Source organism: Gilliamella sp. App2-1 (assembly GCF_001690255.1).
Lineage (GTDB): Bacteria > Pseudomonadota > Gammaproteobacteria > Enterobacterales > Orbaceae > Gilliamella > Gilliamella apicola_G.
In genome coordinates this window covers 1-57,671 of the sequence record NZ_LZGR01000073.1, presented here as the reverse complement: position 1 = coordinate 57,671, position 57,671 = coordinate 1, and the positions used below count along the sequence as shown (strand labels likewise).

At 35.2% G+C, this 57,671-nt stretch carries 48 protein-coding genes, 5 tRNA genes, 1 other RNA gene and 1 riboswitch (1 of these 55 running past the window's edge); of the genes, 34 read left to right on the top strand and 20 right to left on the bottom strand.

Annotated features, from left to right (window positions below):
- Positions 1 to 1,806: the 5' portion of an ABC transporter ATP-binding protein gene (locus A9G22_RS10215; RefSeq protein WP_065586887.1), read on the bottom strand. 30 nt of this gene lie to the left of the window's left edge; the window shows 1,806 of its 1,836 coding nt (coding positions 1-1,806); the start codon lies at positions 1,804 to 1,806; its stop codon lies off the left edge, out of view.
- 254 nt (positions 1,807 to 2,060) lie between these two features.
- Positions 2,061 to 2,750: a LexA family transcriptional regulator gene (locus tag A9G22_RS10210; RefSeq protein WP_065586886.1), complete on the bottom strand. Its 690-nt coding sequence runs from the start codon at positions 2,748 to 2,750 to the stop codon at positions 2,061 to 2,063.
- A gap of 620 nt (positions 2,751 to 3,370) precedes the next feature.
- On the opposite strand from A9G22_RS10210, the gene tatA reads away from it, so the two are divergent.
- Both tatA and A9G22_RS10205 read left to right on the top strand, forming a co-directional pair.
- Positions 3,371 to 3,550, top strand: a complete 180-nt coding sequence (gene tatA, locus A9G22_RS11170) for a Sec-independent protein translocase subunit TatA (protein WP_218058810.1) — start codon at positions 3,371 to 3,373, stop codon at positions 3,548 to 3,550.
- A gap of 14 nt (positions 3,551 to 3,564) precedes the next feature.
- On the top strand, positions 3,565 to 4,749 hold the full coding sequence (locus A9G22_RS10205) for an FAD-dependent monooxygenase (protein ID WP_075508828.1): 1,185 nt from the start codon (positions 3,565 to 3,567) through the stop codon (positions 4,747 to 4,749).
- 1 nt (position 4,750) lies between these two features.
- Here the strand turns inward: A9G22_RS10205 and A9G22_RS10200 are convergent, their stop codons facing one another.
- The 4 genes from A9G22_RS10200 to raiA form a co-directional block, all read right to left on the bottom strand.
- Positions 4,751 to 5,974: an MFS transporter gene (locus A9G22_RS10200; RefSeq protein WP_075508827.1), complete on the bottom strand. Its 1,224-nt coding sequence runs from the start codon at positions 5,972 to 5,974 to the stop codon at positions 4,751 to 4,753.
- A 68-nt stretch (positions 5,975 to 6,042) separates the two neighbouring features.
- Positions 6,043 to 7,092 (bottom strand): A/G-specific adenine glycosylase, encoded by a 1,050-nt coding sequence (gene mutY / locus A9G22_RS10195; RefSeq protein WP_065586883.1) that lies wholly within the window; start codon positions 7,090 to 7,092, stop codon positions 6,043 to 6,045.
- Positions 7,092 to 8,243, bottom strand: coding sequence for a bifunctional chorismate mutase/prephenate dehydratase (gene pheA / locus A9G22_RS10190; RefSeq protein WP_065586882.1), 1,152 nt, complete (start codon positions 8,241 to 8,243; stop codon positions 7,092 to 7,094). Before pheA ends, mutY begins: the two co-directional genes overlap by 1 nt.
- Positions 8,244 to 8,343: 100 nt before the next feature.
- The gene (gene raiA, locus A9G22_RS10185; protein ID WP_065586881.1) at positions 8,344 to 8,676 is read right to left on the bottom strand and encodes a ribosome-associated translation inhibitor RaiA; all 333 of its coding nucleotides are present in this window, start codon (positions 8,674 to 8,676) and stop codon (positions 8,344 to 8,346) included.
- 241 nt (positions 8,677 to 8,917) lie between these two features.
- Between raiA and trmJ the strand changes: the two genes are divergently transcribed.
- Entirely contained in the window at positions 8,918 to 9,679 is a 762-nt protein-coding gene (gene trmJ / locus A9G22_RS10180) for a tRNA (cytosine(32)/uridine(32)-2'-O)-methyltransferase TrmJ (RefSeq protein WP_065586880.1), read from the top strand.
- A 102-nt stretch (positions 9,680 to 9,781) separates the two neighbouring features.
- Here trmJ and cysS read toward each other — a convergent pair whose 3' ends face one another.
- From cysS to mog, 5 genes are all read right to left on the bottom strand, one after another.
- Positions 9,782 to 11,176 carry a cysteine--tRNA ligase gene (gene cysS / locus A9G22_RS10175; protein WP_065586879.1) on the bottom strand — a complete coding sequence of 465 codons (1,395 nt, stop codon included), beginning with the start codon at positions 11,174 to 11,176 and terminating at the stop codon, positions 9,782 to 9,784.
- Positions 11,177 to 11,351: 175 nt separating this feature from the next.
- Complete coding sequence (locus tag A9G22_RS10170) at positions 11,352 to 11,597, bottom strand: GlsB/YeaQ/YmgE family stress response membrane protein (RefSeq protein WP_065586878.1); 246 nt, start codon at positions 11,595 to 11,597, stop codon at positions 11,352 to 11,354.
- A 285-nt stretch (positions 11,598 to 11,882) separates the two neighbouring features.
- Positions 11,883 to 13,247: a lysine-sensitive aspartokinase 3 gene (lysC, locus tag A9G22_RS10165; RefSeq protein ID WP_065586877.1), complete on the bottom strand. Its 1,365-nt coding sequence runs from the start codon at positions 13,245 to 13,247 to the stop codon at positions 11,883 to 11,885.
- A 75-nt stretch (positions 13,248 to 13,322) separates the two neighbouring features.
- A riboswitch (Lysine riboswitch) is annotated at positions 13,323 to 13,496 on the bottom strand.
- Positions 13,497 to 13,604: 108 nt separating this feature from the next.
- The gene (gene argR / locus A9G22_RS10160) at positions 13,605 to 14,063 is read right to left on the bottom strand and encodes a transcriptional regulator ArgR (protein ID WP_065586876.1); all 459 of its coding nucleotides are present in this window, start codon (positions 14,061 to 14,063) and stop codon (positions 13,605 to 13,607) included.
- 182 nt (positions 14,064 to 14,245) lie between these two features.
- On the bottom strand, positions 14,246 to 14,824 hold the full coding sequence (gene mog / locus A9G22_RS10155) for a molybdopterin adenylyltransferase (protein WP_075508826.1): 579 nt from the start codon (positions 14,822 to 14,824) through the stop codon (positions 14,246 to 14,248).
- Between the two features lie 222 nt (positions 14,825 to 15,046).
- Here mog and A9G22_RS10150 point away from each other — a divergent pair, with 222 nt between their 5' ends.
- Both A9G22_RS10150 and A9G22_RS10145 read left to right on the top strand, forming a co-directional pair.
- Entirely contained in the window at positions 15,047 to 15,985 is a 939-nt protein-coding gene (locus tag A9G22_RS10150; protein ID WP_065586874.1) for an ABC transporter ATP-binding protein, read from the top strand.
- Positions 15,985 to 16,755 (top strand): ABC transporter permease, encoded by a 771-nt coding sequence (locus A9G22_RS10145; RefSeq protein ID WP_065586873.1) that lies wholly within the window; start codon positions 15,985 to 15,987, stop codon positions 16,753 to 16,755. Before A9G22_RS10150 ends, A9G22_RS10145 begins: the two co-directional genes overlap by 1 nt.
- Positions 16,756 to 16,811: 56 nt before the next feature.
- On the opposite strand, the gene A9G22_RS10140 is transcribed toward A9G22_RS10145, so the two are convergent.
- The 3 genes from A9G22_RS10140 to accB form a co-directional block, all read right to left on the bottom strand.
- Positions 16,812 to 17,450, bottom strand: coding sequence for a bifunctional 4-hydroxy-2-oxoglutarate aldolase/2-dehydro-3-deoxy-phosphogluconate aldolase (locus tag A9G22_RS10140; RefSeq protein WP_065586872.1), 639 nt, complete (start codon positions 17,448 to 17,450; stop codon positions 16,812 to 16,814).
- A gap of 68 nt (positions 17,451 to 17,518) precedes the next feature.
- Positions 17,519 to 18,865 (bottom strand): acetyl-CoA carboxylase biotin carboxylase subunit, encoded by a 1,347-nt coding sequence (accC, locus tag A9G22_RS10135; RefSeq protein WP_065586871.1) that lies wholly within the window; start codon positions 18,863 to 18,865, stop codon positions 17,519 to 17,521.
- 43 nt (positions 18,866 to 18,908) lie between these two features.
- Entirely contained in the window at positions 18,909 to 19,364 is a 456-nt protein-coding gene (gene accB / locus A9G22_RS10130; RefSeq protein ID WP_065586870.1) for an acetyl-CoA carboxylase biotin carboxyl carrier protein, read from the bottom strand.
- Between the two features lie 374 nt (positions 19,365 to 19,738).
- Between accB and A9G22_RS10125 the strand changes: the two genes are divergently transcribed.
- The 6 genes from A9G22_RS10125 to A9G22_RS10100 all read left to right on the top strand — a co-directional run bounded on the left by A9G22_RS10125 (position 19,739) and on the right by A9G22_RS10100 (position 26,073).
- On the top strand, positions 19,739 to 20,785 hold the full coding sequence (locus A9G22_RS10125) for a rod shape-determining protein (RefSeq protein WP_065586869.1): 1,047 nt from the start codon (positions 19,739 to 19,741) through the stop codon (positions 20,783 to 20,785).
- 146 nt (positions 20,786 to 20,931) lie between these two features.
- Positions 20,932 to 21,774 (top strand): rod shape-determining protein MreC, encoded by an 843-nt coding sequence (gene mreC / locus A9G22_RS10120; RefSeq protein WP_065586868.1) that lies wholly within the window; start codon positions 20,932 to 20,934, stop codon positions 21,772 to 21,774.
- Positions 21,761 to 22,246 (top strand): rod shape-determining protein MreD, encoded by a 486-nt coding sequence (mreD, locus tag A9G22_RS10115; protein ID WP_065586867.1) that lies wholly within the window; start codon positions 21,761 to 21,763, stop codon positions 22,244 to 22,246. Before mreC ends, mreD begins: the two co-directional genes overlap by 14 nt.
- Positions 22,247 to 22,257: 11 nt before the next feature.
- The gene (gene rng, locus A9G22_RS10110; protein WP_065586866.1) at positions 22,258 to 23,733 is read left to right on the top strand and encodes a ribonuclease G; all 1,476 of its coding nucleotides are present in this window, start codon (positions 22,258 to 22,260) and stop codon (positions 23,731 to 23,733) included.
- 138 nt (positions 23,734 to 23,871) lie between these two features.
- Positions 23,872 to 25,329 carry a metalloprotease TldD gene (gene tldD, locus A9G22_RS10105; RefSeq protein ID WP_065586865.1) on the top strand — a complete coding sequence of 486 codons (1,458 nt, stop codon included), beginning with the start codon at positions 23,872 to 23,874 and terminating at the stop codon, positions 25,327 to 25,329.
- Positions 25,330 to 25,359: 30 nt separating this feature from the next.
- Positions 25,360 to 26,073 carry a DedA family protein gene (locus A9G22_RS10100; RefSeq protein WP_065586864.1) on the top strand — a complete coding sequence of 238 codons (714 nt, stop codon included), beginning with the start codon at positions 25,360 to 25,362 and terminating at the stop codon, positions 26,071 to 26,073.
- On the opposite strand, the gene rnpB is transcribed toward A9G22_RS10100, so the two are convergent.
- The 3 genes from rnpB to A9G22_RS10085 all read right to left on the bottom strand — a co-directional run bounded on the left by rnpB (position 26,068) and on the right by A9G22_RS10085 (position 27,472).
- Positions 26,068 to 26,457: RNase P RNA component class A (rnpB, locus tag A9G22_RS10095), an RNA gene on the bottom strand. The genes A9G22_RS10100 and rnpB overlap by 6 nt on opposite strands.
- A 176-nt stretch (positions 26,458 to 26,633) precedes the next feature.
- A complete protein-coding gene (locus A9G22_RS10090; RefSeq protein WP_065586863.1) occupies positions 26,634 to 26,996 on the bottom strand; it encodes a hypothetical protein in 363 nt (120 codons plus the stop codon).
- A 212-nt stretch (positions 26,997 to 27,208) separates the two neighbouring features.
- Entirely contained in the window at positions 27,209 to 27,472 is a 264-nt protein-coding gene (locus A9G22_RS10085) for a helix-turn-helix domain-containing protein (RefSeq protein WP_065586862.1), read from the bottom strand.
- A gap of 179 nt (positions 27,473 to 27,651) precedes the next feature.
- On the opposite strand from A9G22_RS10085, the gene A9G22_RS10080 reads away from it, so the two are divergent.
- The 16 genes from A9G22_RS10080 (at position 27,652) to recB (ending at position 45,744) form a co-directional block, all read left to right on the top strand.
- Entirely contained in the window at positions 27,652 to 28,008 is a 357-nt protein-coding gene (locus A9G22_RS10080; RefSeq protein ID WP_065586861.1) for a DNA-binding protein, read from the top strand.
- A gap of 63 nt (positions 28,009 to 28,071) precedes the next feature.
- Positions 28,072 to 28,620, top strand: a complete 549-nt coding sequence (gene proQ / locus A9G22_RS10075) for an RNA chaperone ProQ (RefSeq protein WP_075508825.1) — start codon at positions 28,072 to 28,074, stop codon at positions 28,618 to 28,620.
- A 9-nt stretch (positions 28,621 to 28,629) separates the two neighbouring features.
- On the top strand, positions 28,630 to 30,711 hold the full coding sequence (gene prc / locus A9G22_RS10070; RefSeq protein ID WP_075508824.1) for a carboxy terminal-processing peptidase: 2,082 nt from the start codon (positions 28,630 to 28,632) through the stop codon (positions 30,709 to 30,711).
- Positions 30,712 to 30,739: 28 nt separating this feature from the next.
- Positions 30,740 to 30,829: a cytochrome bd-I oxidase subunit CydH gene (gene cydH / locus A9G22_RS11875; protein WP_141670047.1), complete on the top strand. Its 90-nt coding sequence runs from the start codon at positions 30,740 to 30,742 to the stop codon at positions 30,827 to 30,829.
- A 72-nt stretch (positions 30,830 to 30,901) separates the two neighbouring features.
- A tRNA-Ser gene (locus A9G22_RS10065) sits at positions 30,902 to 30,989 on the top strand.
- Positions 30,990 to 31,137: 148 nt separating this feature from the next.
- Positions 31,138 to 32,031, top strand: coding sequence for a 50S ribosomal protein L3 N(5)-glutamine methyltransferase (gene prmB, locus A9G22_RS10060; protein ID WP_065586858.1), 894 nt, complete (start codon positions 31,138 to 31,140; stop codon positions 32,029 to 32,031).
- 30 nt (positions 32,032 to 32,061) lie between these two features.
- Positions 32,062 to 33,135, top strand: coding sequence for a chorismate synthase (aroC, locus tag A9G22_RS10055; protein WP_075508823.1), 1,074 nt, complete (start codon positions 32,062 to 32,064; stop codon positions 33,133 to 33,135).
- Positions 33,132 to 33,884, top strand: coding sequence for a TSUP family transporter (locus tag A9G22_RS10050; RefSeq protein ID WP_075508822.1), 753 nt, complete (start codon positions 33,132 to 33,134; stop codon positions 33,882 to 33,884). Before aroC ends, A9G22_RS10050 begins: the two co-directional genes overlap by 4 nt.
- 195 nt (positions 33,885 to 34,079) lie before the next feature.
- Positions 34,080 to 35,003: a LysR family transcriptional regulator gene (locus A9G22_RS10045; protein WP_075508821.1), complete on the top strand. Its 924-nt coding sequence runs from the start codon at positions 34,080 to 34,082 to the stop codon at positions 35,001 to 35,003.
- Between the two features lie 149 nt (positions 35,004 to 35,152).
- Positions 35,153 to 35,422 carry a 30S ribosomal protein S15 gene (rpsO, locus tag A9G22_RS10040; protein ID WP_034909676.1) on the top strand — a complete coding sequence of 90 codons (270 nt, stop codon included), beginning with the start codon at positions 35,153 to 35,155 and terminating at the stop codon, positions 35,420 to 35,422.
- A 307-nt stretch (positions 35,423 to 35,729) separates the two neighbouring features.
- Positions 35,730 to 37,844, top strand: coding sequence for a polyribonucleotide nucleotidyltransferase (gene pnp, locus A9G22_RS10035; protein WP_075508820.1), 2,115 nt, complete (start codon positions 35,730 to 35,732; stop codon positions 37,842 to 37,844).
- Between the two features lie 25 nt (positions 37,845 to 37,869).
- Positions 37,870 to 38,724: a lipoprotein NlpI gene (nlpI, locus tag A9G22_RS10030; protein WP_075508819.1), complete on the top strand. Its 855-nt coding sequence runs from the start codon at positions 37,870 to 37,872 to the stop codon at positions 38,722 to 38,724.
- Positions 38,725 to 39,075: 351 nt separating this feature from the next.
- A complete protein-coding gene (locus A9G22_RS10025) occupies positions 39,076 to 40,842 on the top strand; it encodes a DEAD/DEAH family ATP-dependent RNA helicase (RefSeq protein ID WP_065586852.1) in 1,767 nt (588 codons plus the stop codon).
- A gap of 681 nt (positions 40,843 to 41,523) precedes the next feature.
- Positions 41,524 to 41,820, top strand: a complete 297-nt coding sequence (locus A9G22_RS10020; RefSeq protein WP_065586851.1) for a YfcZ/YiiS family protein — start codon at positions 41,524 to 41,526, stop codon at positions 41,818 to 41,820.
- A 25-nt stretch (positions 41,821 to 41,845) separates the two neighbouring features.
- Complete coding sequence (sixA, locus tag A9G22_RS10015; protein ID WP_218056170.1) at positions 41,846 to 42,289, top strand: phosphohistidine phosphatase SixA; 444 nt, start codon at positions 41,846 to 41,848, stop codon at positions 42,287 to 42,289.
- Positions 42,268 to 45,744, top strand: a complete 3,477-nt coding sequence (gene recB / locus A9G22_RS10010; protein WP_075508818.1) for an exodeoxyribonuclease V subunit beta — start codon at positions 42,268 to 42,270, stop codon at positions 45,742 to 45,744. The genes sixA and recB overlap by 22 nt, the downstream gene beginning before the upstream one ends.
- A gap of 98 nt (positions 45,745 to 45,842) precedes the next feature.
- Here the strand turns inward: recB and A9G22_RS10005 are convergent, their stop codons facing one another.
- The gene (locus tag A9G22_RS10005) at positions 45,843 to 48,929 is read right to left on the bottom strand and encodes a beta-galactosidase (RefSeq protein ID WP_065586848.1); all 3,087 of its coding nucleotides are present in this window, start codon (positions 48,927 to 48,929) and stop codon (positions 45,843 to 45,845) included.
- 435 nt (positions 48,930 to 49,364) lie between these two features.
- Between A9G22_RS10005 and A9G22_RS10000 the strand changes: the two genes are divergently transcribed.
- Positions 49,365 to 51,083, top strand: a complete 1,719-nt coding sequence (locus A9G22_RS10000) for a carbohydrate porin (RefSeq protein ID WP_075508817.1) — start codon at positions 49,365 to 49,367, stop codon at positions 51,081 to 51,083.
- Between the two features lie 146 nt (positions 51,084 to 51,229).
- On the opposite strand, the gene A9G22_RS09995 is transcribed toward A9G22_RS10000, so the two are convergent.
- Positions 51,230 to 52,237: a substrate-binding domain-containing protein gene (locus A9G22_RS09995; RefSeq protein WP_075508816.1), complete on the bottom strand. Its 1,008-nt coding sequence runs from the start codon at positions 52,235 to 52,237 to the stop codon at positions 51,230 to 51,232.
- Positions 52,238 to 52,581: 344 nt separating this feature from the next.
- Positions 52,582 to 54,699, bottom strand: coding sequence for an alpha-galactosidase (locus tag A9G22_RS09990; protein ID WP_075508815.1), 2,118 nt, complete (start codon positions 54,697 to 54,699; stop codon positions 52,582 to 52,584).
- 232 nt (positions 54,700 to 54,931) lie between these two features.
- On the opposite strand from A9G22_RS09990, the gene A9G22_RS09985 reads away from it, so the two are divergent.
- The 6 genes from A9G22_RS09985 to A9G22_RS09960 all read left to right on the top strand — a co-directional run bounded on the left by A9G22_RS09985 (position 54,932) and on the right by A9G22_RS09960 (position 57,308).
- On the top strand, positions 54,932 to 55,543 hold the full coding sequence (locus A9G22_RS09985; RefSeq protein ID WP_065586844.1) for a TIGR04211 family SH3 domain-containing protein: 612 nt from the start codon (positions 54,932 to 54,934) through the stop codon (positions 55,541 to 55,543).
- Between the two features lie 3 nt (positions 55,544 to 55,546).
- The gene (locus tag A9G22_RS09980; RefSeq protein WP_065586843.1) at positions 55,547 to 56,644 is read left to right on the top strand and encodes a CCA tRNA nucleotidyltransferase; all 1,098 of its coding nucleotides are present in this window, start codon (positions 55,547 to 55,549) and stop codon (positions 56,642 to 56,644) included.
- A gap of 116 nt (positions 56,645 to 56,760) precedes the next feature.
- A tRNA-Met gene (locus A9G22_RS09975) sits at positions 56,761 to 56,837 on the top strand.
- Positions 56,838 to 56,874: 37 nt separating this feature from the next.
- Positions 56,875 to 56,959: transfer RNA gene (locus A9G22_RS09970), tRNA-Leu, on the top strand.
- Between the two features lie 24 nt (positions 56,960 to 56,983).
- A tRNA-Gln gene (locus A9G22_RS09965) sits at positions 56,984 to 57,058 on the top strand.
- 175 nt (positions 57,059 to 57,233) lie between these two features.
- Positions 57,234 to 57,308, top strand: a tRNA-Gln gene (locus A9G22_RS09960).
- Positions 57,309 to 57,671: the final 363 nt, after the last annotated feature.

Here is a 57,671-nt window from a genome sequence, read left to right as displayed (position 1 = left end):
TTGATGTTTCCAAAGTTGTGCGTATAATCCATTTTTCTTAAGTAATTCTTGGTGTGTTCCTTGCTCTATGATTTTACCATGATCAAGTACAACCAACCTATCCATTGCTGCAATAGTTGATAACCGGTGAGCAATAGCTATAACGGTTTTTCCTTCCATTAAAGAGTATAGGCTTTCTTGAATAGCTTGCTCTATTTCAGAATCCAGAGCACTTGTTGCTTCGTCTAATAATAAAATAGGGGCATTTTTAAGAATGACGCGAGCAATTGCAATACGCTGTCTTTGTCCGCCAGATAATTTTATACCTCGCTCACCAACAAATGCGTCATATCCAGTTCGACCTCTTGTATCAACAAGCGTTTGAATAAAGTTATCAGCATGTGCCTTTTGGGCTGCTTCAATCATTTGTTCTTCGGTCGCTTGATTGTTACCATAGAGCAAGTTTTCTCGTACTGTTCGATGCAATAATGAAGTATCTTGTGTCACCATACCTATTTGAGCTCGCAGGCTTTCTTGACTAACAGTGGTAATATCTTGACCATCAATAACAATTTTGCCACTTTGTAAATCGTAAAAGCGAAGTAATAAATTGATAAGTGTTGATTTACCTGCCCCAGAACGACCAACTAATCCGATTTTTTCACCTGACTTAATTGTTAAATCTAAATTTTCAATGACTGAATGATGCTGCTTTTTGTCATATGTGAAATGAATATGTTTAAATTCGATTTTTCCTTGAGTAACATTAAGCGATGTCGCATTGGGTTGATCAACAACCGTTTTAGTTGCAGAAAATGTATTAATACCATCTTTAACAACCCCAATATTTTCAAATAGTGCGGTCATTTCCCACATGATCCAATGTGAAAAACCATTTAAACGAAGTGCAACAGCCGTTGTTGTTGCAATTGCGCCTACACCAATTAGTTGATCCGTCCATAACCATAGTGCAACGCCTGTGGTGCTTAGTACTAATGAAATAGATAATAAGTGATTAACAATTTCAAAACTGCTCACTAAGCGCATTTGTTTATTAACCGTAACTAAAAACTCATCCATTGATTCTTGAGCATATTTTGCCTCATTGCCTGCATGAGAAAATAGTTTTACTGTCATAATATTAGTATAGGCATCGGTTACTCGTCCTGTCATTGTAGAACGAGCATCAGCCTGCATACTAGCGACTTTACTTAAGCGAGGAATAAAATAATACATGGCAATACCATAAATTAGACACCAGCTCATAAATGGAATTAATAACCAAAGATCTAATTTTCCGATGATTGTTGCCATAGTAATAAATGAAATTAGGACATAGATGAAAATATCCGCCACTAAAAAGCAAGTATCACGAACTGCTAGTGCCGTTTGCATGACTTTTGTTGATATTCTTCCTGCAAATTCATCTTGAAAAAAGCGCATGCTTTGATTGAGTACTAATCGATGTAGGTTCCAACGCATTCGCATTGGAAAATTCCCTGCTAGGCATTGGTGTTTAATAATCGTTTGTAGTCCAATAATAATTGTACTTGATAAGATGATTAAGGCTAACATTACTAATGTTGTTTTTTCTTGTTGCCAAAATTTGTTAGGTTCAACAATCGCAAGCCAATCAATAACTTTACCAAGGGCAGCATATAAAAAGGCTTCAAAAGCCCCACCTAATGCGCTAAGAATAATTAATAATAGTAGAAATAAACGAGTCCCTTTTGTTGATTGCCATATAAAACTAAAAAAGTTTTTAGCCATAGGTTGAGGTTCATCTTTGGGATAGGATGACACCAATTTTTCGAAGAATTGATACATATTTAGACCTAATTAATAATAAGGTTTTTTTTTGATTATATTGTCAATGATATAGAAAAATAGGATGAGTGCAAATAGCTATAAATTATTTTTACACTCAAATTTTATATGAAATTTAAATAAGCATTAATTGGTTATATACTTGTTATTGCTAAATTTATAAATATCAAAGAAGTTAGTGAGGAAATAAAATTTTTCATATTTCCCCATTCTTTGATTATATCTTGAAAGTCAATATATAGCTATTAAGGACATTAAAAAATATCTTTAATAATAAGTACAACTCGACCAACAATATGATATTTATGAAAGTCTATCTTGGATACTTCAATAGTAGAATGCTGGCTATTATTACAAATTAACAACCATCCATTGAGTGTTAAACGTATTTTTCTTAAAAAAGTAATATCATCATATTCAATTAGATAGATTGCGCCATCAACAATATCATTTATTTCAGTGTTAAGAATTAGTCCGTTATTGTTTTCAATTTCTGGCGACATTAAATCACCTTTGGCCCAATAAATGATTAATTTTTTAGCATCTAAACCTCGATGCTTGACCCAACCTTCAATAATAGGATAATTCATCACAGGAGGGGTTTCTCTAACAAAACGTTCTTTTTGTGCTTCTTCTTTTGTAGGTAACTGTTTTTTATAAACAGGAATACGATATATATTTTCATTATAGACATCTTCATCGTTTTTAGGATCTAAAACTTCTAATTTATGTCCAGTGGCAAGCCAATTAAAAGAAACATTACATTTTTCTGCAATGACTTCTAAACGTGTGAGTGATGGGTATGTTTTACCCGATAAATAATCCCTGATTACTGTTTCTGACATATCACATTTTTTAGCGAAGGCAGAAACAGATAAACCTTGCATTGAGCTGTATAATCTATCTTTGAAAGTCTTAACATTATTATTTTTGATTGAATTCATCTTTGACTCTTTATTTCTTGCATAAGTTTATTAATTATAGTGAATTTTTTTTAAATTTTGTATATCTATAAGTCGTGGAAAATCAAATAAATTTCTTTTAATTTTTGTTTTAGTGTCCTTTTTGATTTTATATTTGCGCATCTTTCCCTTCTGTTTCATTTTTTTTCGCGCTTTCTGCTGAGTTTTAAAAAATGATTGCTTTGTGTTTTTTCTGTTTGATTGCTTGTTTTTCTGTCAACTGTGTTTGTTTATTCTATTTATTAAGTTTTTTTTAAATTAAATTTGACATTAATCAATTATGTTTCAGGTATCGAATATTTGATTATCATTATGTTTTTATTGTATTTATTGTTTTTGTTTATATAATAACCCAATAAATAACCACAAACAAAAGCGTTGACTAAAGCGAAAAAAAATGGATAATAAGCGTTGTAAGGATTTTTCATTGTTTTCTTTCCTTATATTCCTTATATTTCATGTTGGCCCGTGTAGTTTTATACGGGTCTTTTTTTTATTGAACTATTCATGAAATCCCTCCAAAAGAGTATAATGAACATTTTAAAAGGAATTGTTTTAAAGCCTATCCTAAAATAGGGCGTTATATTTATTGAGAGGATTTGATTATGTCTTTTAGTATTCCACATCTTTTAGTGTTTCTTGTAGTGGTTATTTTATTATTTGGCACTAAAAAATTGCGTAATTTAGGTTCGGATCTCGGTACTGCATTAAAAGGTTTTAAAAAAGCGATGAGTGATGACGAAGTTGAATCAAAAAATGATAATAAATTAGATAATAAATAGTTGTACTTATTGATATGAATATTCAATTTGATGTGGCAATTGTGGGAGGGGGGTTAGTTGGTTTAGCAACTGCTTGCGCACTTAGCCAATATGCTCTAAACATTGCGATTATAGATTCTAAAATTCATCAGTCTGAATCCTTTCCTCATGCTGAAATTGGCATTAGAGCCTCTGCTATTAATGGTGCTAGCCAGCGATACTTTTCGCAAATTGGCATATGGGATGATTTATTCAATAGCAATAGAGTGCAGGAATTTACCGAAATAGGTGTATGGGAAAAAAATGGTCAAGCTCATTTATCAGCCCACGCTAAAGATTATAGCTATCCAAATCTAGGTTATATTATTGAAAATAATGTCATTTCTCATTATCTTTACCAATATGCTTTAAACTGTTCCAATATTAATATTTTTAGTTGCGAAGCCATTGATTGTACATTTAATGATGACTTTGCCTTTTTGACGCTTGCTGATAAAACTGTTTTACAATCTAAATTAATGATAGGTGCTGATGGTGCTCATTCTTGGGTGCGTAGATGCAAAAATATTTCTGTTTTTGAGCGCGATTATATTCATCATGCTGTTATTACCACTGTTGAAACCGAGTATCCACATCGATTTTGTGCTAGACAAGTGTTTTATCCTGATGGGATTATCGCTTTTCTTCCTCTTTGGGATGAATATAAAAGTTGCTTAGTTTGGTCGACTAAACCAGATAATGCAGAAACTTTAACTGCGCTTTGTGAATCTGAATTTTCAAATGAATTATTAGCATTAACGGGTGATAAGGTGGGCAAATGCAAATTAATTAATCCGCGCATGGTCTTTCCATTAAAAGCGCGTTTTGCAAAACAATTTGTTAAACATCGCTTAGTACTTATCGGTGATGCTGCACACACTATTCATCCTTTAGCTGGGCAAGGTGTGAATTTAGGTTTTCAAGACTCCGCTTTATTAGTTTCGACCATTAAACAATTAATTGATACACAAAAAGATATTGGACTTGTAAATAATTTAAAGTCATTTGAATTTAACCGTCGTAAAGATACGTTAGTTATGTTAACTGCCATGCGGACTATTCAAGATATGTTTAATGGTGATAATGTGCTGAAAAAGACATTAAGAACCATTGGTATGAATGCAATTAATCACAGTTCACTATTAAAAAAACAATTGATCAAATACGCTATGCATATTTGATCTAAGTTGACATTTTATTACTGTGATTTTTGTCAAAAAGTTTCTGATAGGAATGCGTTTTAGTATAAAAAAACCAGCAAATGATACCTAATATTGCCAAAGACGTGCTTGCAATGATTATTGCTATCCATCCGTAATGACTAAATAAATAGGTCGAACCCGCAGATCCTAGCATTCCGCCAATAAAATAACATACCATATAACCTGTATTCATTCGGCTGCGTGCTTCGGGCCTAATTTGATAAATGGCATTCATATTTGAGACGTGGGTCACTTGTACGGCAAAATCTAATAAAATCACGCCGATAATTAAGGTGTAAATTGAATATTGAGCTAACGAGAGCGGCAACCAAGATAACAGTAATAAGCATAACCCTATGGTGGTTGCAATAAAACCTTTTCCTTTGTCTGACAATTTTCCCACTATTGGAGATCCCATTGCACCAGCCGCACCAGCAAGTCCAAATAAACCAATAATAAAATCAGAATAGTGGTATGGAGCATTAGTTAACAAAAAGGCAAGCGGTGTCCATAATAGTGAAAATAGTGCAAATGATATAATAGCTAATAGTGAACGAATCCTAAGCGTTGGTTCTTGTTTATATAATGAAGCAATCGACCATAACAACTTAAAATAATTAATGTTAATATCGCTATGGTAACTAGGTAGAGAAATCCAGAGTAATAGCGTCACAATGGTCATGATACCTGTTGCAATCCAATACACGTCATGCCAATCAGCAATTGTTGAAATGGCGCCAGCAAAGGTTCTACCTAATAAAATACCCAGTAACATACCACTCATTAACGTGCCTACAATTTTACCACGATGCTCTGGTTTTGATAGCGTGGCAGCAAAAGGAATTAAAACTTGAGCCACCGTTGAAAATAGCCCTGTCATAGCCGTGCCTATTATAAGCATCCCTATATTTTGAGATAATGCGCTTACCATAAGTCCACAAGTGGATAATATCATTAAAATAATAATCAGCCTTTTACGCTCCAATTTATCGCCAAGTGGAGCGATAAAAAGTAAGCCAACAGCATAACTAAATTGGGCTGCCATAATGATTGATCCTGCATTTTCTACTTTTATATGTAGATCATGTGTAATCGAGTGTAATAGCGGCTGAGCATAATAATTGCTGGCAATAGTAATACCAATAGCAAATGCCATTAAAAAGACTAAGTAGCTAGATAAATTTTGATGTGGTTTGCTTTGCATAACTGAATATCGTTAAAAATAATCGGTAATTATATACGAAAAATAACCTAGATACTGATAAAGAAGCGTTAGTAAGTCGTTTGTTTTAATAAGTTATAAATAGGCGTTGCTAGTCCTATTTTGGCATTGTCGGATTTAAGGTTATACCAATAGCCACAAGATCCATCCAAATAGTTTTTATATTTAGTGATAACACAATGAATAGGAATAATATCTAAGTGAAAATGGCTAAATGTATGGCGAAAGGCAATGAGTTGCTTTGGTTTGGTTGTTTCAATTCCGTATTTTTTTAACCAGTCAGTTAACGCTTGTTTACTTGAAAACTGAGGTAAACAATATAGCCCTCCCCAAATGCCAGACGCAGGTCTTTTTTCAAGCCAAATAGTTTGGTTATATTCAAGCATTAAAAAATAGGCTATTTTTTCAGGAATAGTATTTTTAGGTTTTTTGGTTGGATATTGTTGCCAACTTTCAGTTTTATAGGCAAGGCAATGATTATTTAAAGGGCATAAAGCGCACTTAGGTTTAGAGCGAGTACAAACCATTGCTCCAATATCCATCATGGCTTGATTAAATTTTGCAACATCATTTTTTGGTGTAACTTGCTCACTCAATTGCCAGAGCCTATTTTCAACAGTTTTAATACCAGGCCAGCCTTCAACTGCAAAATATCGGGTTAAAACACGTTTTACATTGCCATCTAAAATGGGATAATGCTGATTTTGTGAAAGTGATAAAATTGCCCCAGCAGTTGAACGTCCTACGCCAGGTAGTGCCATGACATCGTCAAATTGTGTTGGGAATTTACCATTAAACTTTTCAGCAATCATTTGGGCTGCTTTATGTAAGTTACGTGCTCTTGCATAATAGCCAAGACCAGTCCAAAGATGCAATACATCATTTATTGAAGCTTTTGCTAGGTCAGTTACCTTGGGAAATTGTTCAATAAAACGGTTAAAGTAAGGGATAACAGTTGCAACTTGAGTTTGTTGCAACATGACTTCTGATAACCAAACATGATAAGGGCTTTTTTCGATTTGCCAAGGTAGCGATTTTCTACCGTACTGTTCATACCAGTTAAGTACCGCTTGTGAAAAATGTTGTATTGTTATAGTCATTACATTACCGCAACAATTGAATCACTTGGATAGCATCCGAGCACCTTAGTATATAGCGTCATTGATGCTAGTTCTTTGAGTGCTGTTTGCATTTCATAAGAATGGATGTTGCCTTGCAAATCAATATAAAACATTTCTTCCCATGGTGTACCATGAATTGGACGCGACTCAAGTTTAGTCATGACGATATTCTGATTGCGTAATACTAATAGGGCATCCACTAAAGCACCTGCTTGTTGACCTGTCTTCATTAAAATTGTGGTTTTAGCTGGAATTTGATCCGAAACATCGATCGGCTGGCGTGCCAGTACAATAAAACGCGTAATATTTTCTTTTTGATTAGCAAAGTTATGTTCAAGGACTTGCAGTCCATATAATTCTCCCCCATCTTTATTGCCCATTGCTGCAACATTAGGTTGATTCAATTTAACAACAGCTTCCATTGCTGATGAAGTACTGTCGCAATATACAATTTTCCAATGAGAGTAATTTTCTAGGAAGTTGCTACATTGTTGGAATGGCTGTGGATGGCTATAAATAGTATTAATTTGCTCAAGTTGCGAATTTGGTATAGCAAGAACGCAATGATCGATAGGTAAAGAAAGTTCTCCGATAATGTGCAAATTGGTTTTTTGCAATAAATCGTAAACCTCGTTAATAGAACCAGAGCTAGAATTTTCTATTGGTAAAATGCCATAATCTACAGCTCCATTTTCTACTTGTGTAAAAATATCTTTAAAGGTTGAACAGCCCAATTCAATCATTTCATCTAAGTGAGTGCTAGCATAGCGGCGAGCAGCAGAATGTGAATAAGACCCTTTGGGACCTAAAAAGGCAACTTTGGCAGTGACAATGGTGCCGTGATTAAGTTTTTCTTGTAAGATTTTTTGTTGTAATAGTACAGAATCTTCGATAACTAATTGATATAAGCGTTTAATGAATACTTCATCAAGATGATAGTTTTTGCCTTGATTGATTAAAGTTTTTATCAGTGAACGCTCACGCTCCATATCGCGCACCGGAATGTTTGCATCAATTTTAGTATGAATGACTTGTGTTGAGAGTCTGCGACGTTCAGCAATAAGTTCTAACAACTTTTTATCTAGCTCATTAATCTTATCTCGTAAAGGTAATAAAGGGTTTGCAGTCATTTTTATTAGATATTTAAAAAAAGATGGCTTGTATTATAACAAGCCAAAAAATAAAGGCACCATCAAAGTATCTTTTTATTAAATCTAGATAATAGATTAATTAGATTTCTTCTTTTAATACTGCGTCTTTTATGCTGTTAGTCGCACGACGAGCTTCGTCTTTATGTTGCAGTTTATTGAGTTGTTTTTCAAGTTTATCAATAAGATCATTAATAGCCGCATACATATCAATATGTTTAGCAGAGGCAACTAATGGCGTTCCTTTGGTGGCAATTGTTGCATCAACAATAAATCCATCTGGTTCTTTGGATAAAATAAAATGAGGGTTGATTAGCTGTGCCCTCCATTTATCTAACTTTGAAAACTTATCCTCTAGATAGCTACGAATTGCAGGAGTAATATCCATTTGTTTACTGGTAATACTTAAAGCCATAGTTGACCTCCGCTTTTTTATCGATAAATCTAACATTTTTAAATGTTGTTATTACTACATTGGCAAATTATTTTATTCTCGTCAATAAGATATTTATTTTATTATTGATCACATTTTCGTGAATTTAATTTAAAAATAGATTCTATTAATTAGCTATTGCATAACAGTGGGGATGAAACTGATTTTACTATATACTGTATCAATAAATATTTAGTTTATTCTACGTTATAAGATATTTTCAATGAATGAGGATAATGTGAGTTATTTAGATAATGTAAAAATTGTTTTGGTTGAAACATCTCATACAGGTAATATGGGATCTGCTGCAAGAGCAATGAAAACTATGGGATTAACGAATCTTTGTTTAGTTAATCCAGTCATCAAGCCTGATTCTCAATCGATTTCATTAGCGGCAGGTGCGAGTGATATTATTAAAAATGCGCAAATTTTTTCGTCACTTGAACACGCCATTGCTGATTGTACTTTAGTAATTGGCACTAGTGCCCGCTCTCGTAGTTTGCAATGGCCACACTTAACCCCAAAAACATGTGGTGATAAGATTATTCAAGAAGCAACTAATACCTATGCCAAAGTTGCTTTGGTGTTTGGGCGTGAACGTGTTGGTTTAACGAATGAAGAATTGCAAAAGTGCCATTATCATGTTGGCATTCCTGCTAATCCTGATTATAGTTCTTTAAACCTTGCCATGTCGGTGCAAGTTTTGTGTTATGAAATTCGTATGTCAATGTTAAATATTGAAAATAACATATCAGAGCAAAAAAATGCGAATCTGTCCGAAACTGAATTTCCTATTGATGCAGATATAGAGCGTTTTTACCAACATTTAGAACAGACTTTGTTAAAAACAGGCTTTATTAATGCCAATCACCCTGGGCAAATTATGGGGCGTTTGCGACGATTGTTTACTCGCGCACGTATTGAACAACAGGAACTGAATATTTTACGTGGTATTTTAACTTCGATTGATAAAACGTTACGATGATCACAAATAGAAACACCCACAGAATTGTGGGTGTTATTTTTCTAATTGACACTGCTTAGTGTGTTATTTTATTTATTCATCAAAATTTTTATTTTGAGAATATTAATTTTTTTTGCGCCATGTTGTTCCATTCGCACCATCTTCAAGCACAATATTCATTGCATTTAATTTGTCGCGAGCTTCGTCGGCCTGTGCCCAATTTTTACTTACTCTAGCTTCGTTGCGTTGTTTTATTAATGCCTCAACTAATGCAACATCAACATCATCTCGCTGATCACCTTGTAAAAATTTAATGGGATCTTGTTCTAATAATCCTAGTACAGCGGATAAATAACGCAATTCAGCAGCTAATTCATTAGCAAGGGACATATTATTATCAGCTTTGGCTTTATTAATTTCACGAGCTAAATCAAAAAGAGTTGAATAAGCTTCTGGCGTATTAAAGTCATCATCCATTGCATCACAAAATTGGCGATAATAATTGCTGTCAGGCGTTACTACGTGTGGATAAGTTGGATCAGTGTCTCGTAGGGCTGTATAGAGTCTCTCTAGTGCTATTCTCGCTTGTTTTAAATTTTCTTCGCTATAATTGAGTTGGCTACGATAATGACCTGATAGTAAAAAGTAACGCACTGTTTCGGCATCATAATGTTTTAATACATCGCGAATTGTGAAAAAATTATTGAGTGATTTTGACATTTTTTCTTGGTCTATCATAACCATGCCGGAATGCATCCAATAATTGACATATTGACCATCATGCGCACAGGTTGATTGGGCAATTTCATTTTCATGATGTGGAAACATTAAATCAGAACCACCACCATGAATATCGAAGTGATTACCTAACTGATAACTATTCATCGCCGAACATTCAATGTGCCAACCTGGGCGACCTTTACCCCATGGCGAATCCCAACTTGGTTCATTCGGTTTTGACATTTTCCATAACACAAAATCCATTGGATTACGTTTAACATCAACTACATCAACACGCGCACCAGCGTGTAGCTGTTCTAAATTTTGTCTCGATAAAATACCATAATTTGGATCACTGTCTACTGAAAACATCACATCGCCATTATCGGCAATATAGGCATGATTTTTGGCAATTAATTCTTCCACTAATTGGATGATTTGTGGCATGTGATGAGTAGCACGTGGTTCTATATCAGGTCGTTTTATATTAAGTGCATCAAAATCTGCATACATTTCTTGGAGCATTCGATCGGTAAGTTGAACACAACTTTCACCATTTTCGAGTGAACGTTTGATGATCTTGTCATCAACATCAGTAATATTACGCACATAAGTTAAATCATAACCTAAAAAACGTAAATAACGTGTGATAACATCAAATGCAACAAAAGTACGCCCGTGACCAATATGGCAAAGGTCGTAAATGGTAACTCCACATACGTATAACCCAACTTTATTAGGGGTAATAGGATGAAATGTTTCTTTCTCGCGGGTTAATGTGTTGAATATTTTTAACATTATAATCTACAGGTTAAAATTGATGGATTTTGTTAAATAATATAACAAAAATCTGGATATGACGAAATTACTTATTACTAACTTTGAACTAAAAAAGGTGATATATCTAAGAGTATAATAATCAAAAAATAGTTAAATTGGCGGGAGAAACCCGCCAATTTAATAAAAAAATAATTTATTTTTTTATATGGCGATAGATATAAATGAGTATAATCGAACCAAGAACTGAAATTAACAAACTAGGGAAGTTAAATCCTGTCACACTACCCCAACCAAAGAAGGTGCTAATATAGCCACCCACTAAAGCTCCTGCAATGCCTAATAAAATAGTTTTAATGACACCTACACTTCCTAGTGGCATAAAAAACTTGGCAATCCAGCCGGCAATCAATCCTAGAATTATCCAACTTATAATACCCATGATAATTTCCCCTTGTTATTGAAATTAATTTTAGTTTACTTAAATTAATTAAAAAATCTAACAGAAGTTGATGTTCAATGTAATAGTTTTAATCGATTAATTAAGATTAATAAAAGATATTCAAAATATATTAATAATTATTATAATAGTAGATAAATGATTTAGTCTAAAGATTAATTTTATGAATACAATCGGTAAAAGGTAAATGATAGTTTATTTTACAGTTTTTTCTTATATTAACATATGTTCAAGTGAATAAGGGAGTTCTGATCTCCCTTTTTAATATTATTGTTCAAAAATGGTTTTATGTAGAATTTTAATAATTGATTCTGCATCATTGCTTTTTGCTAATAGGCAAAGATTATGAGTACTTGCCCCATAACAGCAAAGTCTAATAATAAAATCATCTAATACACCAAACACTTCATTGGCGATACCTTTAGTTGAAGTTAGGTTATTACCAATAATAGCAATTAGCGCTAAATCTTCCTCAATATCAACATGGCAAACAGTTGATAGTTCATCAAATAATTCTCTTGTCAATAAACTGTTACCGTTGGTGTTAGTACCTGTTGTATCGATGGTTAATGCGATACTGACTTCTGATGTTGTGACTAAATCAACCGAAATATTATGTTTGGCTAATATCGTAAACACATTTGCAAGAAAGCCTTGCGCATGCAGCATATTTAAACTGGTCAGCGTTAGCAATGTTTGTTTGCGGCGTAATGCTAAAGCTCTGAATACTGGTAATTTAGATGTAATGCTGTTAGTGCTGTAAACGATTGTTCCCCCATCTTGGGGCGCTTTACTTGAACCAACAAAAACAGGAATATTACTTCGTACAGCTGGGACTAGTGTTGCTGGGTGTAGTACCTTCGCGCCAAACGTTGCCATTTCGGTTGCCTCAGCAAAAGATATTTCATCAATGCGTTTAGCCGCAGGGGTAATGCGCGGATCGTTAGTATAAATCCCTGCAACATCAGTCCAAATGTCAATTTGAGTGGCATTCAATGCTTCACCTAATAAAGCGGCTGTATAGTCGCTTCCCCCACGCCCCAAAGTAGTGGTTTTGCCCGAACTTTCACAACCAATAAATCCTTGCGTGACAATGATGCAACTATTATTTAGTGATTTTAAATGGGCACAACACAGCTGTTTAATATCTTCAATTTTAGGTGTTGCTTTACCAAAGTTATTATCGGTGCGCATAACTTTCCGTATATCAAACCACATGGCATTTTTTTGTTTTTCTTTTAATAACTCGACAAACAGTTTTGAAGACATAATTTCGCCGTAACTAACAAGCTCATCAGTTAATGCTGGTGATGTTGCTAAACTTGCGGCTTCAGACAAAGAGGCTATATTAGCAATGATTTTGTCAATTTCAGTTCGTAGTTCGGGATTTTCAGGTAATTGTTCTAAGATGTTGTATTGGATTGATTGGATTTTGGCAATATGTTGAGTTCGAACATCGGCATCACGTCCTTCTGCTAATGCGACTAGTAAATTTGTTACGCCAGCAGATGCCGATAGTACCACAACTTTTACGTTAGGATTAGCTATTACAATATTGGCACTATTTACCATTGAAGGATAATCGGCAACACTAGTACCACCAAATTTAGCAATTACAAATGATGTTTCCATAAATTCCTCATATTAAAAATTTTTTATTTTTAACAGAGTTAGAGCGGGTGTGTCCTATTTACAATTAAAAAATACAGACCATGAAGCGCTCCACCTGTTAAGGTGACAACCCAAGGGATTCAGCCCTTGCAGTCGATTTGATCGCTTCTGGATTGGCAATCAAACCTCGGCATTACATCCCCTCGATCATTTATTCGTGGTTCCAGTCCCTACAATGATTTACCTGAGTAATGCGCCTCTTCGTTTTTGCAACTTCAGTTACGAAATCAGCGTTATATAGGATTAACGATTTTATTAATTGTGTCAATAGTTTAAATATTAAAATTATTTGCTTGCAATAGGGCGAAATGGAAAAACCTATAACTCACGTTCAAACAATTCAATAATGGTTTGATATAATTTTTTTACTGTATATTCTTTAGTAGGTGTACTAAATATAGTGTCATCGCCCGCAATTGAACCTAAAATGCCTTCTGATTTACCAATTGAGTCAAGTAATCGAGCAATGAGTTGAGCGGCACCAGGGCTGGTTCTTATCACCACCATTGAACTATTGAAATCAATATCAATCACTAAATTTTTTAATGGACTACTCGTTGTGGGCACACTTATTTCTGCAGGTAAACAATAGACCATTTCGGATTTTGCATTGCGGGTTCTTACTGCACCAAATTTTGTTAGCATGCGTGAAACTTTAGATTGATTGATGTTATCAAATCCTTGTTCTTGTAGCGCTTGTACGATTTCTACTTGCGAACTAAACTTCTCTTGACGAAGCATCTCTTTAAACATTTTGGTGAGATTAGCTTGTTTCATAATGTTCCTTGGCTTTTAATTTGTTACTGTTTACTGCTAATAAATTGCTAATACATAATACATGTATTTATAAAACTTATAATAAATTTTACTTATTATTCAAACCAAAATAACTCCAGCTATTTTAAATAGCATTAGTAGCAATTATTAAATACATAATTATGCGTTAAATTTGCATAAAATTAAAGTTTTGATTTAATTGCATCCTTAGGGCGGAAAGACTTTATAACTTGTTCATGGGTTTCAATGTAAGGTCCTTCTAATAGTTGTATACAATAGGGGATGCTAGCAAAAATGCCACTAACAATGACATTGCCTTGGTTATCTTTAACCCCCTCAAGGGTTTCTTTTATTGATTTTGGCCTGCCTGGTAGGTTTATGATTAAACATTTTTTGCGAATAACACCAACTTGCCTTGATAAAATCGCTGTTGGTAAAAAATGTAAGCTGATTTGACGCATTTGCTCTCCATATCCAGGCATCATCCGATCAGCGATGGCGAGTGTCGCATCAGGTGTTACGTCTCTAATTGCAGGACCAGTACCTCCGGTGGTTAAAATTAAATGGCAATGTAGATTATCAACAAGCTCACATAATGTTTGTTCAATAATAGCTTGTTCATCAGGAATAACACGATTTTCGCTTACAAAAGGTGTTTTCAATGCAGTTTGTAACCATGAAACTAATGATGGAATTCCTTCATCTTGGTAAATGCCACTTGAAGCTCTATCTGATACTGAAACTAACCCAATTTTAAACATGCTACTTATTCCTTCAACGATAAAGGCACACAGCTTGAAAATTAAAACTACACTGTTTGTGCCCAACCAATAATAATATGCGCTATGATCTTACAATGATAATTTATTCGCATTGATATAAATAAAATTAAAAAGACCTTTACATTGATTGATTTTATTGTCAATTGATTTAACATGATATCATATTATTCAAATAGTAATTGATTCACTTAGGATATATTCATGCCATCAATTCCTGCACTTGAGCTAATATCACTCAAAAAAATTTATAAAAATGGTATAGAAGCATTAAAAGGTATCGATTTAACTGTGCAAGCTGGTGATTTTTATGCCTTGCTGGGACCAAATGGTGCTGGAAAGTCAACAACTATAGGCATTATTAGCTCATTAGTCACCAAAACAGCGGGACAAGTTAAAATTTTTGGTTATGATTTAGATAAAGATGTTGTCAATGCCAAAAGACAATTAGGGCTTGTACCGCAAGAATTTAATTTTAATCAATTTGAAGAAGTACTACAAATAGTTACTAATCAAGGTGGTTATTATGGCTTGCCCCGAAAATTAGCATTAGAGCGCGCTGAAAAGTATTTACGAATTTTAGATTTATGGGACAAACGCCACAGTCGAGCTACCATGTTATCCGGTGGCATGAAAAGGCGATTAATGATAGCCAGAGCGCTTGTGCATGAGCCTAAACTATTGATTCTTGATGAACCAACCGCAGGTGTTGATATTGAATTACGCCGTTCTATGTGGGATTTTTTACGTGAAATCAATCGGCAAGGTATCACAATTATTTTAACCACCCATTATTTAGAAGAAGCTGAAATGCTATGTCGAAATATCGGTATTATTCAGAGAGGTCAATTGATTGCGAACTCCTCAATGCGTGAGCTATTGGCCAAAAGCCAATCTGAAACAATTGTTATTGATTATGTCCCCACATCTGAGCCTATTAAATTACAAGGCTACAATTATTCTGATGTTGAAGCAGGAATGTTAGAAGTCAAAGTAGATAAGCAACATGGGTTAAACCAATTATTTGAACAACTAAATCAACAAAGTATTAAAGTGATTAGCGTACGAAATAAAGCAAATCGGTTAGAAGAGTTATTTGTTGATCTATTGCACAATGATACCAAACAGAAAGGTGATATTTGATGAATAATTTATATTGGATTGCCTTAAAAAGTATTTGGCGTAAAGAAGTGACACGATTTTTAAGAATTTGGGTTCAAACGCTAATTCCGCCCGTTATTACAATGTCTCTTTATTTTATCATCTTTGGTAATTTAATTGGCTCTCGTGTTGGTGACATGGGGGGATTTAGCTATATGGCATTTATTGTGCCGGGATTAATCATGATGTCAGTCATTACCAATTCTTATACCAATGTTTGTTCATCCTTTTTTAGCGCTAAATTTCAACATAACATTGAAGAATTATTGGTAGCACCTGTACCAACGCATATTCTTATTTTTGGGTATGTTGGTGGTGGCGTGATGCGTGGTATTTTAACCGGTATTTTAGTGACTATCGTATCACTATTTTTTGTTCGTTATGAAGTACATTCTTGGTTATTTGTTGTTTGTACATTACTATTGACTTCAATTCTGTTTTCATTAGCTGGCTTATTAAATGCGGTATTTGCCAAGACATTTGATGATATAAGCATTATTCCAACATTTGTATTAACGCCATTAACTTATCTTGGTGGTATTTTCTATTCTATTACTATGTTACCAGCCTTTTGGCAGTGGATTTCAAAAATTAATCCAATCGTTTATATGATTAACGGTTTTCGTTATGGATTTTTGGGCGTGACAGACGTGCCGTTATGGATAACGTTTTCAATGCTGATTTTGTTTGTTACCGTACTATATGTAATTGCATGGCGACTTATTGAAAGTGGGCGAGGGTTAAGAAGTTAAGAAGCATCGACAACGCGTGGTTAACCGCCGATATTATATCGGCGGAATAATAGCAGTTATTGTGCACCAGCAACGGCTTGTTTTGCCATTTCCGTAATTTTAGCAAAATCCCCTTTTGCAATGGCATCAGTAGGTATAAACCAAGTGCCACCGACGCAAAGTACATTATCAAGCGCAAGGTAATCGCGATAGTTTTTCGGGTTTACTCCCCCAGTTGGACAGAACTTCATATATCCACAAGGACCAGCAAAAGCTTTTAATGCTGCAACGCCACCATTGATTTCAGCTGGGAAGAATTTTAATGCTGTTAGACCATATTCTTGTGCTGTTAATAGTTCAGAAATAGTTGCAATACCAGGAATAACAGGGATAGGACCTTCAACCGCCGCTTTTAAAATAGCGTCAGTAATACCAGGAGTGATGACAAATTCAACGCCAGCTTCGGTGACTTGTTTTAGTTGTTCAACAGTTGTCACTGTTCCTGCACCAACCACAGCTTCAGGAACTTCTTTGATGATTTTCTTTATTGCGTCAATTGCGCAAGCTGTCCGTAACGTCACTTCCAGTACTTTTACTCCACCAGCAATTAGAGCTTTGGCTAGTGGTACAGCATCTTCAATCCGTTCAATAATAATAACCGGAACAACTGGTCCTATGGTTAAAATTTCTTCGGCGCTACTTTTCCAATTTTTCATTTATTTCTACCCAAACCTTATTGATACTTAAATAAAGCAATAATCCCTAATAGATAGGGATTATTTTGTTACTCATAAATGCCTAATTTCTTTTCTAAATAATGAATGTTGGTACCGCCTTTTTGGAAGCCTTCATCATTCATAATTTCAATATGAAGATCAATATTGGTTTTGATTCCATCAATCACTAGCTCTGCTAATGCATTTTTCATACGGGCAATGGCAACTTCGCGTGTTTCACCATAAGCAATTAATTTACCAATCATTGAGTCATAGTAAGGCGGGACAGTATAACCAGCATAAATATGTGATTCCCAACGAATGCCAAAGCCACCTGGCGCATGAAAGCGGGTAATTTTCCCTGGTGATGGCATAAATTTTTTCGGATCTTCAGCATTAATTCTGCATTCAATTGCATGACCTTTGATTTCAATATCGCTTTGTTTAATTGAGAGTGGTTCGCCTGCGGCGATTAATATTTGTTCTCTTATTAGGTCAACACCGGTTATCATTTCAGTAACAGGATGCTCTACTTGAATACGGGTATTCATTTCAATAAAATAAAACTCGCCATTTTCAAATAAGAATTCGAAGGTACCTGCACCACGATAACCGATCTCAATACATGCATTAACGCAACGCTCACCAATGAATTTACGCATTTTAGGTGTGATGCCAAGTGCTGGTGCTTCTTCCACCACTTTTTGATGACGTCTTTGCATTGAGCAATCTCGTTCACCTAAATAAACAGCATGGCCCTGACCATCAGAAAGTACTTGAATTTCGATATGACGTGGGTTCTCAAGGAATTTTTCCATGTAAACCATATCATTATTGAAAGCTGTTTTGGCTTCCAATTTGGTCATTTTGATGGATTGTTCAAGATCCTTTTCTTCCCGAACAATACGCATACCTCGTCCGCCACCGCCGCCAGAGGCTTTAATGATAACTGGATAGCCAATTTGCTTAGCGATTTGTTTATTGAGTTCAATATCACTACTTAAAGGACCATCTGAACCAGGTACACAAGGGACTCCTGCATTTTTCATGGCGTGAATTGCTGATACTTTATCACCCATTAGGCGAATAGTATCAGGTTTGGGCCCAATAAAAATAAAGCCAGACCGCTCAACTTGCTCAGCAAAGTCTGCATTTTCAGATAAAAAGCCATATCCAGGATGAATAGCCACTGCGCCAGTTACTTCTGCAGCCGAAATTAATGCTGGAACATTAAGGTAACTTTTTACTGAGGCTGCGGGACCAATACAGACCGTTTCGTCAGCAAGTAATACATGCTTTAAGTCTTTATCTGCCGAAGAATGAACAGCGACAGTTTTAATTCCAAGTTCTTTACATGCTCGTAAGATACGTAGAGCTATTTCTCCACGATTCGCAATAAGAATTTTATCCAGCATATTCAATCTCTTAATCGTATAGTCAATAATAAATAAATTCAGATTATTCAATAATGAATAGTGGCTGATCAAATTCAACTGGTTGACCATTTTCAACCAAGATGGCTTTTATTGTACCAGCTTTTTCTGACTCGATTTGGTTCATCATTTTCATCGCTTCAACGATACAAAGTACATCGCCAACATTTACTGTTTGACCAACTTCAACAAAAGCTTTTGATTCTGGACTTGGTGTACGATAAAAAGTTCCAACCATTGGGGATTTAATTGTTGTTCCATCAGTTGTAACAGTATTTGACACGACTTCTGTTTGAACACTTGGAGCCACAACAACAGGAGCTGATTGAGGAATTTGAATATTTTGTACAGGCGCCGAATAGTTTGTAGTAGGAACAGAACGACTGATTCGAACTGACTCTTCTCCTTCAGAAATTTCAAGTTCAGAAATACCTGACGCTTCAACTAATTCAATTAATTTTTTAATTTTGCGTATATCCATGAATTACACCGTGTTTATTTGATATAAGTAACAATTAATTATTTTAATGTAATCTTATTATTGGCTAAAACTGTTCTTTTGACCAATAATAAGGTTGTAACTTAACATTAACGCAAAAGAATACACTGTAAAACTGAATTTGTCATTATATATCTCCTTTATAAAACACTTGTTATACTATTTTCTAGGTATTATTTTATAATTGCGATACAATAGTAAGCTTCATTTACTATTGAAGTGGCTATGGTTTGAGAGGATTAAATAATATTCTATTTAGTTGGGTAAAGTGGAGAATATATTTTTTTGATTCCATGGTTTGTTTTTAAATACTAAAATATACTTAAACAAGATTAATTCTAGGAAGAGTTTTTATTATGTTAAAAAAAGTTCGTGGCTTGTTTTCAAATGATTTATCGATCGATTTAGGTACAGCAAATACACTTATTTATGTTAAAGGGCAAGGTATCGTTTTAAACGAACCTTCAGTTGTAGCGATTCGCCAAGATCATCGCACAGGCACACCTAAAAGTGTTGCTGCTGTTGGGCATGCTGCGAAACTGATGTTAGGGCGAACGCCTGGTAATATTGCAGCCATTCGACCAATGAAAGATGGCGTTATTGCAGACTTTTCAGTTACTGAAAAGATGTTACAACACTTTATTCGTCAAGTCCATAGTCATAGCTTTTTAAGACCAAGCCCTCGCGTACTTGTTTGTGTTCCTGTAGGCGCTACACAAGTTGAACGTCGAGCCATCCGAGAGTCTGCATTAGGCGCTGGTGCCCGTGAAGTATATTTAATTGAAGAGCCAATGGCAGCAGCTATCGGCGCTGATTTACCAGTATCTGCACCAACAGGTTCAATGGTAGTTGATATTGGTGGTGGAACTACAGAAGTGGCTGTTATTTCATTAAACGGTGTTGTGTATTCTGCATCTGCACGTATTGGTGGAGACCGATTTGATGAAGCAATTATTAACTATGTTCGTCGTAATTATGGTGCATTAATTGGTGAGGCAACGGCTGAAAAAATCAAACATTTCATCGGTAGTGCTTATCCTGGTGATGAAGTACTTGAAATTGAAGTTCGTGGTCGTAATCTTGCGGAAGGCGTACCGCGTAGCTTTACTATAAATTCTAATGAAATTTTAGAAGCGCTGCAAGAACCATTAAGTGGCATTGTTAGTGCGGTTAAAGTTGCTTTAGAACAGTGTCCTCCTGAGTTAGCTTCTGATATTTCAGAACATGGTATGGTTTTAACAGGCGGAGGTGCTTTATTACGTAATATTGATAAATTATTAGCAGCTGAAACCGGTATCCATGTTGTTGTTGCTGAAGATCCACTAACATGTGTTGCAAGAGGTGGTGGAAAAGCGTTAGATATGGTTGATATGCATAGTGGTGATCTATTTAGTGAAGAATAAATAATAGTTACCTTTATTTGTTAGTTAGTTTCATAATAATGAAGCGATTATTAAGTAAACATTTCATATTTTCCGCCGACATTGTCGGCGAATTCATTTCTTGAAATAATTAGATCTTAAAACATAAAACAGGTAAGTACTGGACAATGAAATTACTTTTTTCTAAGCGTTCGCCTCTCAGTGTACAATTATTTACTTCTTTGGCGCTAGCCGTTGCTCTAATTGTATTAGATATCAATTATCGTCCATTTAAAGAAATTCGTTATTATTTAGATACTATTATTTCTCCACTATATTATGTTTCGAATGCGCCAAAGTCGTCGTTTGATTCTCTTTACGAGATGTCAAAAACGCGAGAAACTTTAATAAATGAAAATACAAAATTGCATGCAGACTTATTACAACAAAAAAACGATCTATTATTGCTTGAGCATTTAAAACATGAAAACACTAGACTTCGCGAATTATTAGGTTCCCCATTAAGGCATGATGAACACAAAATGGCTGTGCAAGTATTACTTGCTGATACAGATCCTTATGCATATCAATTTGTTGTCAATAAAGGCAAGCAAGATGGTGTTTATGTTGGGCAACCTGTAGTTGACGAAAAAGGAATAGTAGGGCAAATTTATGAAACCGCTCTATCAACCAGCCGTGCAATTTTAGTGTGTGATTATCAACATGCAATACCAGTACAAGTACTAAGGAATGATATTGGCATGGTTGCTGTGGGGAATGGCTGTAGTAATGATTTAACATTAGAGTTTATGCCTAGTAACGTTGATATAAAAGTCGGTGATGTTTTAGTGACTTCGGGACTTGATGGTCGTTTTCCGGAAGGATATCCTGTAGCCGTAGTCAGTTCAGTAAAACTTGATATTACTGATTCAACCCCTATTATTTCAGCAACACCAACAGCAGATCTGAAGAGTTTACGTTATTTATTGTTATTGTGGGGAAATCAGGGAGTAAAACATGAGGAGCCGTAATCGAATATTGATTATCTGGGTAATACTATTAATTGGCTTATGTTTACAAATTATTCCTTGGCCACCTTCATATAACGTATTTAAACCACATTTGCTAATCCTTATTTTTGCTTATTGGTTGATAGCGCTTCCTCATCGGGTTGGAATTGGTACCGCTTTTGTATTTGGCGTGATGATGGATCTGTGTTCTGGTTCAATCTTGGGGATCCATGCTTTTATTTATTCATTTATTGCTTATTTACTTGTTTTTAATTTCCAATTGATACGTAATTTAGCGTTATGGCAACAGTCGTTTATCATCTTTGCGATTTCGATATGTTATAATTTACTGGTATTTTTATTCCAAGTCAGTATTTATCATACTATAACGATATCACCATTGATTTTGCTATCAAGTTGTATTGATGGTTTATTATGGATTGTCATCTATCTATTTTTGCGGCTCATAAGACGAAGCTTTGCTATTAATTAAAAGGAAATCTTATGTCTGTTGAATTATTAATGAATGTAACGCCATCTGAAACTCGAGTTGCTTATATTGAAGATGGTGTTTTGCAAGAAATCCATGTTGATCGTGAATCTAGGCGTGGTATTGTTGGAAATATCTATAAAGGCAAAGTCATTCGTATTTTACCGGGAATGCAAGCTGCCTTTGTAGATATTGGGCTTGAGAAAGCGGCCTTCTTACATGCATCAGATATTATGCCTCATACTGAGTGCGTATCAGATACTGAACAAGAACAATTTCAAGTAAAAGATATCTCTGAACTTGTTCGTCAAGGGCAGGACTTAATGGTGCAAGTGGTTAAAGATCCATTAGGAACCAAAGGGGCTAGACTTACAACCGATATTACTTTGCCATCACGTTATTTAGTATTAATGCCTGGACCAAATTCTGCACATGTGGCAACTTCGCAGCGTATAGAAAGCGAACAAGAGCGGGAAAGGTTAAAAAATATTGTTCAGCAATATGTGACAGCCGAAGGTGGTTTTATTGTTAGAACGGCAGCAGAAGGTGCGAATGCTTATGAGTTAGAGCAAGATGCCAATTTCTTAAAACGACTTTGGGCTAAAATTCAAGAACGTATGGCTCGTCCGGTAAGTAAAAATCTAGTTTATGGTGAATTGGCATTATCACAACGTGTATTACGTGATTTTGTTGGTGATCCCATAGAGCGAATCTTGGTGGATTCGAAACTAACTTATGATTTATTGGTTGAGTTTACGCAAGAATTTATGCCCGAAGTGACCAGTAAATTATCACATTATCGTGGTAATATACCGATTTTCGATCTTTATGATACTGAAAACGAGATACAAAGAGCATTAGATCGTAAAGTCAAATTGAAGTCAGGTGGATATTTAATTATTGATCAAACTGAAGCCATGACAACAATTGATATTAATACCGGGGCATTTGTTGGACATCGAAATTTAGAAGAAACGATTTTTAATACTAATATTGAAGCAACTATTGCTATTGCTCGCCAGTTACGATTACGTAATTTAGGCGGTATTATTATTATCGACTTTATTGATATGCAAGAGGAATTGCATCGAGAGCGGGTGTTACAATCGCTCCAAGATTCTTTATCTAAAGATAGAGCTAGAACGACTGTTAATTTATTTTCGACTTTAGGTTTGGTCGAAATGACTCGCAAACGAACACGCGAAAGTATTGGGCATATTTTGTGCGAAGAATGTCCAGCATGTAAAGGCCGTGGTATGGTCAAATCGGTAGAAACAGTTTGCAATGAAATTTTACGTGAAATAGTTCGTGTTTATAAAGCCCATCACTCAGAGTACTTTTTAGTTTATGCCTCAGCCGCTGTGGCTAATGCTTTAACTAATGATGAGTCTCATGCTTTAGCTGAAGTTGAGGTGTTTGTGGGGAAACGTGTTGAAGTAAAAGTTGAACCACTTTATATTCAAGAACAATACGATGTAGTGTTAATGTAATGGACACTATTTTGTAAAAAAGTTTCAGGAAACTATGCGTTTTAGTATAAAAATGATGAAAGCTAAAAAATCATTATGTTCGAGTTTTTAATCGATCATCAAGAAGGCTAGCATCCACAATTAAAATTTAAGGAACTTATGATACTAACTCAAGTGAGTGAACGATTGCTCAATCCAAATAATCTAAGCCAACAAGATCTTCTGCATTTGCTTGATATACTGAGTTCAAGGAGAATTGATTTTGGTGATTTATATTTCTTATCTGGTTATTATGAAAGTTGGTTACTTGAGGACGGTATTATAAAAAATGCCTCGTTCCATCGTGATCAAGGCGTTGGTGTTAGGGCTGTTGTGGGTGAAAAAACCGGCTTTGCCTATACTGATCAGCTTTCATTAGCGCGTTTGGAACAAAGTGTATTAGCAGCAAATTCAATTACTAAACTACAAACCCCCATAGCGGTGACGCCATTTAAATCTACTCAAACAGTACCAATATATCCATCAATAAATCCGATTAATTCGTTTTTTCAAGAGCAGAAAATTGCGTTGTTGCAGCAAGTTGATAAGTTAGCGCGCTCAATTGACCCAAGCGTTATTGAAGTATCAGCTAGCTTAACGGGTAGTTACGAAGACATTTTAATTGCAGCTACTGATGGTACATTAAGTGCCGATATTCGCCCTTTGGTTCGTTTGTCGGTTTCAGTTCTGGTTGAAAAAGAGGGTAAACGTGAGCGAGGAAGTAGTGGTGGTGGTGGTCGATTTGGATATGAATATTTTTTAACAATCAACCCTAAAACGTCAGAAAGTTATGCTGATAGTTATACTCGAGAAGCCGTGCGTCAGGCACTCGTTTCTCTTTCCGCTAAAGCTGCACCTGCTGGTACAATGCCTGTTGTTTTAGGTGCTGGTTGGCCAGGTGTTTTGTTACATGAAGCTGTAGGACATGGTTTAGAGGGTGATTTTAACCGTAAAAATAGTTCAGTATTTTCCGGAAAAATTGGAGAGCAAGTCACCTCAGAAGTTTGTACTATTGTCGATGATGGCACGATTGAAAATCGGCGTGGTTCAATCTCAATCGATGATGAAGGCACACCAAGTCAAAGAACTGTGCTCATTGAAAATGGTATCCTAAAAGGATATATGTTTGATAAACTTAATGCCAAATTAATGAACATGCACTCAACCGGTAATGGGCGCCGTGAAGGATACACCTGTTTACCTATGCCAAGAATGACTAATACTTATATGTTAGCAGGGAAGTCCTCTTTCGACGAAATTATTAGCAGTGTTGATTACGGACTTTATGCTCCTAATTTTGCTGGCGGGCAAGTGGATATCACTTCTGGTAAGTTTGTTTTTTCGGCGTCAGAGGCTTATTTGATTGAAAAAGGTAAAATAACAACGCCGGTAAAAGGTGCAACACTAATCGGTTCAGGTATTGAAACTATGCAACAAGTATCAATGGTGGGAAATGACCTTAAGCTAGATTCTGGTGTTGGTATTTGTGGTAAAGCAGGTCAGAGTGTGCCTGTTGGGGTTGGTCAACCCACTTTGAAAGTGAACAATTTAACAGTTGGTGGTACCATTAACCACTAATAACGATACATTAATGGGATTTAAGAATAGATGGAAACAATAATTACACTTTATCATGCGTTTGTTAATTTGGATATTGCAACGCTTTCAAATCCTAATGTGCTATGGACACTATATGGCATGTTGTTTGTTATTATCCTTCTAGAAAATGGGGTATTACCAGCAGCTTTTTTACCTGGTGATAGTTTACTGTTTTTAACAGGGGTTTTAATTAGTCTTGATGTTTTTCATTTTGGTTTAATTAATCTTATTTTAATTGTAGGTGCAGCTTTAGGTACTTGGTTAGGTTATGCACAAGGACTGTGGCTTGGTAGTACCAAACTTGTACAGGGTTGGATGGCGAATATACCGGAAAAATATCATCATAAATCTGAAGTATTATTTCATAAGTATGGATTACAAGCACTATTTATTGGTCGATTTATTGCTTTTGTACGTACATTATTACCAATGATGGCAGGTTTATCAGGGCTACATAGCCGAAAATTCCATATTTATAATTTGATCAGTGCGACATTATGGATTTCCTTGATAGTGACATTAGGTTATCTGTTTGGGTTATCACCAATTTTTAAAGAATATGAAAAGCAGATAATGTCTCTTCTAATGTTAATACCTGTCTTTTTATTGGTGTCAGGTTTGATATTTTCAGTTTTGCTATCAGTTAAACGTTTATTCAATAATAAAACGCCATCAAAAACTGCATCAAACAGCAATGAGAAAAAAATAAGAAGTAAAAAGTGAAATTAACCGATAAGCCGGGTTCTGTCGTGGACAATCATTCCTCTAGGCTAATACTCACGCATTAGCTCAAGCAGTCTACCCGGATTCAACGCGGGCCGCGCTAATGAATCCCTATTTGACCTTGCTCCGAGTGGAGTTTACCATGCCACAGCTGTTACCAGTTGCGCGGTGTGCTCTTACCACACCCTTTCACCCTTACCTGATCTTATAAAATAAGCCATCGGCGGTTTACTTTCTGTTGCACTAGTCGTAAATTTTAGCTCTCGCTAAAATCCCCCAGGTGTTACCTGGCACTCTGCCCTATGGAGCCCGGACTTTCCTCCCCTTTGCCTGTCCTCTTTGAACAAAGAACAAAAACAAAGCAGCGATTGTCTAGTTAATTTCGCTGATGAGTATAACGTAATGTATAATTTTGTCCAGTATTGTATTTTCTTTTAATAGACTTATAAAAAAAATGTGGACAAAATTGCTAGGGAATAAAGTATCAATTAATAGGATAAAAGAAATTATCTAAATGGCACCGCATGATGATAGCGCTATATTACAGCGTATACATTGAACTACCATTTTTTCTGTTTGTGTTCCTCATCATAGTTAAACCAAGTTACTACTCCTTTTGAAATGATAACATCAAGTGTACCTTCAATAATATTGTATTGTGTTTCACCGATAATTATATGACTGGTTGAACTTTTTTTAATATATTTATATGTCCATTGTTTTTCATTTGAATTAATTTTTTTTCGGTTTGTTGGTTCGCCAAATAGGGTAATCATTTGTGATTCAGTCGTTGAACCTTCAACTATATTTCTTACCTTTTCTTTGTTTAGTGGGGTTCCTTGCTCTATAAAATTCTTTTGTGAGCAGCTTGATAATATTATCATTGGGAATAATGCGATAATAACTTTTTTTAAATTTTTCATTATATTGTTGCCTGCTAGTTAATACTTTTTATAGATAATAGCATATGTTGGGCAACGTTCAAGATGAACTAATATTTTTATTATTGAAAAATAAAGTAACTTTCAATCAAGCTAAAAGCATTTTTAATATTAAAAACATGGAAACTATTTGTTTCTATATGTTTCCATATTGTTATTTTAAAGTGATTTTTTATTACGGATTATTTTAAAATTTATTCTTTGCTCTGGCGTATTACACGCTTTATTGGTTGCTTTGTTCTCGAATTAATATAACGACTAGGCCAAATTTGGTGAGGCTCTAGATTTAGTGCTTTGGCAATAATGATCTCTCCTTTCGTCCATGGACGAACTAATGCATTGCTAAGTGTTGATGAGCTTAAACCTGATTGACGAGATAGATTTGCAAGCGTTGTACCTTTCTTTTTTAAGGCGGCGATAATGTCTGCTGGATGCCAATCATTAGACTTTTTTTTCATTTTTTATTTCCTCTTAGTTTATAACCTTGTATATCTATGTTATGCTCTAAAGTTACTAAAACGAGTAAGTTTGCAATTGAACTTGAATTATTAATAATTACATGTTTCTTATTTATTGTATCAAAGTTTCTTTGATTTCTATAATTTTTTCTTAATTGTGCTAAAATGGGATAGTGAAAATGAAAGAGTGGTTCTCATCAAAAGAGCTATCAAGTATTGCCGGGATGCCGTCAACGATACAAGGTGTTAATCGAAAAGCAAGAGCTGAAAATTGGATTGCACGAAAAAGAGCAGGTGTTCGAGGCAAAGCTTTAGAATATCATATAGATAGCTTACCACTTAATGTTAAAAAAGCATTATATGTTGAAGAAGAAAGTGCTAGTTATGTTGTTTCGCCGATAGAACCTTTACAACTTTGGATGACTGCATTTGAACAGTTATCCGTTGAAGAACAATCTATTGTTGCCTCATGGTTGATGCGAAACGGTATTAAAGATTTTATTACTTTTATTAATAAACAGAAAAAAGATAATTAGTGTTATTGTATAAGCTGCGCTATACTTTAACGCCCGTGAAATTTAGCTGCTATGGAATAAACAATGGAAAGTCAGTTTCAATTAACAAATAGTAAAGAAATTATTGCTTATTTAGCTCAAAAATTCCCGAATTGTTTTACCCTTGAAGGTGAAGCAAAACCATTAAAGATTGGAGTTTTTCAAGATATCCTTTCTCGTCTGGATGGTAATGAAGTACTTAGTAAAACTAAACTCCGTGCTGCACTACGTGCATATACCATGAGTTGGCGCTACTTGTATAGTATAAAAGAAGGGACTAACCGTATTGACTTGGATGGCAACCCTCATGAAGTCATCAATCGAGAACAGATGGAGCATGCTCAACAACAATTGAAAGAAAGTAAGGAAAAAGCTAAAAAACTCCTTAAAGATCGTACAAAAGAAAAACGTAAAACTATACGTGAGCCTTCTAAAAAGGCTAAAACTCTAAAAATTGGTGATTCTGTTAAAGTTGTAGTAGGTAAGAAACCTATAAAAGTACAAATAATTAATATTGAAAAAGAGCATATTAAAGTAAAGGTTGGTACAGGTATGGAATTAACGGTTAAACCTGAACTTATTATCAACAAGTAGAGAATTTGAATGAATAAATTACTGAAAGGTATTATTACAACTGGTCTTATTTTAGGTATTGTTAGTCAAAGTGTTCAGGCAAAGCCACAAGTTGGAGAACAAATACCTGTTTTGATGCAAGACGAGATTCACCAAGTTGTTGCTAAACGTGTAACCAATTTTTTTACCCAATCACATTATCGTAATTTTGCCTTAAATGGTGCTTTTTCTGCTCAGATTTTTGATCGCTATTTCAAATTATTAGACGGTAATAAATTCATATTTATTCAAAGTGATGTGGATAGCTTTCGAAACAGGCAAGAGTCTTTAGGTCAAGAATTAATTGATGGCAATTTAAAAACGGCTTATGACATTTATAATCTTTTTTTAAAAAAACGCTATAACCGTTATCAATATGCGCTTACAGTTTTACAGCGTCCTATGGATTTTTCTGTTAATGATGAAGTTGATTTTAATCGTGAAGAAATTGCATGGCCAATTTCTGAAGCCGAACTTGATGCCTATTGGAATAAACGCGTTAAATATGACGAACTAAGTTTATCTTTATCTGGGAAAAATGAAAAAGAGATTCGCGAGGTATTAACTAAACGTTATAATCGCGTTCTAAAGACTATCATACAATCAAATAATGAAGATGCGTTTCAGGTATTTATGAATGCATTTGCAAGAGAAATCGACCCCCACACTAGCTATTTAGCACCACGTAAAAAACGAGATTTTGATTCTGAAATGAGTTTATCATTTGAAGGTATTGGGGCAACATTAAGTCAACAAGACGACTATACCGTGATTATGTCTTTTGTCACTGGCGGACCTGCTGAAAAAAGTAAGCTGTTTTCTGTTGGCGATAAAATCATTGGCGTAGGTCAAAGTGATTCTGCAATTGAAGATGTTATCGGTTGGCGTTTAGATGATATTGTCGATAAAATTCGTGGACCAAAAGGGACTATAGTTAAGTTAGAAATTTTACCAGCAGGTAACAATAGTAAGGCCAAAGTCATTGAGCTTACTCGTGATAAAATTCATTTTGAAGATCGTGAAGCGAAATTGAAGATCATTGATAATCAGCGCGGTAAAGTAGGGGTTATTGAAATACCGAGTTTCTACATGGGATTAACCGAAAAAGTGGAATCTCTTTTATCGAAAGCGAATAAAGAAAATTTACAAGGTCTGGTTATTGATTTACGTGATAATGGTGGCGGTTCATTAGCCGAGGTTATTACTTTAACTGGTTTATTTATTGATAGTGGACCTGTTGTTCAAGTACGTGACAATTTGCAAAAAGTTATTACTTACGATGATAAAAATAAAGGTATCGAATATACCGGACCACTTGTTGTAATGGTTAATCGCTATAGTGCATCAGCATCAGAAATATTTTCTGCTGCTATGCAAGATTATGGGCGCGCATTAATTGTTGGTGAAACGACTTATGGTAAAGGAACTGTACAAACTTCTCGTAACATTTCTTATCCGGTTGATGCAAGATTACATCCTAATTGGCCTGAACTAGGCGGTGCTCAATACACTATTCAAAAGTTTTATCGTATCAATGGAGGTAGTACTCAATTAAAAGGTGTTGAGCCGGACATTGAAATGAATAAAGTTAAGTATGTTGATGAAACAGGTGAACGATTCTTAGATAATGCATTACCTTGGGATAAAATAGCATCAGCTGATTATTTGACTGTTGCCAATATTAAGCCGTTATTACCTGATTTAGAATCGCAACATTTAACTCGAATTTCACAGAATCCTGAATTTATTTATATTGATGAAGATATCAAAAGGCTTAATGATAAAAAAGATCGTCAATATATTGTTTCGCTTAATAAGAAAAAACGAGAAGCAGAACAAAAAACTAATGAAGAGCGTGGTTTAAAAAGAATGAATGAACGTTTAAATAAAGCTGGTTTACCATCAATCACTAAATTAGATGATTTACCTAAAGATTATAAACAACCTGATGCTTACTTGGATGAATCTATCGAGATATTACTTGATTTTGCGCCTAAATATCCCAGATTAAAAGGTAATAGCTCTATTAACGAGATTATCTCGTTTGATTCACCAATCGAACAGACTAATTAATAATAAAAAATAATTGGAGATAATAAAAATGTGTTCAAATTTAAAGTATGCTTTGATCACGACAGTTGGTATACTAGCTGTTTTAGCGACATTTGGTACCATTGTTTACATGAATTAAAAAAACTTGATTAATTGTTTGGTGATTATTATAGTATGCAGCCTGCTTGAAAAAAACAGGCTCTAATAATTAGGTGAGGTGTCCGAGTGGTTGAAGGAGCACGCCTGGAAAGTGTGTATACGGCAACGTATCAAGGGTTCGAATCCCTTCCTCACCGCCATAAATATTTAGTCATTGAAGGATAGAACCATCAGGTTCCGCATTACTGCAGGAACTAACTATTAGAGTTACTTTAACAAAATGTAATTAAAGTTAGTTACCTAAAATGACAAGCAATACCTTCCTCTCCTCGATCATTTGGAGCCATTATGGAAAACTTACACACAGTTCAGGACTTTATACGTTGGACAGCATCACAAATTAGTCTATCAGATGTCTTTTTAGGTCATGGTACAGATAATCCTATTGATGAATCTAAACAATTAATTTTAGCAACGTTAGGGTTATCGTTGTTTATTCCTTCGGAGTTTTATTCTGCAAATCTGACTAATGAAGAAAAAAATCAACTTTTTGATGTTATTCAAAAACGAATTAAAGATCGTGTACCAACCCCTTATTTAACTAATCAAGCTTGGTTTTGTGGCCATTCTTTTTACGTTGATGAACGTGTATTAATTCCTCGTTCTCCTATTGGTGAACTCATTAATAACCATTTTGAACAGCTAATATTCGCTGAACCTAAAAATATTTTAGATTTGTGCACAGGCAGTGGTTGTATTGGTATTGCTTGTGCTTATGAGTTTGCTGATGCTCAAGTTGATATCACCGATATTTCATTAGAAGCATTAGATATTGCAAAAACAAATATTGAAATGCACGAAATGGATTTTCGAGTTACACCTATTTTGTCAGATCTATTTAATGATGTGCCTGTAAAACAATATGACCTAATTGTCACAAATCCACCTTACGTTGATAGTGAAGATATGAGTGATTTGCCAGATGAGTTTTTATATGAACCTAAATTAGCATTAGAGGCGGGCTTCGATGGTTTAGATTTGGTAAAAACAATTTTACGAGATGCGATAGATTATTTAGCTCCAGCGGGTATATTAGTTTGTGAAGTTGGTAATAGCTGGATTAGCTTACAGCAACAATATCCAGATGTCCCATTTAATTGGATTGAATTTAAGTATGGTGGTCTGGGCGTGTTTGCAATCACTCGTGAAGAGTTGATTCAATATCATTACTGTTTTAAATAAGCTGCTTTCAATAATTGGAATAAATTTATTATGGCTGGAAACTCAATCGGAAAATTATTCAAAGTGACCACTTTTGGTGAATCACACGGCGTAGCATTAGGGTGTATTGTCGATGGCGTTCCACCTGGACTTGCATTAACTGAATCAGATATGCAACATGACCTTGACCGTCGTAGACCCGGCTCATCTCGTTATACTACTCAACGCCGAGAAGCCGATCGAGTCAAAATCTTATCAGGTGTATTTGAAGGTGTGACAACAGGGACAAGTATTGGATTACTTATTGAAAACACCGATCAACGTTCTCAAGATTATAGCAAAATTAAAGATATCTTTAGACCAAGCCATGCAGATTATACTTACCAAAATAAATATGGCATACGCGATTATCGTGGCGGCGGTCGTTCTTCTGCTCGTGAAACTGCCATGCGCGTTGCCGCTGGCGCGATTGCAAAAAAATATCTGCAAGAAAAGCTTGGTATAACCATTCGTGGTTATTTGGCTCAGATGGGCGATGTAAAATGCGAATTAAAAGATTGGCAACAAGTTGAACAAAATCCATTTTTTTGTGCTGATGAAAGCCAATTAGAGGCACTTGATCAGTTGCTCAGGTCACTGAAAAAAGAGGGTGACTCAATTGGCGCTAAAGTCTGTATTGTTGCCGAGCATGTTCCAGTAGGTTTTGGTGAACCCGTATTTGACAAATTAGATGCTGAACTTGCGCATGCGTTAATGAGTATTAATGCAGTGAAGGGCGTTGAAATTGGTGATGGTTATGCGGTTGTTAATAAACGAGGCAGTGAAAATCGAGATGAAATAACCAAGCAAGGTTTTTTATCTAACCATGCTGGCGGTATTTTAGGGGGTATTAGCTCAGGACAAACGATATTAGCCAGTATCGCCTTAAAGCCAACACCAAGCATTGAAATTGCTGGACAATCAATTAATATCTATGGCGAGACCGTTGAAGTATCGACCCATGGTCGACATGATCCATGTGTAGGAATACGAGCCGTACCTATCGCTGAAGCGATGGTTGCTATAGTGCTAATGGATCATTATCTTCGCTATCGCGCTCAATGTAATGATGTCAATTCGCTATGAGTGATGAGTTACTTATCTTACTGTTTACTATTGCTATTTTAGCGGGTTTTATTGATTCAATTGCAGGTGGCGGTGGTTTATTAACCGTACCTGCTTTACTTGCGGTTGGACTGCCGCCAGCCAGTGCTTTGGCGACTAATAAATTACAAAGCTGTGGTGGTTCATTTTCTGCTAGTTTATATTTTATTCGTCAGCGAATGGTCGATTTAAAGCAGCAAAAGTGTTCAATCATGTGTGCTTTTGTTGGATCGGCAGTTGGAACATTGTCGGTTATGCATGTCCAAGCTGATTTTTTAAAGCTATTACTGCCTATTTTAACCATTGGCGTGGGTCTTTATTTTTTGCTTTCTCCAACCATCGGTGCAAACGATCGTAAAAGTCGCTTTTCACTTATCCAATTTGCACTAATACCAGCTTTGGCAATTGGTTTTTATGATGGATTTTTTGGGCCTGGCGCGGGTTCATTTTATGCGTTAGCCTATATCACACTGGCTGGCTTTAATTTAACTAAAGCGACAGCACATACCAAAGTGTTAAACTTCACTTCAAATTTAGCTGGTTTACTGTTTTTTATTGTTGGTGGTGAAGTGATATGGTCAATTGGGCTGGTCATGTTAGTTGGTCAATTTATAGGTGCAAGACTTGGTGCTAAGATGGTCATTGCTAAAGGACGCAAATTAATCAGACCCATGCTAATTACTGTTTCTACGCTTATGAGTATAAAATTAATTTACGAAAACTTCTTTTAATTGCCCACCATTTTAATCATTAATATTTATTTTTCATCACTATTTTACAATAGCACAACAAAATCGTTGTTAAAAACTTTCAGGAAAGTATGTGTTTGAGTATAAAAAGATAACAATTATTTACTTCACTTAAATATGATTTAGTATATATTTGTGTTAAGCAAGATAGTTTGTGTTAAGGCATTAACTGATATCATGAAACTTCAACAATTACGTTATATTTTAGAAATTGCACGTTCAGGCTCAATTAATGAAGCAGCTAAAAATTTGTACATTACACAACCGAGTTTATCAACGGCGGTAAAAGATTTAGAAGCTGAATTTGGTATTGAGATTTTTGTACGTACCTCCAAAGGCGTTTCACTTTCGACTGATGGTGTTGAGTTTTTAGGTTATGCTAAACAAGTCTTAGATCAGGCTGAGCTATTGGAACAACATTATTCAAAAAAAGTACCTTCTAAGCAGCTATGTAGTATATCTACCCAACATTATGCTTTTGCAGTTAATGCTTTTGTTAATTTAATTAAAAAAAATCATACAGATGAATACGAGTTTACGCTTAGGGAAACAAGAACATACGATATTATCAGCGATGTAGCCAATTTACGAAGTGAGGTTGGTATCTTATATTTGACTGATTTTAATCAAAAGGTGATTTTGCGATTACTGAAAGAACATCGTTTAACCTTTAATCCACTTTTTGAAGCTCATCCTCATGTATTTATTAGTGCTCATCATCCATTAGCTGTGATGAAATCATTAACTTTAGTTGATTTAGATGATTATCCTTATCTCTCTTTCGAGCAGGGGGAGTATAATTCGTTTTATTTTTCAGAAGAGATTTTAAGTACGGTTTATCATAAAAAGAGTATTCATGTGAGCGATAGGGCAACTTTGTTTAACCTATTACATGGACTTAATGGTTATACCATTAGTACAGGGATTTTAAGTACTGATTTAAATGGTTCTGATATTTTATCAATACCATTAAATGTCGAAGAAAAGATCCTAATTGGTTGGATAACATCACAAAAAGTCCAATTAAGTATATCTGCCCAAAATTATATTGAGGCGTTAAAAAAACTAATCCAAGAAGAGTATGGTTTTGAACTCAAATAAATCCTGTCGTTAACTAAATAAATCAAATTGCTATTTTTATAAATTTCTGTATAATTGTGCAGTTCATATATTCACTATATGAATACCGAGGAGTGTCTGAATTAGAGATCGGTCATTCCATATTTTATATTTATTTTAAGAGGTTTATCATGTCTCTAACTGTAGAAGCTAAAGCGAAAATCGTTGCCGAATATGGTCGTGGCACTAATGACACAGGTTCAACTGAAGTTCAAGTTGCTCTTTTAACTGCGCGTATTAATGATTTACAAGGTCATTTTTCTGAGCACAAAAAAGATCATCATAGCCGTCGTGGTTTATTACGTATGGTGTCTAGCCGACGTAAATTATTAGATTATTTACGTCGTAAAGATATCGAACGTTATAACCAATTGATTAAAAAACTCGGTTTACGTCGCTAATTTATAATCTACTTGAAAAGAGGCTTAGGCCTCTTTTTCGTTGTGAAAAATCGATGCTCTGATATAATACTGAGCTTAAAAAATTAATATTTTATGTAAGTCAACAAAGTTAAGATTATATCTCATGTTTCGCGCGACTAATGAGAGCTCTATAATTTATAGATTTGTCATTAGTCGTGACAGTGAAATAATCTTTTTGTTGAATATATCCCCACATTGTTGAAGAGAATATCAATACGCGCAGCATAATGCTTTGTCCTGTCGAAATATCAAACTTCAACATAATAAATAACAAGAGGAAATTATTTTGTTTAATCCGACATACCAAAAATTTCAATATGGTCGTCATACTGTGACTTTAGAAACAGGTATTATGGCCCGTCAAGCAACTGCTGCAGTTATGGTTAATATGGATGATACTGCTGTATTTGTCACTGTTGTTGCCAATAAGAAAGTAAAAGAAGGTCAAGACTTTTTCCCATTAACGGTTAATTACCAAGAACGTACCTATGCTGCAGGGCGTATTCCCGGCGGATTTTTTAAACGTGAAGGTCGCCCAAGTGAAGGCGAAACCCTAATTGCACGTTTAATTGACCGACCACTTCGTCCATTATTCCCGGAAGGATTTGTTAATGAAATCCAAATTATTGCAACCGTGGTTTCAGTAAATCCTGATGTGAGCCCAGACTTAGTTGCTATGATAGGTGCTTCTGCTGCGCTTTGCTTATCGGGTGTGCCATTCCATGGCCCTATCGGTGCTGCGCGTGTTGGTTTTATTAATAATGAATTTGTATTAAATCCATCTGTAATAGAACTTGCTACAAGTCGTTTAGATTTAGTGGTTGCTGGAACTAAAAGTGCAGTATTAATGGTTGAATCTGAAGCTGATTTACTTACTGAAGATCAAATGTTAGCGGCAGTGGTATTTGGTCATGAGCAACAACAAGTTGTTATTGATAATATTAATGAATTTGTAAAAAAAGCCAATTGCGAAAAATGGGATTGGGTAGCACCAGCTAAAAACGAAGTATTATATAATGCCATTGTTGAACTCGCTAAAGAGCGCTTAGGTGAAGCTTATCGTATAACCGAAAAGCAAGCTCGTTATGCGAAAATTGATTTAATCAAAGAAGAAGTATTAGCAGCATTAAAAGAACAAAATGAAGAAGTTGATGAAAACGAAGTGCTTAATATTATCGTCGATTTAGAAAGCCAAATTGTTCGTAAGCGTGTTATTGCAGGCGAACCTCGTATTGATGGTCGCGAAAAAGATATGATTCGTGCACTTGATATCCGTACGGGTGTTTTACCAAGAACGCATGGTAGTGCACTATTTACACGTGGCGAAACACAAGCATTAGTCACCGCAACATTAGGTACAGAACGTGATGCACAAATCATTGATGAACTAACGGGTGAATATACTGAGCGTTTCTTACTTCATTACAATTTTCCTCCATATTCTGTTGGTGAAACAGGTATGGTAGGTTCACCAAAACGTCGTGAAATTGGTCATGGACGTTTAGCTAAACGCGGTGTTGCGGCAGTAATGCCAAGTCGTGAAGAGTTTCCATACACTGTTCGAGTGGTATCAGAAATTACCGAATCAAATGGTTCATCTTCGATGGCTTCTGTTTGTGGCGCTTCACTTGCGCTTATGGATGCTGGCGTGCCAATTAAATCATCTGTTGCTGGTATTGCTATGGGGCTGGTCAAAGAAGGCGATCAGTTTGTGGTATTGTCAGATATTCTTGGTGACGAAGACCACCTTGGCGATATGGACTTTAAAGTAGCCGGTACGCGTGAAGGCGTTAGTGCATTACAAATGGATATCAAAATTGAAGGTATCACTAAAGAAATTATGCAAGTAGCGCTTAATCAAGCAAAAGGTGCACGTTTACACATTTTAGGTGTAATGGAACAAGCAATTAATAAACCTCGCCAAGAAATTTCGGAATTTGCACCACGTATTTATACAATGAACGTAAATCCTGATAAGATTCGCGATATCATCGGTAAAGGCGGTGCAACAATTCGAGCCTTAACTGAAGAAACAGGCACAACTATTGAAATTACTGATGATGGCACAGTTAAGATTGCGGCTTCAGATGGTAATAAAGCGAAAGATGCCATGGCACGTATTACTAATTTAGTTGCTGATGTCGAAATTGGTAAAATTTATACAGGTAAAGTAACGAGAATTGTTGATTTTGGTGCATTTGTATCTGTGATTGGTGGAAAAGAAGGGCTTGTGCATGTTTCTCAAATAGCTGATCATCGAGTCGAAAAAGTGATTGATTATTTAAAAGTTGGTCAAGAAGTAAAAGTTAAAGTACTAGAAATTGATCGCCAAGGCAGAATCCGTTTGAGTATGAAAGATGCTGTTGAGCAGTCAGACGAAGTTGCTCCAACTGCAGAATAAAAATCTTATTCACTAGGGGAAAAAAATGAGATTATTCAACCTGAGAACTGTGTACTGCTTTTTGCTAGCTGTTATTCTCTTGTCTGGTTGTTCTAACTCTCAGCCTTTGCTTGCTGTCCCTGAGCAAATTTCATATGATGATGAGTTAAAAATTGCTCAGATCAGCCAGCTCCTATCAAAAAAAGATCTTGATACTGTAACTCGAATGCAGCTCATATTGCAGCGAGGTATTGCTTACGATTCCTTAGGTTTTAAAGCTTTTGCGCAAAGCGATTTTTCGTATTTATTGAGTTTAAATTCTGAAATTCCTGATGTTTACAACTTTTTAGGAACTTACGCATTAAGAGATGGCGATTTTGATGCAGCTTTGGTGTCATTTAATACCTTATTAGAGCTTGATCCAGCTTATACCTATGCATATTTGAATCGTGCTATTACTTTGTATCGCACAGGTCATTATCAAGCTGCTGAGCGTGATGCATTCCAGTTTTATCAATATGATGTGAATGAACCTATCAGAATTTTATGGCTTTATCTGATTGAAAAAGAAATCGACAATCAAGCTGCCAAAATTAAGCTACAAAAACGTTATGATCTGATTAATGATAAAACGATTTATAGTGGCAATATTATTGCATTTTATTTAGGTAAAATAAGTGAATCTAAATTAATGCAGAACCTTCAACAAGGTGTTGAGAATAATCGACAATTAGCCGAGCGCCTTTGTGAAGCCTACTTTTACTTAGGAAAATATTATCAAAGTAAAGGTGACAATGAGCGTGCCAAAATGTTATTTAAATATGCTTTAGCCAATAATATTTATAACTATGTTGAACATCAACAGGCACTCTACGAAATGAAGTTACTTGAAGAAGAGTAACAAGAGTCATGCCAGTTTTAAAAGTGAAAATATTGTTATAGCGTAGTTCTGATTTGCCAAATAATATGTTATCAACATTAGATAATGCAGTTAGCTTTATCTTTGATCGTATAAATATCAATTAATTTTGAATTTATATCGGATAGTTGCTGAGTTAATATTGGCAGTTAGTTATTGGGGTGAGTTGTAAATTTTCAATTTAGTGAACTGGCATAAATTTATATCTGCTTTCTTTATTCAGTTTAGCAAAATAAGATAGAATGTTATCGGTATTAGTTAATAATTATCAATTGCTTTGCTAATTAATTAAATAAGTAAGTTTATATATTTAAAATTTATAAGCGAGTTTACATGACAAAAGAAGTTTCTTTTATTGACCTTGGTTTATCCGAGGATATCCTTAATGCATTAAATGATCTTGGTTTTAGCAAACCATCACCTATACAATCTGAATGTATACCTCTATTATTAGAAGGTAACGATGTATTGGGAATGGCGCAAACAGGTAGTGGTAAAACTGCTGCATTTTCAATCCCTTTCCTAATGAATATTGATGCAAGCCTAAAAGCACCACAACTTTTAGTTCTAGCGCCAACACGAGAGCTGGCTATGCAAGTTGCAGATGCTTGTTCTGAATATTCAAAATATATGAAAGGGATAAAAGTACTAGCTTTATATGGAGGCCAGCGTTATGACGTGCAATTACGTGCGTTAAAACAAGGACCACAAATTGTGGTTGGTACACCAGGACGTTTGCTTGATCACTTAAATCGTAAAACACTGGATCTTTCCAATCTGAAAGGTTTAGTACTTGATGAAGCTGACGAAATGTTAAGAATGGGCTTTATTGATGATGTTGAAAGCATCATGGCGACGATTCCCGAAAATCATCAAACAGCATTATTTTCAGCAACGATGCCCGCGCCAATTCGTCGTATTACTAAACGATTTATGCATAATCCTAAAGAAGTTCAAATTAAAGGTACTAATCAAACAGCGCCTGATATTGACCAAAGTTATTGGCTTGTTCGAGGTATGCGTAAAAATGAAGCGATTGTTCGCTTTTTAGAAGCTGAAGATTTTGATGCAGCGATTATTTTTGTTCGAACAAAATCGGCTACTTTAGATGTGGCAGAAGTGCTTGAAAAACACGGTTATAGCTGTGCGGCTTTAAATGGCGATATGACACAACAATTGCGTGAACAAACATTAGATCGTTTACGCAATGGTCGATTAGATATTTTAATTGCAACAGATGTTGCGGCTCGTGGTTTAGATGTTGAGCGCATCAGCTTAGTTATCAATTATGATATTACGTTAGATTCCGAATCTTATGTTCACCGTATCGGTCGTACTGGCCGAGCTGGTCGAGCCGGTCGTGCTATTTTATTCGTTGATAGTCGTGAACGTCGTTTGCTTAAAAATATCGAACATACCATAAAAAAACCAATCCCAGAAGTTGGATTGCCATCTAAAGAGTTGCTGGAAAAACGTCGTTTAGCTAAATTTACGGAGCAAGTCCAAAAACAGTTAGAAAGTAGTGATTTAGATCAATACCAAAATTTATTAGCGAAAATACAAGCTGACAGTGGTGCAGGTCTTGAAACAATTGCAACTGCTTTGCTCAAATTAGCGCAAGGTGAACGTCCACTGATTCTTCCACCTGATCCGGTATTTAAGCCATCTCGTGACACTCGTGATCGAGATAACCGTAGTGGTGAGCGCCGCCTACGAGGAGATAACCGCGAAACACCAAAACGTCGTGAGCGTCGCGATGTGGGTGATATGGATATGTACCGTATCGAACTTGGTAAAGAAAACGGTGTTGAAGTGCGGCATATCGTTGGTGCAATTGCCAATGAGGCCGATATTAGTAGCCGTTATATTGGCAATATCAAACTTTATGATACTTATTCAACTGTTGAATTACCAAAAGGCATGCCAAAAGATATGTTAAAACACTTTGAAAAAGTCAGAGTTCTTAATCAGCCAATGAAAATGAGCTTGGTTAATGGCACAATGTCTGAATCTAAGCGAAACCGTAAAGGTAGCAAATCTGATACATCAGATAAAGGATTTGCTAAAAAACGCGGTCGTCCTTCAGCGCCTAAATTTTAATAATGTAACCTCTGCTGTCTGGCAGAGGTCTGTTCACTTCATGTTATTTGTACAACTATTGCCAAAGTGGTTTATTGTTATATTCTGTCAATATTTATTCAGAAAACTAATTATATGACTGGTAAGAAAACAATGGGTTGTTTACACTTCATGATGAAAATAATCATTTAAAAAGCTCATAAAACGTTTTGCCTAAAATCGCTTAAACATTTCGTTTTCTATCTTTTGACTTACCCTTTTATTTTAGGGCTGGTTGGTTTCGTGAATTTGTAATGGATACGATGGCGAGCACACAACCCACCTAGAAAATGATGCTATCTGTTTTCGTGTTTAATATGCAATGTGAGTCATGTTATTGAATGTTTAATGGAGTCTTTCAGTACGATAAATTGTTGGACGATTGACCATAAAGTAGTTAGCCAAATCGATGACGGTGATTTTTTTATGATATAAGCGCCGTATCGCTTGTTTGGAAGACGCGTTATACAGTCATTTTTCAAATTACGCTAAACAACGCAAGTAATTCCGATATATGCCTTAAAAACTCAATCAAAATTTGTTAGAGCGGTTAGTTATCAAGTTATTATAAATAACTAAAACAAAACAGCGTTAGTACTTTGCCCTAAGTTATGATTAAGAGTATACTATGAATCATATCAACTGGTAATAGAGGTGTAGAGCATGACAGATTCTTTAAACAAATGTAAAGCAAACGAAACAGCCGCATGTTGTTGCGTGGATGTGGGTACAATAATTGACAATGAAGATTGTAGCGCTGAATATGAGCGCGTTTTTGCGACAGAATCTGAAGCTCAACAAAAGTTGGCATCATTAACACAAGCTGCCAAAGATGTTGAAACTGAGCCTTGCCAAATTGAGAGCAATATTGAAAAAATTAATGATGGCTTTAAATTAACAGTAAAATTCACTTTTTGCTGTGGTGCAGAATCCATGATTTTCCAATTAAAATTACGTTAATTAAATATTGATGAAAGTTTGTATTATGAGACATGGTGAAGCAGGATTTTCTGCTTCATCAGATTCAAGTCGGACATTAACAAATTATGGTATTATTCAGTCAAATCAAGCTGGAATATGGCTTAAACAGCAAAATTATCAATTTGATTTTGGCTTAGTGAGTCCTTATCTACGAGCACAACAAACATTGACAGAATTATCATCGCATGTTCGTGTCGATAAAGTTGAAACTAATCGATTTTTAGTACCTAGTGGTAGCCCATCTCATATTGTTGACGTATTAACATTATTGTTAGCCGATGGGATTGAAAATGTGATTGTGGTATCACATTTGCCATTAGTAGGATATTTAGTTAATGAACTTTGTCCACAAGTCTCTCCGCCTATGTTTCCTACTGCTGCAATTGCTTGTATTAATTTATTGCCAGAATCTGCGGGAAAGCTTGAATGGTTTTATCAAGCAGAGTAAAAAAACTCAATCTTTTTGATTTACCTTTAACTGGTCGAACCTTAATTGAAGCATCGGCAGGAACCGGTAAAACTTATTCGCTCGCCTTTATTTATTTAAGATTATTGCTTGGTATTGGTCAAAATAGTTATCCAAGACCCTTAGACGTTAATGAAATTTTGGTTGTTACTTTTACTAAAGCTGCAACTCAAGAACTACGTTCACGGATAAGACAAAATATTCAAGAATTACGAATTGGACTACAACAACAGCAGCATAAAGATCCGATTTATCAACAACTCATTGAGTTAATCGATGATCACAAATTAGCAATACAACGACTTACTGTAGCTCAACAATCAATGGATGACGCGGCAATTTATACTATTCATAGTTTTTGTCAGCGTATATTAACTAGCCATGCGTTTGAGTCAGGTGTTTTATTTGAACAAAAGCTAATTTCTGATGAATCTCAACTGAAATTAAGGGTAACACAAGAGTTTTGGCGTCACTATTTTACGCCACTTGATAAACAGCTTGCTTATTTGGTACTTGCTACATGGCAAGATCCAGCTGCATTATTAAAAGATATCACACCTTATTTAGGTTTAAATCTTAACAATACTAACAAGTTAAATCCAGATATCGGTACAACAATTAAGGCGTTTTATCTAAAAAATTATGAAATAATTGAAAATGTTAAAAAGTCTTGGTTAGATTTATCTGATGAATTAGTCAATATCATTACTCAATCAGGTGTCAGCAAACAATCTTATAGTAGCCGATATTTACCCAATTGGGTCATTAAAGTATCAGCATGGGCTAACAGCGCAACTCAAACGTTTGAATTACCAGATGAACTTAAAAAATTTAAGCAATCGGTATTAATCGAAAAGACAAAAGAAGGAAAGAATGCGCCATGTCATTTTGTTTTTGAACAAATTGACGATCTATATACACAGTCGTTGGACTTGCGTAGCCAAATCTTAATGGATATTGTTAGCGTGATTCAAAAAGGGCTTTATGACGAAAAGCTCAAACATGGTGAAATGAGCTTTGATGATCTTATTGGGCAACTTAACCGCGCGTTACAAGCAAAAACAGGTAAACGATTAGCGCAATCTATAGCGTCAAAATACCGCGTTGCCTTGATTGATGAATTTCAAGATACCGATCCCACGCAGTACCAAATTTTTAACCGTATTTATGATAACCAACAGCCAGATCGAGGTTTACTCTTTATTGGCGATCCCAAACAAGCGATTTACAGCTTTCGGGGAGCTGATATATTCACTTATTTAAAAGCTAAACAATCGACTGGAGAAAATTATTTTACTATGGATGTCAACCATCGTTCATCGGTTTCGATGGTTAAAGCGGTTAATCAATTATTCGCTAATTGTAATAATCCATTTATATTTGAAGATATTCCATTTTTACCCATGGATGCGGCAAAAAGGAATCAACAAAAGTCTTTGCAAGTGAATAACCAAGAAGTTGCCGCACTCACAGCTTATTTACTGCCTGATGGCATTGCAACCAATACAGATTATCAAGAACATATAGCAAGTTGTTGTGCTAATCAAATTTTGTCTTTATTGTCTAATTCTTCAATATTAATTGATAATGAAGAAAAACAACGCCCTGTCACTACAGCTGATATTGCGATCTTAGTTCGCACAGGTCGTGAAGCCGAAATTATTCAACAAAAATTGTCCAATTACGGCATTAAAAGTGTTTATTTATCAAACAATAGTAGTGTCTTTTCTTCAATTGAGGCAAATGATGTATTGAGTTTATTGCAAGCGGTCTTAATGCCTGAAAACGAAACAACATTAAGACTAGCATTAATGACATCATTATTAGGGCAAACCATGACTGAACTTGAACAAATCACTGACGATCAAGACAGATGGGAAAGTTTAGTTGAAGAGTTCAAACAATACCAAGCAATTTGGCAATATTATGGTGTATTAGTGATGTTACGCAGAATGATGAAAAAACGTCATTTAGCTGAAAACATATTAGCTCGCCAAGATGGTGAACGAACGTTAACCAATTTAATGCATTTAGGCGAGTTACTCCAAGAAGCATCAAATGAATTAGATAGTCCACATGCGTTAATGCGTTGGTTGACAAAACAAATAGTTAGCCCCGATCCTAATTTAGAAAATCACCAGCAACGCCTTGAAAGTGATGAAAACCTTGTCAAAATAATTACTATTCATAAATCCAAGGGGCTGGAATTCCCAATTGTGTGGTTGCCATTTATTTCGATGTATCGTGAGGCGGATAGTCAATTTTATCATGATAAAGACAATGACTATCAAACAACCTATGCATGGTTACTGTCCGACGAGATTAAACAACAGATAGAAAATGAACGCCTTGCTGAAGATTTGCGGTTATTATATGTAGCAATGACCCGTTCAGTTTATCATTGCAGTATTGGGCTTGCGTCGTTGAAGAAAAGTCAATCAGCGATTAATCATTTATTAAAAAATGAACTAAGATCAATTGCCAATATGGCCAATTTAGTTGAAGTACAATTACCGATAGAGAACGAACAGTATATTTCTCAAATTTTACCAAGCCAATTCTTATCGGCGAATGAGTTTTCGCGTAAGCTATCAAGCAGTTGGCGAGTCACAAGTTATACTGAATTACAAAAACATAATCATGCCATATTGGCTTACAATCCCGATATTATTAATGATTGGGATGAGCTCCAACTTGAACCTGCTAATGCTCCGTCAACCGATATACAATATGATATCCACCACTTTCCGAAAGGGGCATATGTGGGTACATTAATGCACAGCATTATGGAAGAGATCACACCAGATAACCTTGATGAATTATGTAATCAAATGGTAAAAAAACTCAATTTAGAGACAGCATGGAGTGGTGTAGTAACGAATTGGATGCAACAAGTATTGACTACACCACTGCATGATCCAAATTTAATATTATCGCAAGTGTTAATGGGGCAACATATTAACGAATTACAATTTTATCTTCCTATACGCAAAACTGTAACTAGCCAGCAATTAGATAGTCTGTGCAAACAATATGATCGTTTATCAAGATTATGTCCTAAGTTAGATTTTGATTCGGTACAAGGCATGCTAAGAGGGTTTATTGATTTAGTCTTTAAATTCGAAGGGAAATATTATTTGGTTGATTATAAATCAAATTGGTTAGGTGAATGCGTTGATTCTTATAATCAAGAAGCACTAGAAAAAGTGATGTGTGAACATCGCTACGACCTACAATACCAACTTTACTGTTTAGCCTTGCATCGCTTTTTAAAAGGTCGTTTAGCCAATTACCAATATCAAACCCATTTTGGGGGCGTTTACTATCTGTTTTTGCGTGGTATGCCCGAGCATGGTATCTTTTACCATCTACCTGAGCAAGCGTTTATCGAAGAACTTGATAAGTTGTTTGAAGGGAATGTATCGAATGAGCTATAAGACATTAAAAACTCTCAGTGTTGAAAAATAGATTAAATAACTAAAAATAAGGCACAAGTGATTAGTGCCTTATTTTTTATATAGTTAATTGTTTTTAATTAACACTTAAAAACCAGTTGATAACTATAATATTTTTCTGTCAGTAAAAATTCAGGATGTACATTTGGTGTCCAAGAATCATCGCCACCAATCCCCATATGATAAGCATCAATGCTTACATATGCATATGGCTTGGGTGCTAATAAATGGCGGTGTGTTTTTACCATGAGTTGCTCAGTGCCATATTGATTGATGTTAAATTTAAATTGATGCCCAGTTATTGTCATTTCGTTAAGTTGCAGTTTTTTAACGTCGCAGCGCAATCCATTTTCACATGGATAAATATAAGGTGTATAAAGTTCTGAAAAAGGTAATGACCAATCACCAAAAGTAGCGGATGATTTTCGGTCAGGATAATTTTCATGAGGCCCTAAACCAAGCCATTTTACTTTTTTAGGGATTGGCTTCATTTGAAAACTTAAGCCAATTCGCGCTGGTGCGGGCATATCATTAGCGATATCAACTTGCACTGATAAAGTCAAATTGCCTTCTTGATCAAACTGATGTTGCCATCTACTTTGAATGACCTTTTTGTTTTTAAATAAGTATACATGTAAAGCTTCTATCACAATTTTATCAGTTGTTTGTGTGAGCTGTATATCTAGACATTGATGAGTAAGATTGTAATAACCAGCGGCTTTCCACTGCTCAATCCAAGCAAATGGATTATTATTACTATCATAATCGCCACTAATACCAATATCATTATCAATAGGAGCACGAATAAATTGATCAGTAAACGGCGAGGCTAATAGTGGTTTATTTCCTTTAATCCATTGGTAAAGTTGCCCTGTTTTTTTATTAAATTTCCAACGCTGGTGTTTGTAATTAACAATGTAATCATCTTGGTTTTCAGTCAATATTAGCTTACTTTTTGCTTGGCAAAAAGCTAATGGTGGAATATATGAATTAGCTAATCGCCACTGTTCCCATGCAACAATGTGACCGGCTTGTGACCATGGCGTAGATTTATTTTGAATAATACAGACTGTTAAATGTAAGTCTTCACAATTTAAATCACTTGGTATATTGTTAAGAAGGGTTATTTGTAATGAGCTATCTGGTTTAATATTAAGTTTAATTTTTCCGTTTTGATGTTTTTTTCCATTGACTAATAATTCCCAACACAAAATTTCATTATTTGTATGGCGGAATAAATATTCACTTGTAATATCAATAATCAACGGTTTTTGACTAACTAATTCAAATTGAAATGGCTGCTGCACTTTTTTTGCTTCTATTAGGCTAGGGTGAGAAGTCCTATCAGGAAACACTAATCCATCCAAACAAAATTGCCGATCATGATAAGCTTCACCAAAATCCCCACCATAAGCCCAATAACTACCGCCAGATTGAGTATAACGACGTATACCATGATCAGCCCACTCCCAAATGAAACCACCTTGTAACCTAGGATATTGTCTAAACGCTTGCCAGTATTTATAAAATGCTCCTAGGCTGTTGCCCATTGCATGGGCATATTCACATAAAATAAGTGGACGGTTTTCATCTGGCATTGAGACCCATTTTTTTATTGCCCATTTGGCAACGTTAGGGTGTGGCTGATCTTGTTCAACGCGAGCATACATTGGACAAATTATATCGGTGGCCGCAGAGTTAGCACCACCGCCTTCATATTGCACAGGACGAGTGGGATCGTTGCTTTTAATCCAAGCATAAAGTGCATCATGATTCGAACCATGTCCTGATTCATTTCCTAGCGACCAGATTATAATGGAAGGATGATTTCTATTGCATTGAACCATTCTTGTTACTCGTTCACTATAAGCAGAAAACCATCGAGGGTCTGCCGATAGGCGAGACATAGGAAACATACCATGTGATTCAATATTGGCTTCATCAACCAAATATAAACCATATTGATCACAAAGATCATACCAACGTGGATCATTAGGATAATGGCTGCATCTCACAGCATTAAAATTATGTTGCTTAATCAATTTTATATCATGTAACATTGCTTCTTCAGTCAACGCATATCCCAAATCAGGATAGAACTCATGGCGATTTGTACCTTTAATCAAAAGTGGTTTACCATTTAGGCATAGTTGCCCATTTTTGATTTCAACTGTTCTAAATCCAACGTTATAAGCTTCTGATTCAATTAATCCTGTTTTTTTGTGATATAAACTAACAATAATGCGATAAAGGTTTGGGTTTTCTGCGCTCCATAATTTTGGTTTGGTAATCGGTATTTCACAGTGTAAACGGTCAGTGTATCCTCCTTTTTCATCAGTGAAAGGTAAACCGATTGGTTGGATATGTTCAACAACCAATCTATCTTTATACCACAATTCAACACCGACATTTAATAAATCCATATTTCCATCATGTTGAACATCAACCTGTAGCGATAAAGTGGCATTTTGATAACAAGCGTCAAGTAAGGTGTCAATGAGGATATCACGTAAGTGTGGTTTAGGTTTATTCAGTAATGAAACTCCGCGAAAAATACCACTTAATCGCCACATGTCTTGATCTTCAAGATAACTGCCATCACACCATTTTAAAACTAATACTGCTATGCGGTTTTTGCCTACATGCAAAAAAGGCGTTAGATCAAATTCTGCTGGAATTCGGCTATCTTGCGAATAACCAACCCATTGTCCATTACACCAAAGATGAAAAGCAGAACTAACTCCATCGAATATAATCCGCGTATCACTTTTAACTAGCCATTCTTTAGTTATGGATATGTAGCGTGAATAACACCCAGTCGGGTTTTCTTCTGGCACATTAGGTGGATTATAAGGAAAAGGATAACGTATATTGGTATAAACTGGCGCATCATAACCATGCAATTGCCAATTAGAGGGTACTGGAATAGTTGTGCGATCTAACTCTTTTTGTAACCAAGATTCGGGTACTAGTTTGGGATTATTATAATAACTAAAAAACCAATCACCATTTAGCGATAATACCGAGTCTGAATTACTATTATTTTTAGCTTGTTGCTTATCTCGCCAGCTATGAAATTTTGGATGGCTATCAAGTCGATTAATATTTAAAATAGATAAATTATTCCAATCATGTCGGTTTATGATTTCATTAAAAGAAGGATTCATATATTTCCCCACTTATTCGGTTTGTTATGTCATGTTGACTGCTCATGATTACCAACATTATTATCATCGAGCTTTTATGGATTATAAATTACACGTGTTTAAAAACAGTGATGAAGTTAACATTTATCTAATCGTATACATTTTTATTTAATAAGTTTTTTACCGTTTTGGTATTTTTTAGAATGCTAATTACCCTTGTTGAAGTTGTATATAAAATGATAATTTTTAATGTGATATCAATCACACTATTAGTATTTAGTTTTTGAATAGTCGTTTTTATTAGTTATATTGAAATTACCTATTAAAAGGTATTGGATTGTTACCGACTTATAGCGGGCAAAACCTAAAGAATAGTTATGACTATTCTTTAGGTTTTTTTTTGCCTCAAATTTAAAAGATATTTATCTATTTTTAAAATAATGAATAGGAGGGGAAATGAAATTTTCAAAAAAAATAGTATGTAAAATAAAGATAAAACAAATTGCTTTAATGACTATGCTGGGATTAAGTTATTTACCAAATGCTTTGGCAGCAACTCAAGATGAGTTAGAAGCAAGAATTGCGTTATTAGAGCAAAAATTATTAGCACTTAGTCAAGAGTCTAATGATTTGAAAAAGCAAGTGATTGAGTCTAATAAACAGCTCGCTCAGTTAAATAATCATCTTCAAAAACAACAAATTGTTATAAATAATCAGGGAAAAACGCTTAAAAATAGTCAAAAACCAACAATTGTAAAACAACAGGGTTCTGTTAATCTTCCGACAGTAAGTAATGATAAACAAATAGTGCTAGTTAATACATCAAAAACTGGTACCACACAAGACGAAAATTATCTAGAAAAGACATCATTTACTTTAGCTGAATTTAAAGACTATATTAAAGATGAAATAGGGTTTTCTTATAACGGCTACTTCCGTGGTGGTTGGTCAACCTCAAGTAATGGCAAACCTAAAAATTATGCTGAAGGTGCATTAGGTCGATTTGGTAATGAATATGGTGGTTGGTATGATCTTATCTTTAAGCAAAAAGTCTATGATCAAGAGGGCAAAAGAGTTGATGCAATTGTTATGATTGATGGAAACGTGGCAACCAATAAAGCTGCGGGTTTATTTAATACTCAAGATGATAATCTTATGCAATTTTCAGATATCTATCTAGAAACTAAAGGTTTTGTGCCTAGATTTCCTGATGCGAAATTATGGGTTGGTAAACATTCTTTACCTTATAATGAAATACAAATGCTCGATTGGAAAACACAAAAAACGCCAGCAGGCGGGGGGATTGGGATCGAAAATCTTAAAGTGGGTATTGGTGCACTTGATTTAGCTTTAGTTAGAGCAGATGTAAATGTGAAAAATAAAAAAGATGTCATTAAAACGGATAGCGATGGTAATAAAATTACCCAATATAAAAAAGAAGAAGTTGATTTAAATGAATTAGAAATCCGCTATCGTGATATTCCATTATGGAAAGATGCAACGTTTGGTGTGAATGCGCGTTATTCAGCGCCAAATAAATCTAAAATTCAAAATAATATCTCTGTTAAAAATGCTTGGCTTGGTAGCTTTGTATTGCGTCAAAATGCATTTTTTGGTGGATTTAATCAGTTTACATTACAGACGGCCACCAATTCTGTAGCTTCACAGTTAGCTAACATTAATACTAATAATCCAGAGTTTGCCAGTAATTCGGATAATGACTATATTGGAACGCATACTGGTGGTAAAGCTTATCGCTTCGTATCAGAAGGTGAAGCCTATTTAAGCGATGATATGATTGTTGCTCATGCTTTGGCGTTAACTTCGGGCAATGATATTTATTCTTATGATCTTCATCTTGCGCATACCGATTTTATGAGCTTTAAATCAGCAATAAGACCTGCTTATATATGGGATACTTACAATCAAAGCGGTATTGAAGTAGGTTACTTTAGGCAAAAGAATAAAGTCAAAAGTAAAACTTATGTTGAAGAGGGATACAAAACAACACTTTATCATTCATTCAAAGTTGGAAAAAGTATTTTATCTTCAAGGCCTGATATCCGCTTTTATGTTTCTTATATAGAAGCGTTACAAAATGATATTAGTAAATTTGATTTTAATGGTGAAGATCATCAAATTAGTTTTGGTGTACAAACAGAAGTTTGGTTTTAATGATAATTTTACGTAATAGAAGATAATACTAAGTTCATGATCTGAATTATTAGTAAGACAAAATTACTTATATAGGTCAGATGAGAAATGGATAGTTTGTTGATATCTATTTACTGTATTATTTAATTTCATTAGATATTAAATAGTTAATGTCTAATGAAATTTATTGAATAACGTTTCGTGAGTGTTGGTATAAAAATGTTGATTAAATTTGAAGGTGGTGCTTCACCTTTAGCTAACTTTAATGCTAATTCAGCAGCTTGTTCTGCCATTGTTTGTAATGGATAACGAATGGTGGTTAATTTAGGGTGTAAATAACGTGATAAAACGAGATCATCAAAACCAATGATCGAAATATCGTTTGGAATCTCAATATCATTATCATAAAGTACAGACATTGCACCAGCTGCCATTGAGTCGTTATAACAAGCGATTGCGGTGATATTGTTGTTTCGTTCAAGCAATGACATCATTGCCTGTTCGCCACCTATTTCATTTGGTAAACCAATAGCGATCAGGTTTTCATTAACGTTGATACCATGTTCTAACAATGCGTCTTTATAACCTTGTAAACGATCAGATGAATCAGAGATGTTATGATTTGAACATAAATAACCAATTTTAGTATGTCCATGTTGAATTAAATGCTTGACTGCAAGATAAGAACCATAGCGATCATCAAGGGCAATACAGCGCTTTTCGAACCCTTTTACAATGCGGTTAATCAGAACCATTCCTGGCACTTGTTGCATAAATTTTTTAAGGGTACAATCGGGGATCATTTTGGCATGTACAACTAACGATGAACAGCGATGTTCAATCAATTGAGTAATGGCATTATATTCTTGTTGCTCATTATGATAACCATTGCCAATCAACAAAAAATGCCCAGTTCGTGAAGCAACTTTTTCAACGGTACTAACCATAGCGCCAAAAAACGGATCTGAAACATCGGCTACAATAATACCAATGGTATTCGAATTTTGCTGTGACAAAGCTCGTGCATTAGCATCAGGATAGTAGTTTAATGTTTCCATGGCATTTTTTACGGTAACTCGTGTATTATCTCGCACGTTATTTGCGTTATTAATCACGCGAGACACGGTTGCAACTGATACTTTTGCTAAACGTGCAACATCTTTTATTGTCGCCATAAAAAACCTTATTAATTAATTACCACTGATAAAATATTTATGCTCAATATATTGTCAATATAGCGATTTGACGGTCATCAACAATATAAAAAAATAGGTACATAAAGCGAAAGTTAACTATCTTCTTTTGCTGACATCTTTAAGCTGATTAGACTTGCAATAGTCTTAATATATGACTTAATTAACTATAATAAGGTAAAAAAAAGTGTTTGCCAATAATATCATTAACGTATCAACAACCACAATCGTTTTAGTAGTAATTGAATATTGAGGAGGATTAGTAATTTAACTCATTCCTCCTGCTAGTTAGTTGCTAAATAATTAAGTTAAGGGCGTTAATAATATTAGTTAGCAGTCACTTTTATTAACATTGCTGTTGCCGGATCAAGCACTGGTAAAGGCAATCCCACATGCATTAACCAATTACCAGTCAGGATTGTTTGAGTCTTCATCCATTGCGGTAATGTTTTCATAACATGGCCATTTATTGTAGGATCGATGTTATCAGGCATATCTAGCACCTCAATTTGGTATAGCTTATCGGCTAACAAGCCTGTTAATCGCAAATTACCACTTAACGCATAAGTTGGTAATGTTAATTGAGCAATGATAAACGCAGCTTCTTTTTTATCTTGGCTTACAACACCATAACTTTGCATCGCTGGGCTATCATCAACATCTAAACGTACAGTGTTACCACTATGTAATAAAGAACGCAACTGCTTATGTAAACTAATATAATGTGCAAAGCCTTTTTGTTCTTGCTCAGGCTCCTTCACTGGATCGAGTTCAACGCCCATATGACCAAATAAAGCTGTTAAACCACGCAAATTCATATGCAGTTCGCGGAATGTGGTATGACATAAAGCACCGCCAATATGCGCACCCATCACTTCTGGTGGGAAAAAGTAACTCATACCACGTTGAATTATTTGTCTATCTAATGCATCATTAGAATCCGAAGTCCAAAACCGTTGTGTACGCTTTAACATCTCATAATCGATGCGCCCTCCTCCTGATGAGCAAGATTCAATTTCAACATCAGGGAATTTTTCTTGCAAAATATCAAGTAATCGGTAAAGCGCTTTAGTTTGACCTAAAATTGCTGGATTACCTTTATGGCCTGGTTGAACAATTTCTCGATTCATATCCCATTTAATATAATCAATGTCATAACTACCGAGTAACCATGTTAGTCTTTCAAGCAGATATTCAAAAACCTCGGGGCGTTGTAAATCAAGTAAATATTGATGGCGACCTTCTGGCTGATGATAACCTGGTAGCTCAAGCAACCAATCTGGATGGGTACGATAAAGATCTGAATTTTTATTGATCATCTCTGGCTCAACCCAAATACCAAATTCCATACCAAGGTCTTTAACGTGTTTAATCACTGGTTCTAAACCGTTTGGATATTTTCGTTCATCTAAATACCAATCTCCTAAGCCTTGATAATCATCGTCACGGTTACCAAACCAACCATCATCAATAATAAAGCGTTCCACACCAATTTGGGCGGCTTTAGTTGCCATTTTCATAATATAATCAGGGTTATGGTCAAAAAAAATGCCTTCCCAAGTATTGAGATGGACAGGACGGGGTTTATTTTTAGTAAATTTAATAATGTGACTACGTAAAAACTCATGAAAGTGGTGGCTCATTTTATTTAAGCCTTCATCACTATAGGTCGCATATAACCAAGGTGTACTTAAAGATTCATTTTTAGCGAGTGATATTTCACCAGCAAGATATAATGCTTCAGCTTGAATAAAACGCTTACCATTACTTTTGACGGCAACTTGAATACGATGGTTACCACTCCAACCCAAATGAATCCCCCAAACTTCGCCAGTTTGTTCTTTGAAACCTTCTGTACCAATCATCATACCAGGGAAATACTCGTGTGATGTTCTACCTCGGCGATTTTCTTGTAAATAACCGCAATGGGATATTTTGATTCGATGGGGGAAGAACTCTTTAATCCAACGACCACTAAACGCCATTAATTCTTGAGCTCGTTCAGGAATAGGAAGTGTAACCGAAAAACGATTAACTTGATATGGCTCGTTACCCAAATTGGTTAAGGTATTTTGACATTGTAGCACTCCACTTTTATCTAAAATAAAATAACTAGTTAAACGAAGTTTAGCAATACTATCTTCACTAATAATAGTAATGTTATTATCTGTGTTAATGACATCTTTGGTAACAAAAACGGGAGACCAATCTTTACCATTTCGATGTCCTTCAAGCCCTGGCGTACTAAAATTACCTAAACCTTCTTCCGGACAAAGGGTGAACGGCACATTAGTGTCTATACGAGAATTAGGTACAGCAGGGAGCAGCATTTCAACCGCTTTAGGTTGTAAATTATGTAATCGTTTACCAAAATAGCATAATTCAGCATAAGGAGTAGTGCGGAACAAGACATCTATATAGTTATTTTTAAGACGATAATTCATAATGACTCCAATCTTATAATTTGTCATTTATATAAAATAAAAGCAATTTACCTAAAAAAATATCTTTAATTTCATATTTTGTGATTAAGATCTCATAAATTGTAATCGATTTCATTTATCAGGTCCTTGCTTTTAATTTAGACTTTAAAACCATTTGTCATAAAATGAATATGCGAATTGTTGGTTATTTGTGTTATTATGAGATTATTTATAGGTAAATATTGGGAATATAATGAAAAAACAAAATATTATTGCGATGCTTTCGCTTTTTGCGATTTTTTTTGATACTTACGCTATAGACAAATATGTGTCTGATGATGTTGATGTTTATTTGCATCGAGGCCCTGGTTCACAATATGCATTTTCTAACGCGGTTAAAGCTGGCGAAAAAGTCGTTGAGCTTGAAAAGAGCGCAGATGGTAAATATACCCGCATTCAACTTAAAAATGGGCGTGTAGCTTGGATTGAAACTTCTAAACTAAATGAACAACCTAGCTATAAAGAACGCTTACCATTGTTAGAAGCAAAGCTGGCAGAATATCAAGATAGAGTTGATAACGCTGAAGCTTATCAACAAAAATTGGTGAGTGATTATGTCCAAAAATTGCAATCGGCTGAAAAATCAATTGAAACACTACAAAATAAAAATGAAGCTTTAGAGCAAAAGGTAAAAGAGCAAGGAGCACGAATTGAATCAATGCTAAATCAAGTGGATGATAAACGTCGAGATCTTATTGTAACTTGGTTTACCTATGGTGGTCTTGTTGCTGGCGGAGGTCTTATTTTAGGACTTATATTACCAAGTATTATATCTAGTCGACGCAAAAAAGATCGTTGGATGTGATAGATGAGTAAAATTTATCTTGTAGGGGGAGGAGTACGAGATAGATTGTTACATCTGCCAGTTGCCGACCATGATTGGGTTATTGTTGGCGCTACCCCAGACGAGCTTTTGGCGTTAGGATATCAACAAGTGGGTAAAGACTTCCCAGTGTTTTTACACCCTGACACAAAAGAAGAATACGCATTGGCTCGTACTGAACGTAAATTCGGTAAAGGGTATACTGGATTTATATGCGATTTTGGTAAAGAAATCACATTAGAACAAGATCTTATGCGCCGTGATTTAACCATTAACGCCATAGCCATGGATGAAAACGGCAATATCATCGATCCTTATCATGGTGTTGATGACATTAAACATAAAATCTTGCGCCATATCTCACCAGCTTTTCGAGAAGATCCACTACGTATATTACGTGTGGCACGCTTTGCTGCGCGTTTTCACCAATTAGGTTTTATAGTAGCGCCACAAACTTTAGAACTGATGAAACAAATGGTATCCGCTGGTGAGGTTAGTTATCTAACACCAGAGCGTGTATGGAAGGAAACTGAAAAGGCATTGTCGACTTTAAATCCCCAAATCTATTTTCAAGTGCTACAACAATGTGGAGCACTTAAGTTGCTGTTTCCATCGTTAGGTTTATCAACCGATATTATTAATGCATTAAAAAAATCTGCTTTATTAACAGATGATTTAACTATCCGTTTTGCTGTGTTGTGTGCACAGTTACCTAACAAGTCAACAGCTGAAGTATTATGTGCAAAATTTAAAGCTCCCAATAACTATACTAAAGTAGCCATCATGGTTCAGCAATATCGTCACGATCTTGAGAGAGTGCAAACACTTACTGCAGAACAAATTGTTTCTTTACTAAATAGTATTGATGTATGGCGCAATCCTTCGCATCTTGACCAATTAATTATTGCAAGCCAAGTTTTTGCTAAAACAACATCATTTACACAAGCAAATTATCTAAAAAAAGCTTATAAAATTGCCAATGATGTCAATGTGCAACAAATCATTGCTGAAGGATATATAGGAAAACAAATTTATTTTGAGTTACAAAAAAGGCGAATTGAAGCGTTATTAAACTGGATTTGATTGCATCTTAATCAATCATCATTTTTTTTCAAAATATCTTAAAAAAAGGGTTGACGATTTGACGTAACACAAGCATAATGCGCCTCGCAACGTTGGTTATGGTGTTGCAAATGAATGGCTACGTAGCTCAGTTGGTTAGAGCACATCACTCATAATGATGGGGTCACAGGTTCGAATCCCGTCGTAGCCACCATTAATATTAGGTAGTACTTTTACCGGAAGTATTCAGTGCGGGTGTGGCGAAATTGGTAGACGCACCAGATTTAGGTTCTGGCGCCGCAAGGTGTGTGAGTTCAAGTCTCTCCACCCGCACCATTTAATATTAACTTCTATCTTTGTTGGGGTATAGCCAAGCGGTAAGGCAGCGGGTTTTGATCCCGCCACGCCCAGGTTCGAATCCTGGTACCCCAGCCAATTCAATCTGCTTAATGTTTTGATATCTGATGATTCAGTTTATTTTTGCAATTTGCTTTTCGATTATTCCTAAACGGATATAGTGAAATTGGTAGAAGCGCTAGATTCAGTTCCAGCTCGGAAAAGTGTGAAGATTTAAATTTTATTATCCGCACTAGTATTACTTTATATTAATTGGGGTATAGCCAAGCGGTAAGGCAGCGGGTTTTGATCCCGCCACGCCCAGGTTCGAATCCTGGTACCCCAGCCAATTCAATCTCCTCACTATTTTGATAGCTAATCATTCAGTCTATTTTTACCAAGTTACTTTTTCTATTGTTTCTAAATGGGGTTGGTGGAATTAGTATAAATGATAAATTTAGGTTCTAGTTCTGAAAGGTGTGCGGATTCAAGCCTCACTATCCGTACCAGATATCACTTCATATTAATTGAAATATAGCTACGAAAGAGAAAAGCGGATTCTTATTCCGCAACTGAGTGATTCGGTGTCTTTCTATTTTTAAATAAAACAAATGAAAACAACTAAATAATTAAATATTTTTTTATTTATTTTTCGGATGGCGATTAATTGGCGGTTGTTTTTATTTTTAAATCTAAAAATCAGTTTGCTATT

Coding starts and splice junctions, on each gene's coding strand:
- A9G22_RS10210 (WP_065586886.1), bottom strand. CDS start 2,750: ATGAATTCAATCAAAAATAATAATGTTAAGACTTTCAAAGATAGATTA.
- A9G22_RS10205 (WP_075508828.1), top strand. CDS start 3,565: ATGAATATTCAATTTGATGTGGCAATTGTGGGAGGGGGGTTAGTTGGT.
- A9G22_RS10200 (WP_075508827.1), bottom strand. CDS start 5,974: ATGCAAAGCAAACCACATCAAAATTTATCTAGCTACTTAGTCTTTTTA.
- mutY (WP_065586883.1), bottom strand. CDS start 7,092: ATGACTATAACAATACAACATTTTTCACAAGCGGTACTTAACTGGTAT.
- pheA (WP_065586882.1), bottom strand. CDS start 8,243: ATGACTGCAAACCCTTTATTACCTTTACGAGATAAGATTAATGAGCTA.
- raiA (WP_065586881.1), bottom strand. CDS start 8,676: ATGGCTTTAAGTATTACCAGTAAACAAATGGATATTACTCCTGCAATT.
- trmJ (WP_065586880.1), top strand. CDS start 8,918: ATGAATGAGGATAATGTGAGTTATTTAGATAATGTAAAAATTGTTTTG.
- cysS (WP_065586879.1), bottom strand. CDS start 11,176: ATGTTAAAAATATTCAACACATTAACCCGCGAGAAAGAAACATTTCAT.
- A9G22_RS10170 (WP_065586878.1), bottom strand. CDS start 11,597: ATGGGTATTATAAGTTGGATAATTCTAGGATTGATTGCCGGCTGGATT.
- lysC (WP_065586877.1), bottom strand. CDS start 13,247: ATGGAAACATCATTTGTAATTGCTAAATTTGGTGGTACTAGTGTTGCC.
- argR (WP_065586876.1), bottom strand. CDS start 14,063: ATGAAACAAGCTAATCTCACCAAAATGTTTAAAGAGATGCTTCGTCAA.
- mog (WP_075508826.1), bottom strand. CDS start 14,824: ATGTTTAAAATTGGGTTAGTTTCAGTATCAGATAGAGCTTCAAGTGGC.
- A9G22_RS10150 (WP_065586874.1), top strand. CDS start 15,047: ATGCCATCAATTCCTGCACTTGAGCTAATATCACTCAAAAAAATTTAT.
- A9G22_RS10145 (WP_065586873.1), top strand. CDS start 15,985: ATGAATAATTTATATTGGATTGCCTTAAAAAGTATTTGGCGTAAAGAA.
- A9G22_RS10140 (WP_065586872.1), bottom strand. CDS start 17,450: ATGAAAAATTGGAAAAGTAGCGCCGAAGAAATTTTAACCATAGGACCA.
- accC (WP_065586871.1), bottom strand. CDS start 18,865: ATGCTGGATAAAATTCTTATTGCGAATCGTGGAGAAATAGCTCTACGT.
- accB (WP_065586870.1), bottom strand. CDS start 19,364: ATGGATATACGCAAAATTAAAAAATTAATTGAATTAGTTGAAGCGTCA.
- A9G22_RS10125 (WP_065586869.1), top strand. CDS start 19,739: ATGTTAAAAAAAGTTCGTGGCTTGTTTTCAAATGATTTATCGATCGAT.
- mreC (WP_065586868.1), top strand. CDS start 20,932: ATGAAATTACTTTTTTCTAAGCGTTCGCCTCTCAGTGTACAATTATTT.
- mreD (WP_065586867.1), top strand. CDS start 21,761: ATGAGGAGCCGTAATCGAATATTGATTATCTGGGTAATACTATTAATT.
- rng (WP_065586866.1), top strand. CDS start 22,258: ATGTCTGTTGAATTATTAATGAATGTAACGCCATCTGAAACTCGAGTT.
- tldD (WP_065586865.1), top strand. CDS start 23,872: ATGATACTAACTCAAGTGAGTGAACGATTGCTCAATCCAAATAATCTA.
- A9G22_RS10100 (WP_065586864.1), top strand. CDS start 25,360: ATGGAAACAATAATTACACTTTATCATGCGTTTGTTAATTTGGATATT.
- A9G22_RS10090 (WP_065586863.1), bottom strand. CDS start 26,996: ATGAAAAATTTAAAAAAAGTTATTATCGCATTATTCCCAATGATAATA.
- A9G22_RS10085 (WP_065586862.1), bottom strand. CDS start 27,472: ATGAAAAAAAAGTCTAATGATTGGCATCCAGCAGACATTATCGCCGCC.
- A9G22_RS10080 (WP_065586861.1), top strand. CDS start 27,652: ATGAAAGAGTGGTTCTCATCAAAAGAGCTATCAAGTATTGCCGGGATG.
- proQ (WP_075508825.1), top strand. CDS start 28,072: ATGGAAAGTCAGTTTCAATTAACAAATAGTAAAGAAATTATTGCTTAT.
- prc (WP_075508824.1), top strand. CDS start 28,630: ATGAATAAATTACTGAAAGGTATTATTACAACTGGTCTTATTTTAGGT.
- cydH (WP_141670047.1), top strand. CDS start 30,740: ATGTGTTCAAATTTAAAGTATGCTTTGATCACGACAGTTGGTATACTA.
- prmB (WP_065586858.1), top strand. CDS start 31,138: ATGGAAAACTTACACACAGTTCAGGACTTTATACGTTGGACAGCATCA.
- aroC (WP_075508823.1), top strand. CDS start 32,062: ATGGCTGGAAACTCAATCGGAAAATTATTCAAAGTGACCACTTTTGGT.
- A9G22_RS10050 (WP_075508822.1), top strand. CDS start 33,132: ATGAGTGATGAGTTACTTATCTTACTGTTTACTATTGCTATTTTAGCG.
- A9G22_RS10045 (WP_075508821.1), top strand. CDS start 34,080: ATGAAACTTCAACAATTACGTTATATTTTAGAAATTGCACGTTCAGGC.
- rpsO (WP_034909676.1), top strand. CDS start 35,153: ATGTCTCTAACTGTAGAAGCTAAAGCGAAAATCGTTGCCGAATATGGT.
- nlpI (WP_075508819.1), top strand. CDS start 37,870: ATGAGATTATTCAACCTGAGAACTGTGTACTGCTTTTTGCTAGCTGTT.
- A9G22_RS10025 (WP_065586852.1), top strand. CDS start 39,076: ATGACAAAAGAAGTTTCTTTTATTGACCTTGGTTTATCCGAGGATATC.
- A9G22_RS10020 (WP_065586851.1), top strand. CDS start 41,524: ATGACAGATTCTTTAAACAAATGTAAAGCAAACGAAACAGCCGCATGT.
- sixA (WP_218056170.1), top strand. CDS start 41,846: ATGAGACATGGTGAAGCAGGATTTTCTGCTTCATCAGATTCAAGTCGG.
- recB (WP_075508818.1), top strand. CDS start 42,268: ATGGTTTTATCAAGCAGAGTAAAAAAACTCAATCTTTTTGATTTACCT.
- A9G22_RS10005 (WP_065586848.1), bottom strand. CDS start 48,929: ATGAATCCTTCTTTTAATGAAATCATAAACCGACATGATTGGAATAAT.
- A9G22_RS10000 (WP_075508817.1), top strand. CDS start 49,365: ATGAAATTTTCAAAAAAAATAGTATGTAAAATAAAGATAAAACAAATT.
- A9G22_RS09995 (WP_075508816.1), bottom strand. CDS start 52,237: ATGGCGACAATAAAAGATGTTGCACGTTTAGCAAAAGTATCAGTTGCA.
- A9G22_RS09990 (WP_075508815.1), bottom strand. CDS start 54,699: ATGAATTATCGTCTTAAAAATAACTATATAGATGTCTTGTTCCGCACT.
- A9G22_RS09985 (WP_065586844.1), top strand. CDS start 54,932: ATGAAAAAACAAAATATTATTGCGATGCTTTCGCTTTTTGCGATTTTT.
- A9G22_RS09980 (WP_065586843.1), top strand. CDS start 55,547: ATGAGTAAAATTTATCTTGTAGGGGGAGGAGTACGAGATAGATTGTTA.